Raw genomic sequence first — 54,331 nt, 5'->3', positions numbered from 1 at the left:
CGCGGACGTCCCGCGCACGGAGGTGCACTTCATGGAGACCTCGGACGCGATCGGACCGCTCGGCGCCAAGTCCATGTCCGAGAGCCCGTTCAACCCGGTGGGCCCGGCCTTCGCCAACGCGCTGCGGGACGCGACGGGGATCCGCTTCACCGAGATGCCCGTGACACGTGATGTGGTCTGGCAGAAAATCAACCGGAAACTGCAAGGCGGAACACACTAAAGACATCACGTCTGCGACTCATATGGACCTCCGAACCTCGCAGATGAGGTTCCACGCCGGGCCGTGCCGGGCATCATCCCCGCATGGCCAGACTCACGCTGCACGGAGACCTTGACCATCCGGCGACCCTCACCGTCGCCGACCTGCGGCAATGGCCCGGCCACCGGGCCGAGGTCACCTTCGACTGCGCGACGAACGGCCCGCAGCACCACGTCTTCGAGGGCGTGCTGCTGCGGGACGTCGTCACCCGCGCCTGCCCCGACCTCGACGGCCGCCGCCGCAAGGACCGCAGCCGGTTCCTGCTGGCGGTGAGCGGCGGGGACGGCCACCACACGGTGCTGTCCTGGGCGGAGTTGGACACCGACTTCTGCGGCAGTCCGGTCCTGCTGGCCACCCGCCTGGACGGTGAGGACCTCGACGGGACGGGCTGCCAACTGGTCGTCCCGTCGGACCGCTGCGGTGCGCGGTACGTCAGCGCGGTCACCCACATCTGGTTCGGCGCCCTGTCCGCGCCGCCACCGGCCGTGCCCCTCGCGCCGGTGGCGGTGGGGGTCTGACGGCGGCTCCGGGGCCCTACGCGGACTGGAGGGAGACCTCGGTCGCCTTGATCAGCGCGACGACGGAGGTACCGGCGACCAGGCCGAGCGCCTCGACGGCGTCGGCGGTGATGGCGGCGGTCAGGCCGCCACCGTTCACGTCGACCTTCACGGAGGCCATGGCCGGACCGGTGGCGACGTCGACGACGGTCCCGGGGATCCGGTTGCGGATGGACAGCCCCTCGACGGGCCCGGTGGCGAGCGCCACCTCGGTGGCCTTGACCAGGGCCTTCACGGCGGAGCCCGTGGTGAGGCCGAGGTCCTTCACCGCGTCGGCGGTGATGGCGGCGGTGATGTCCTGGCCGCCGTCGAGGCGCACCTTGACCGTCGCCATGGCCTCGCCGATGGTGACGGCGGTGACGGTTCCGGCGATCTGGTTGCGGATGCTCAGGCTCATGGTGCTTCGACCTCTTACGTCATTGATTCGTGCGGATCGGGGGATCCGCACGAGATCGACCGTACGAGCCTTCGCCCCGCCCCGCTCCGCACCCCTCGCATCCGCGACCCGGAACCACCCGCCCGGCTCGCCCCTGCGCGAAATCCCGTTGGGCGGGCGGGTGGGCACCCGACGAACCCGCCGTGCGGTCCGGCTCCGCGGAGCCCGTGCGGGCGGAACCGGCCGTCCGGCGAACGGCACTTGGCCCTGACTCCGGCTCGGGGGCGCGTCAGGGGCGGACCGGGGCTCTCCCCGGTGCGGTCGGCCGGGGCCCGGCGGCACCGTGGGGGCATGAAGACCACCACCGCCGGGCTCGCCCTCGCCGCCGCACTCGCCCTCACGTTCACCGCCGCGACCGGCGCCTCGGCGGACCCCGTACCCGCCGCCCCCGCCCACGACTTCTCCGACTGCCCCGCCCTCCCCGCCGGGGTCGACGCGGCGCGCTGGAAGTGCGAGCTGCACACCGCCTCGGGGTCGCTGCGGCTCGGCGACCGCGACATCCCGGCGCTGGCCCCGATGACCCTCACCTTCGCCGAGGGCCCGATGCCCGACGGCAGCAACGGCCAGGCCTGGGGATCCCTGCGCGGCGGGCCCTCCACCGTCCCCGGCGGACTGCTCGGCATCGACAACGCCTCCGCCGACCGGTCCCCGCTGCTCGGCCTGTCGCTGCAGCCGGAGTACGGCGGCCGGTCCGACTTCTACTCCGTCGGCGACAGCATGGGCTTCTTCACGCTGCGCTACCGGGCCGTGAGCCCGCTCCTGCCCCGGGGTTGCACCATCGGCACCGGCGACACCCCCATCGAGATCCGCCTCAAGCGGGTGGGCGATTCCGAGCGGGTGTCCAAGAATCCCCCGGTGATCAAGTACGCGGCGATGGACACGGAGTTCGGCGTGCCGGCCGCCACCGGCTGTGGCCCGATGACCCGGCTCGTGAACGACCGTCTCGGCCTCCCCGCGACCACCGGGAACAAGATCACCCTGTCCGGCGAGTACACCTACAAGACGTACGACCAGCTGACCGTTCGCTGAGGTGGGACCGGGTTCCGGTCTGCCCGGTCCCGGTTTCGCCGTACGTTTCCTTGCTTCGCAAGTACCGGGAGAAAGAACCCTTCCCAACCCCACCAGCCTCCCCCGGCGTTGCCATCACTCACACGGGTGAAGAAGTCCAACTCGGTTGGATTTCGGACTGGTTGCGGGGCATATGCTCGCCCCGACCACTTCACCAACGAAGACGGCCCCCGCCGGGACTGCAATCCCGGGCGAGGGCCTGACCAAGCAGGAAGTCAACAGCTTCCCCATGGCTCCTCAGCAGGTTAGCGCGCCCTCCGCGGCGCCGTACGGCGTTCGCCACTCGAACGTCCGACACACGACCCGGTTCACCGTGATCGGGAACCACCTGATCCAGCACCCGAAGCTGACGCTGACCGCCCGCGGCCTCGGCGCGTACATCCAGTCCCTCCCGCCCGGCACCGCCATCGGCATCAAGGACCTGGTCAGGCGGGTTCCCGAAGGGACGACCCGGATCGCGACAGCCCTGCGCGAGCTGGAGGCCCACGGGTACCTGAAGCGGACCGTGGAACAGCTGCCCGACGGACGGTTCGTCACCCGGACGGTGTCCTACAACCACCCCGCGGCGATGACGCGACCGACCCCCGTGCCGCCGCCGACCCCCGAACCGGTGGCGGCGGCGGTGCCGGATGACATGACCCCCGAGCCGGTGGCTGCGGCGGTGCCGGATGACCTGGCCCCCGAGCCGGAGCCGGAAGCGGCGCCGGAGCCGGAGCCTGAACCCGAGCCGGCCGTACGGGAGCCCGACCCCGAACCGCCCTCGCCCCTCCGGGTGGTGGCCATGGCCCTGCTCGCGCGGTTGCGCCACGTCGACCACCGGCTGCTCCTCGGGCGGCGCGACATCGAGCGCCTCGCCGGAGCGGCCGAGGTCTGGGTGGAGCGCGGCGGGAGCGCGGAGGCGATCATCACCGTGCTGACGGCCGACCTCCCCGACGTACTGACCAACCCGGCCGGGCTCATCGCCCACCGGCTCAGGGCCCAGGTCCCGCCCGCCCTGGAGGCCGAGTTCAGAAGGCCCGCCCGCGTCCCGCCGGCCCCCTTCCAGAACTGCACGCGCTGCGACCGCGCCTTCCGCAGCCAGGAACCCGGCCGATGTCGGGGCTGCGCGGAGCCCCCATAGGATTCGGCCACACGTCCGGTTCAGGGGGGCACATGGCGCGAAGGAACGGGCGGCCCGGTCGCGGGCTGGTGACGGCGGCCGCCCTGTCGGCCCTGGCCGGAGCGGCACTCGTGGCCGCGGCCGCCCTCCGGGTGGTCGGACCGGTCGTCGCGGCGAGCGACTCGATGCTCCCGACCCAGGCCACCGGCCGGCGGGTCCACTTCGAGCAGGGGCCGGTAGGGACGGTCGCGCGCGGCGACATCGTCCGCGTCACCGTCCCGTGGGTGCGCGAGGGCGACCTCCTGACCCGTGTGGTGGCGGTGGGCGGCGACCGCGTCTCCTACACCGCCGGAGCGACCGCGCTGACCCTCAACGGCGAGCCACTCGTCGAGCCCTACCTGCGGGAGCCCGGCCGGCCGTCGGCCTTCACGTTCGACGTGACCGTGCCGGAGGGCCGGATCTTCGTGATGGGCGACCACCGGCTCAACTCCCGCGACTCGGCCATGAACCCGGCGGGCGAGCAGCAGGGCACCGTCCCCGCCGCGAGCGTCCGCGCGAAGGTCGCCGACACCTCGGACGGCTTCCTCCTGGTCTGCGCCGTCGGCCTGCTCGGTTTCCTCGGACTCGTCGCGTCGCTCGGTCTCGCGTTCTCGGCCCTCATGGCGCGCGGCGAGGCCCGCCGCGCGGCGTTCCCCTTCCCGCACCCGGCCTCGCCGCACAGGTCGGGTTGAGCGGATGTTCGGCTTCGAGAAGGTGGGCCCCGAGGAGGCCGCGCGCCAGGAGGCGCTCGCGACCGACGTGCGCAACGAGTTGGTCGCCGCCGGACTTCCGCTGCTCGCGCCCGGCCTGCAACCCGTGCTCGCCGGCGGAGCGTACGTCGACGTCGATCCCGGGGCGGACGCCGCCGGCGGCGTGTACGTGCGGTGGCTGACCAGCCCCCGGCTGCGGGAGTGCGCGCTCCGCGCCCACCGCCTCCTCCAACCGTGCGACGACGTGCCCGCCGTGCGGCACTGCGACGCGGTCGAGGTGGCGATGATGGGCGCGATGACCGCGATCCTGACGTCCGCCGGTTGCACCGTCGAGGATCCGCGGGACGAGTACCGGCCCAACTCGCTGCGGGTGCTCGACGGACCCGGACGGGCCGTGTGGGCGCTGCGTGCCGAGGAGGTGGCCCTCCCCGGCACGCTGCCGGCCGAGCCCCCCGACGGATCCGACCGCCCCCGGGGGACGGGCCGCGGTACCGGCCCCTAACCGAACGAGGGCATCTCCCCGACCGTCGTCGTCACGTCGATCACAGCGAACGCCGCGCCCTGCGGGTCCCCGACCGCCGCGAAGCGGCCGAAGGGGCTGTCCATCGGGCCGAAGTGCAGCTTCCCGCCGTGCTTCTTCGTCTTCGCGACGGCCTCGTCGCAGTCGGGGACCGCGAAGTACACCTGGATGTACGACGGGACCTCGGGCGGGAAGTCGTCGCCCATGGCCATCCGACCGAGGACCGGGTTGTTCCTGCCGCCCAGGCTGAAGACCTTGAAGTCCATCCCGGCCATCTCGGGGTCGTCGCCCGTCTCCATCTGCTCGGCCTCGTACGGGAACACCTTCGGCAGGAACGCGTCCGGCTTGGCGACGTCCCGGCTGAAGACCTCCGACCAGCAGTACGCGCCGGCCTCGCCCATCTTCTCGAAGCCCTTGTGCTCGCCGGGCTGCCAGACGCCGAAGACCGCGCCGCTCGGCTCCTTCGCGATCAGCATCGTGCCGAAGGTGCCGACCTGCATCGGCTCCATCACCAGCTCGCCGCCCGCCGCCCTGATCTTCTCCGCCGTCGCCGCCGCGTCCGGCGAGGCGAAGTACAGACACCACTGCGAGGGGGCGTCGGCGCCCGGCATCGGCGGGACGACGGCCGCGACGGCCTTCCCGTCGGAGTAGGCCTGGGTGTAGTTGCCGTACTCGCTGCTGGACTCCCCGAAGGTCCAGCCGAGAACGTCCGCGTAGAACGCCTTGGCGCCCTCCACATCGGTGAACATCGCGTCCACCCAGCAGGGCGCGCCTTCCTGGAACTCAGCCATGGTCGATCGACTCCCGTGTCCTCGTGTCCGCGTGCGGGTGCTTCGTTCCCACGCTAGGCGGGGGGTGCGGCAACCGCGCGCCGACCGCGCGCGGAGCCCGCGCGCGGGGGAGGCTGGAGCCATGGACATCACCATCCGGCTGGCCCAGCAGCCCGAGGCCGACGCCCTGCTCGGCCGCAGCCCGCTCGCCGCGCTCACCGGCATGCTGCTCGACCAGCAGGTACCGATGGAGTGGGCGTTCTCCGGGCCCTGGACGATCGCGCAGCGGCTCGGCGCCGACGACCTCGACGCGCACGCCATCGCCGCCCACGACCCGGACGCCTTCGCGGCGCTGCTCTCGCAGAAGCCGGCCGTGCACCGCTACCCCGGGTCGATGGCGAAGCGGATCCAGCAGCTGTGCGCGTACCTGGTCGAGCACTACGACGGGGACGCCGCCGCGGTCTGGGCCGACGCCGCGACGGGCCCGGAGCTGCTGGAGCGGCTCAAGGCGCTGCCCGGGTTCGGGGAGCAGAAGGCGCAGATCTTCCTGGCGCTGCTCGGCAAGCGGTACGGGGTGCGCCCCAAGGGCTGGCGGGAGGCGGCGGGCGGCTACGGCCCGGCGAACATCCACCGCTCCGCCGCCGACATCACCGGCCCGGAGTCCCTGGCCAAGGTCCGGGCGTACAAGCAGGAGATGAAGGCCGCGGCGAAGGCCAAGGGATAGGGGTGGGCCGCGCCCGTATCGCGCGGCGCGCAGGCGCCCGCCGCCCCACCACCAACCGGACCTGGGGGTTCCTGCCAAGAGCCCCTAGGGTCGGATCCATGATCGAGAACCTCACGCGCGCCGCGAGCGCCGAACGCATCTCCGACGGCCCCGGCAGCGTCATCACCCTGCTCACCGACACCGACGAGCTGACCTGCAACACCGCGAGCTTCGAGGTGGGGGCGGCCGGCGCGCCCGTGCACTTCCACACGAAGGCGACCGAGTTCTTCCACGTCACCGACGGCCGCCTCGACGTCCTGGTCGGCGACGAGGTCCACACCCTCGGCAAGGGCGACTTCATCACCGTTCCGCCCGGCGTGAAGCACGCCTTCGCCCCGGCCGCGGGCCACACGGCCGAGGTCCTCGTCGGCTTCACCCCGGGCATGGCCCGCTTCGACTACTACCGGCTCCTCGGCCGCGTCCGCGCCGGCGAGGCGACCGTCCAGGACATCAAGGACAGCTCACCGGTGTACGACAACCACTACGCGGAGAGCGAGGCCTGGGCGGCCCGACCGCGCAGCGCCGAGGCGTAGACGACGTCGGCGTCCAGGCGCCGCAGTTCCTCCGCGAGCAGCTCCGCCGTGCTACGGATCTTGAGGGCCACCTTGCGGTCGGGCCAGCCGGGCAGCAGCAGCGTGGCCAGCACCCCGGCGGGCCGGTCCACCCGTATCTCCCCGGCACTGGTCTCCAGCCGGACCCGGGTGATCACCGGCCCGTCGGTGGCCACCCGGTCCACGCGCACCTCCAGCCGGTCCTCCAGCCAGCGCGCCAGCAGCTCGGCGCTCGCGTTGTCCGGCTCGCTCTCCACCGCCGCGCCCGTCACCGGAAGCGGCTTGTGGTCGAAGGCGGCGGCCAGCAGGGAGCGCCACGGCGTCAGCCGGGTCCACGCCAGATCGGTGTCACCGGGGGCGTACGAGGCCGCCCGCTGATCCAGCACGCCGACCGGGTCGGGCGCCGCCTGCGAGTCGGTTATCCGGCGCTGCGCCAGCGCGCCCAGCTGGTCACGGACCGGATCCGCCGGGGCCTCGGACGGCCACCAGGCCACCACCGGCGCGTCGGGCACCAGCAGCGGGAGCACGACGGAGCCCGCCTGGTCGGTGAGTTCGCCGTGCAGGCGCAGCAGCACGATCTCGCCGGAGCCGGCGTCCGTGCCGACGCGCAGTTCGGCGTCGAGTCGGGTCTGGCGGAGCCGCTGCGGGCCCCGCGCCGTCCGCTTGATCACGGCGATGATGCGGCACGGATGCTCGCGGGAGGCCTCGGAGGCGGCGCGTACGGCGTCGTAGGCGTTCTCCTCGTCGGTGACCACGACGAGGGTCAGCACCAGCCCCATGGCCGGGCTGCCGACTGCTCGGCGCGCTTCGAGCAAGGCCCGGACGACCTTGCTGGACGTGGTGTCGGTGAGTTCGGTCCGCATACCCCCGAGTCTGTCAGCGTCGACGGGTCCGGCGGCACCCGGTGCACTTGATTCCGGCTGGACCTGCAGGCCCGGGGTGTGCGGGGTGGTCCGACGCCCCGTCAGGTCATCTTCTGCGGCGGGCCGTTCCGAAGAGGGAGCGGGAGATCTCGCGGCCCAACGAGGTGCCGACCGAGCGGGCCAGCGAGCGGAAGATGCCGCTGCCCACCACCTGTTCGGCCAGCGAGGGATCCGGCTTCGGTGCCCTCCGGGCGGCCTTCTCCGCCTCCTTGGCCTCCTTCTCCGCCTGCTTCTCCGCCTCAGCGGCCGCCGCCGCCTCCTCCGCGGCCGCCTCGGCCGCCGCCTGTTCGGCGCTGATCCTCTCGTACGCCGACTCGCGGTCCACGGGCTCGGCGTAGCGCGAGTACAGCAGCGAGGCCTTCACGGCCCGGTCCAGTTCCGCCGCGTCGACCGGTCCCATCAGCGACTGCGGGGCGCGCAGCCGGGTCGCGGCGACCGGCGTCGGGGCGCCCTTCTCGCTGAGCACCGTGATCACCGCCTCGCCCGTGCCGAGACCGGTGAGCAACTCCTCCAGGTCGTAAGCGGAATTGGGGAAGGTCTTCACGGTGGCCTTCAGCGCCTTCGCGTCGTCCGGGGTGAAGGCGCGCAGCGCGTGCTGCACCCGGTTGCCGAGCTGCGCCAGCACGTCCGCCGGGACGTCCTTCGGGGTCTGGGTCACGAAGAAGACGCCGATTCCCTTGGAACGGATCAGCCGGACGGTCTGCGTGATGGAATCCAGGAAGGCCTTCGAGGCCCCGTTGAACAGCAGGTGCGCCTCGTCGAAGAAGAAGACCAGCTTGGGCCGGTCCAGATCGCCGACTTCCGGGAGATCGGCGTAGAGATCGGCGAGCAGCCACATCAGGAAAGTGGAGAAGAGTTGCGGTTTGTCCTGAACCGCCGGGAGTTCCAGCACGGAAACCGTTCCGCGTCCGTCCGCGGCCGTCCTGAGGAATTCACTCGTGTCGAATTCGGGCTCCCCGAAGAATTCCGACGCGCCCTGCTGCTCGAATGCGGTGAGGGCCCGCAGGATCACCCCGGCGGTCACCGTCGAGAGCCCGCCGATGCCCTTGAGTTCCCCCTTGCCCCGGTCCGAGACGAGGAAGGCGACGACCGCCCGGAGGTCCTTGAGGTCGAACAGCTCCAGGCCCTTGGAATCGGCGTAGTGGAAGATCAGCCCGAGGGACTGCTCCTGGGTCTGGTTCAGCTGGAGCACCTTCGACAGCAGCACCGGGCCGAACGCGGTCACCGTCGCCCGCAGCGGGATGCCCGGGCCGATCCCGCCCAGCGAGTAGAACTCGCTGGGGCAGCCGGTGGCCCGCCACTCCTGGCCGACCTCCGCGGCCCGCTCCCGCACCTTCTCGTTGTCCGCGCCGGGCGCCGAGATCCCCGAGACGTCCCCCTTGATGTCGGCGAGGAAGACGGGCACGCCGTTCGCGGACAGCTGCTCGGCGATGAGCTGGAGGGTCTTGGTCTTCCCCGTGCCGGTCGCGCCCGCGACGAGCCCGTGCCGGTTGAGCATCCCCAGGGGGATGCGGATCTGCCGGTCGGGCAGGCAGGCGCCGTCCCAGATCAGGGCCCCCAGATCGAGCGCGGGTCCGGTGAAGGCGTACCCCGCGGCGATCGCTCCGGCCGGGTCCGCGGGGTCCGCGGGAACGGCTCGGTCGGTGCTCTGGCTCATGCGTCACTCCCGGAATAGCCCTGTCCGTCACTTTTGCACCCATGGCACGAGGCTGCGCCCGGAGGCACGGGCCCGGTAGGCTTTCCGTGTGATCTTCAAGCGCATCGGAAGCGGGCGGCCGTACCCCGACCACGGCAGGGAAACCACCCGGCAGTGGGCGGACGTAGCCCCGCGCCCGGTCCGGCTCGACCAGCTCGTCACGACCAAGGGACAGCTGGACCTCGAAACGCTGCTCGCCGAGGACTCCACCTTCTACGGCGATCTCTTCGCGCACGTCGTGAAGTGGCAGGGCGATCTGTACCTGGAGGACGGGCTGCACCGCGCCGTGCGCGCCGCGCTCCAGCAGCGACAGGTGCTGCACGCACGCGTCCTGGAAATGGACTGATTGCGCCTTTCGGGTCAGCCTTGCCCGATCAATAGATCATTTAGTAGGCATCGTCACGACGCGGCACTACGCTGCGCCCATGAGCATGCTCACTCCCCCCGGCATGGGCGGAAAGTACCGCGTTACGGGAGCTGCCTACCCCCGCATGAGCCGCCGGCCCCGACGCCGGAAGGTCGTCCTCGCCCTGCTCGGCTCGCTCCTCGCGCTGTCCCTGCTCGGCTACGGGGCGCTCCAGCTCATCGGGGTGTTCCGGGGCGACGGCGGCGGTAAGCGGAATGCGGCGGCGGCCGGCAAGGACTGCCCCACGGCGTCCGCCACGCCCGCCAAGGCCGCGAAACCGGCCTCCGCTCCCCAACCGGGACCCGCCACCTCCGCCTCACCCGCGGTCGTGCTCCCCCAGCCCGGCCAGATCACGGTCAACATCTACAACGCGACCCCGCGCGCGGGCCTCGCCAAGGCGGTCCGCGACGAGCTGGAGAAACGCGGCTTCGTCATCGGCCAGGTGGGCAACGCCCCGCCCACCTTCGACAAGAAGGTCCCGGGCGCCGGGATACTGCTCGGCGCGCCCACGACGGACAAGGCGGCCTACGCCGTCCTCGGCACCCAGGTCGACGGGCTCACCCAGCAGCACGACACGCGCGAGGGCGCGGACATCGACCTCATCATCGGCGACGCCTTCAAGGAACTGAAGCCCAAGGAGGAGGCGGACCGGGCCGTGGCGCTCCTCGCCAACCCCGCGCCCGCACCCACCGGAAAGTGCTGATCCCGACCCGGTCCGGTCCCCCGGACCGGACCGGGACCGGTCACGGCTGACTCGTTGCGGCCCTACTCCGCAGAGCCGACGTGTTCGTTGCGGCCCTACTCCGCAGAGCCGACGTGTTCGTTGCGGCCCTACTCCGCAGAGCCGTACATGCGGTCGCCCGCGTCGCCCAGGCCCGGGACGATGTAGCCGTGCTCGTTGAGCCGCTCGTCCACGGCGGCCGTCACCACCGTCACCGGCGTGCCCGCCAGCTCGCGCTCCATGACCTCGACGCCCTCCGGGGCGGCCAGCAGCACCACGGCGGTCACGTCGTCGGCGCCGCGCTTGATGAGCTCCTGGATCGCGGCGACCAGCGTGCCGCCGGTGGCCAGCATCGGGTCCACGACGTACACCTGCCGGCCCGAGAGGTCCTCCGGCATGCGCGTCGCGTACGTGGAGGCCTCCAGGGTCTCCTCGTTGCGGACCATGCCCAGGAAGCCCACCTCGGCGGTCGGCAGCAGCCGCACCATGCCGTCCAGCATGCCGAGACCGGCGCGCAGGATCGGGACGACCAGCGGGCGGGGGTACGACAGCTTCACGCCGGTCGTGGGGCCGACCGGGGTCTCGATGTCGGCCTGCTCGGTGCGCACGTCACGGGTGGCCTCGTACGCGAGGAGGGTCACCAGCTCGTCGGCGAGCCGCCGGAAAGTGGGGGAGTCGGTGCGCTTGTCCCGCAGCGTGGTGAGTTTGTGCGCCACCAAGGGGTGATCGACTACCTGCAAACGCACAACATCCTCCAAGACTCAGCCGGGTTTCGACCTACGACCTGCGACCCTGCTACCTGCGACAACGGCCGCTGTTCGCGACCCACACCCAAAAGGCTACGCGGTGCGACGACCGCCCGGTGTCCACGGCGTCGACCGCCGCCCTCCGGGCGCGGAGATGCGGCCCGCCCGGATGCCCAGCACCCTTGACGGGTGAGCAATGGACTGGTGATCGCGGCGGTCGACGGATCCGAGCACAGCCTCCGGGCCCTGGAGTGGGCCCGGACGGCCGCCCTGCGCCACGGAGCCGCGCTGATGGTCGCCCACGTACTGCCCGACGCCTCCCAGTTGTACGCGGGACGCCGCTCCGCGCTGCGCCATCCGAACGAACCCGAGCAGTACGCCGACCCCATCGGCGACCACGTCCGCAGGGTGCTGGAAGCCTCGCCCGAGCTGCCCCGCGACGTCCGCCACGAAGCCCTGGAGGGCTCCGTACCCGAGGCGCTGCGGGTGATCGCCGACGAGAACCGGCCGCTGATGCTGGTCATGGGCTCCCGGGGGCGCGGCGGGTTCGCCACCCTGCTGCTCGGCTCGAACAGTCGCGCCGTCTCCACCACCGCCACCTGCCCGGTGGTCGTGGTCCCGCACGCCGACCGCGACGCGGTCGCGGCCGCCTCCGAGGCCTCGGCCGGCCGGGTGGTCCTCGGGCTGCACGCCGCCGAGACCCCCGACGACGTACTGACCTTCGCGTTCGCGGAGGCGGCCGCGCGGGGGACCACCGTCCAGGTGGTCTCGGCGTACGATCTGCCGCCCTCGCCGACGCTGCTGATCGACAGCCCCTTCGCGGTGATCCCGCCCGAGGCGCTCGCCGACGACGGGGACGCGATCCCCGCCGAACGGGAGATGCTGCGGTCGCAGACGCGCCGGCTGGAACCGCTGCGGGCCCGCTGGCCCGACGTGCCCGTGGAGCAGGCTGCCGTGCCGGGGGACCCGGCGGGCCGCCTCGTGGCGGCCTCCCGGTCGGCCGCGCTCGTCGTGGTGGGGCGCCACCATCCGCGCCGCAGGTCCCTGCTGATGGGCTCCGTCGCCAACGCCGTGCTCCAACACGCGCACGGCCCGGTGGCCGTCGTACCGGATCTCACCGACGACTCCGGCGACGGCGCAGAAACCGGCGGCGCCGGACGCGCGGGAGGCTGAGGCCCCACCCGCGACTGCCGGAAGGGCTTCCTCCGCCGTGGCCCTGACCTGGAACGATTTGGGAAGGACTGGCATCAATCGCGCCACCCGGGGGAAGGTGGGAGCCGGGGGGTCTGCTTCGCGCCGGCGGAGGAGGACGACCGGACCGGGGTGGTTGCCGATGCCCGAGACGCAGTCGAGCCGAGCCAGTGACCAGAGCGACGGGAGCGATACCGGGAGCGCGCCGCCCGAGGCGCCCGAGAGCGCCGCGCAGCGCCGGGCCAGGCGCGCCCAGTTCCTCCGCGACCTGAACGAGGCCCGCGAACTGCGCGACCGCGTACAGCCCCGGCGCGCCCGCGCGGCCCGCATGCGTCAGCAAATGCGGATGCGTACGTTCCGTTGGTGAGCGGCCGCGCGACCGGCGTGGCGGCGGACGCCGCGACACGGCCGCCGCGCGGAAGACCTCTCGCAAAGCCGCTGTTTCTGCCACGATGCCGATTGGGCGGGGTACGGAACGGCCTGCGTCACGGCCGATCCCACCCCAACCTCCGGCCGGGGGGACCTCCAACCGGCACGCCTATGACCAGTGGGAGAGTCACGGTGTATTTCGCCGCACTGCTCGCGCGCACCGAAGACGGGTGGGAAGCGAGCGACCTGGAACTCGACGACGTCGAGTCCCTCAGTGATCTGATCGATCTCGCCCGTTCCGCCGCTGTCGACGACGACACGGTGGTCGCTCTCATCGAGCAGGAGGACGCCTGGTTCGGCGTCGTCCGCGTGGACGGCGAGGAGGACCCCCGGTACTACGTATCGAACGCCTCCGCAGCCGACCGCAGCTCCTACGGATCGATGCTGACCAAAGAGCTGCTGGGCAGCGACGAGGAGGACGACGAACTCGACGAACTGGACCTGGACGGCACCGAGGACGGCGAGGACGAACCGGTCAACGCGTTCGCGGACGATGACGACGACGCGGACGACAGGGCGGTGACGGGCGCCGAGCCCGTCCCGGCCGGTCCGCTCGGCGACCCCCGGCTGCTGGACGACCTCGGAGTCAGCAACAAGCAACTGATGACCCTCGACGGGGACGCCCTCTCGGAGATCGCCGACTCGCTCGGCGCCACCGAGGTCCTGGAGGCCGTCCGCTAGTGGCCACCGCGCACGACACCACGTACGGACCCGATCCCGTACGGGACCCATGGCGGGACTCCATGCGCCTGGCGCTGGAGGCGGCGGCCCTCGCGGTGCCGGCCGGCGACGTGCCGGTCGGCGCCGTCGTGCTCGGCCCCGGCGGCGAACTCCTCGCCACCGGGCACAACGAGCGCGAGGCCACCGGCGACCCCACGGCGCACGCCGAGGTACTGGCGCTGCGCCGGGCGGCCGCCCGGCTCGGGGAGTGGCGACTCACGGGGTGCACCCTCGTGGTGACCCTGGAGCCGTGCGTGATGTGCGCGGGCGCCCTCGTGCAGTCCCGGGTGGCCCGGGTGGTCTTCGGGGCGGGGGACGAGAAGGCGGGCGCGGCGGGGTCCCTCTGGGACCTCGTCCGCGACCGTCGGCTCAACCACCGTCCGGAGGTGATCCGCGGGGTGCTCGAAGCCGAGTGCGCGCGGCAGCTGACGGACTTCTTCCGGGACCTGTGAACGGGCTCCGACGGCCCGCCCGGGCCGTCGGAGGGGCCGGCCGACACGGATTTCAGCTCTGCGCGCTCTTTGGGCTAAGCTCTCTCTCGGTAGCGTGTCCGAGCGGCCGAAGGAGCACGCCTCGAAAGCGTGTGATGGTGCAAGCTATCCGTGGGTTCAAATCCCACCGCTACCGCTCTGATCGAGAGCCCCGCCCCGCAAGGGTCGGGGCTCTCGGCGTTTCCGGGCTCACGCCGAGGCCCTGCCGAGGGGTTCGACCGAGGGCGGGTCGAGGGTTGGACCGGGGTCCGGTCGAGGGTTCGACCGGGGTCCGATCGGGGGCCCTCCGGGGGACACCCGCGTGACCGGCCGCCCGCTCGGCCGTTGTCACGGCATGACCAAGACCCAGCGCATGCTCGCCGCCATCGCCCTCGCGGGGGCCGCCGCGGGCCTCGCCGCACCCGCGGCCACCGCCGCACCCCTCGCCCCGCTCACCCTCCCGGACCTGCCGACGGCCACCCCGGGCATGCCGCAGGGCGCCCAGCCGCGCTCCGTCCAGGAGATCGGCGGGAAGCTCAGCGAGGGCGCCAACCAGCTCAACCAGCTGATGGAGCTGCCGAACCAGCTCGCCCCCGTCATCGCCCCCGTCCAGCCCATCACCGACCTCGCCGGCGGCCTGGAGTAACCCGGCGGCGCCCCGGCACGCGCAGAAGGCCCCGACCGGGGTCGGGGCCTTCGACGTGATGGACGGGGGAAGTGGCATCGGGGGGACAAGCCACTTCCCCCGGTGAGGACGGAACCTGCCAGTCCGTGCCGCAGTCAGGGGGGAAGCTTGCGGCTCGGACCCCGCAGTGAGGTCCTGTCCCTCACCCACCGATTTCCTGCCAGAACCGGTGGGCTCGTGTTCAATCCTGCGCCTTCCACGACCGGAAACAGTCCGGCAAAGGGCCCGTACGTGCGGGTCATTGGTCCTTAAAGGGCAGGTGAGTGTCCAAACCTGACCGGTTAGACTCACCCGACTTTGCAGGACCGGTTGGGGAGGCCGTCACCGCTCATGGACACCAAGAAGATCATCATGGGCGCACTCGTCGTCTTCGTGCTCTACGTGATCATCACCCAGCCGGTCAAAGCCGCAGATTTCGTCCAAATAGGCTTCCAGGGAATCTCGGATGCCGCCTCCGGTATCGGCGAGTTCATGACCGAACTGGTGAGCTGAGCCCGTACGCTGAAGCGGTTTCCGGACTTCCCGGCCCCCCACTCCGACGGGTGGGGGGTCTTTTGCATTCCCACGACTCCAAGAGATTGTCACGATATGCCCAACTTGCCCTCAACACGGCGATATACGGTGCTTGCGTATAGTGCACATCTCTTGTGATGCTATGACCGCTTTTGACGGATGAGTTGACTGAAGGGGTGGCGTGACCGTGCCGGCCAGTACTGCGCCTCAGGTGCCACCCCAGCAGGACGTCCAGCAGGAGCCCCCGGCCGCCCCGCGGCCGCAGAGCCGGGGCGCCGACACCCGGGCCCTCACCCAGGTGCTCTTCGGGCAGCTGAAGGGCCTTCAGCCGGGCACCAGCGAACACGGCAGGGTGCGCGGGGCCCTGATCGAGGCGAACCTCCCCCTCGTCCGCTACGCGGCGGCCCGCTTCCGCAGCCGCAACGAGCCGATGGAGGACGTCGTCCAGGTCGGCACGATCGGGCTGATCAACGCGATCGACCGCTTCGACCCCGAGCGCGGGGTGCAGTTCCCGACGTTCGCCATGCCGACCGTCGTGGGCGAGATCAAGCGGTACTTCCGCGACAACGTCCGCACCGTCCACGTCCCCCGCCGGCTCCACGAGCTGTGGGTCCAGGTCAACGCCGCCACCGAGGACCTCACCACCCTCCACGGCCGCACCCCGACCACCCCCGAGATCGCCGAACGGCTGCGGATCGGCGAGGACGAGGTGCTCTCCTGCATCGAGGCGGGGCGGAGCTACCACGCAACCTCGCTGGAGGCCGCCCAGGAGGGCGACGGAATGCCCGGCCTGCTGGACCGCCTCGGCTACGAGGACCCGGAGCTGGCCGGTGTCGAGCACCGCGACCTCGTCCGCCACCTGCTCGTCCAGCTGCCCGAACGCGAGCAACGCATCCTGCTCCTGCGGTACTACAACAATCTGACCCAATCGCAGATCAGCGCCGAGCTCGGCGTCTCGCAGATGCACGTGTCCCGGCTGCTCGCCAGGAGCTTCGCCCGACTGAGATCCGCAAACAGGATCGAGGCTTAACCGGATCGGGTGGAGGCATTACCGCGTTTCCCTACAGAAACGGCTCATTCCGGTCGGTGCGCGCTCTGTCGCTGGAGATACTTGTCGACATGACGCTACAGCGTGTTGCCGACATGTGACATTCTGCTGGAACCGCGTTTGCCGCAGCCCCGCCTCCGGTATTCAGGTGGAGGCTGCGTTCCTCCGACGGGCGCGCAGAACACGCGACCGTCCGCGACCTCAAGGGGGTGGCATGTCCGTAGACCAGGGCAGCTCCAAAGTGCTCACGCTCGTCAAGCGTGAGCAGCCGGCTGTGTCCGACCGCTCGGAAGCCATCGACACCCGCACCCTCTCCCGCTCCCTCTTCCGGCGACTTGCCGCCCTGGACGCGGACAGCCCCGAACGGACCTATGTACGCGACACCCTGATCGAGCTGAACCTGCCGCTCGTGCGCTACGCGGCGGCCCGCTTCCGCAGCCGCAACGAGCCGATGGAGGACATCGTCCAGGTCGGCACGATCGGCCTGATCAAGGCGATCGACCGCTTCGACTGCGAACGCGGGGTCGAGTTCCCGACGTTCGCGATGCCGACCGTCGTGGGCGAGATCAAGCGGTTCTTCCGGGACACCTCCTGGTCGGTCCGCGTCCCGCGCCGGCTCCAGGAACTGCGCCTCGCGCTGACCAAGGCCAGCGACGAGCTCGCCCAGAAGCTCGACCGGTCGCCGACCGTTCCCGAGCTCGCGGCCGTGCTCGGGGTCACCGAGGAGGAGGTCGTCGACGGTCTCGCCGTCGGCAACGCCTACACCGCCTCCTCGCTCGACTCGCCCTCCCCGGAGGACGAGGGCGGCGAGGGCTCCCTCGCGGACCGGCTGGGGTACGAGGACACCGCGCTCGAAGGTGTCGAGTACCGCGAGTCCCTGAAGCCGCTGCTGGCCAAACTCCCGCCCCGGGAACGGCAGATCATCATGCTGCGGTTCTTCGCGAACATGACCCAGTCGCAGATCGGCGAGGAGGTCGGCATCTCCCAGATGCACGTCTCCCGACTGCTGACGCGCACGCTCGCGCAGCTCCGCGTGGGCCTGATCGGCGAGTAGGGGGTTCGGCCCTCCCCGGTGGGGGGCCGAACCTTTCGCACAGGGTTCCTATTTGACGTGGCGTCAGGAAAACTGGCGCGATGCGAACGGGATCCCGCGCGGCGCTCGCCCTGACCCTGTGCTGCACGGCCGCCGCCGCCCTCACCGGCTGCGGGGGCACGGCACGGGACGGCTACCTCGCCGTGGGCGCGGCCGCCCCCGGGCCCGAGAGGGGCGCGGGGGAGAACGTCGCGCCCCGCGCCGGGGTGGAGTTCCAGCCCCTCGCGGCGCCACCGCCCGAGGCCCCGGCGGGATCCTCCGTCTCGGCGTCCGTCCCCGCGACGGGCACCCCCTCCGACACCGGCCCTACGATGCCCACCGCCCCGGGGTCACAGCAGCCCCCCGGGGGCTCCGGCGAAGGCGGAGGGACGGCCACCGCCCCGGGCGGCCCCGCCCCGGAACCCGGCACCCCGCCGGCGCCGGGCCGACCCGCCACGCCCGGCGGCACCCCGCCCGGGCAACCGGGCACCACCGGCGGCGCCGGAACGCCCGGCACCCCCGGAACACCGGGTACGCCCGCCCCTCCGACGCCGAAGCCCGGAACCGGCACGCCCAAGCCGCCGACGCCGCCGCCCGCGACCGCGGCGAAGCTGTCGCTGAGCGCACCGACCCGCGCGGCGGCGTCCGAACGACGGTGCGAGCGCGTCACGGTCACGTTCACCAACACCGGCGGCACGGCCGCCCGTTCGGGCACGGTCGGCTTCGAGACGCACATCATCGGCGCGCTCGGCATCGACTGGGCCACGATCCACACCTCCCAGCCGCTGCCCGGCCCCATCGCGGCCGGCGTCGCGAGGACGCAGACGTACACGGTGTGCGTGGAGGCCTGGCGGGTTCCGCTGGGCATGCGGGTGGAGACCCGCGAGGTCACCGCGTCCTGGAGCTAGACCGCCCCGCCCCTTTCGGATCCTGCCGGGGGATCAGCGCAGGACCAGCCAGAGGGCCGCGCCGATCACCAGGATCAGGGCGAGGGCCAGGGCGATCTTGACCCCGTTCCCCCCGCCCGCGGCCTTCTGTCGCCGTCGGGCGCCCGGAACCGACGGAGTGCGGGCCGGTGCGGCCTCCTCGACGAACGCGCGGAACATCTGCGTGCTGCCCGCGGGGTCGTAGCCGCCCTCGGGTCCGGGAGAGTCGTGGTTCGCAGCCATGGCCCAGGACCCTAGCGGGTTCCGGTGCCGGTTTTCCGCCGCCGGCGGGTTTTCCGATTCCTTTACCGCCGGACCCCCCGGATTCATTTGCCTGTAGCAACCATCGGCTTCTATGGTTGCCCTAAGCAACAAGATGGGGGGCATTCCGGTGACCACGCGAACAGCGCGGAGCGGCACCCGGTACGAGGAGCTGGCCCGCCAGCTCACCGGTATCGGAGCGGTCAAGCGCGACCTGGCCCGGATCCTGCCCCACGACTGCCCGCCCGGCTCCGCCGCCGTCCTGACCGTGCTCGACCGGCACGGGGAGATGCGACTGAGCCGGCTGTCCGAGTTCATGGCCGTCGACATCTCGGTGACCAGCCGCCACGTGGCCCACGTGGCCCGGCGCGGCTGGATCGAGCGGGAGACCGACCCGGTCGACGGCCGCTGCCGGATCCTGCGCCTCACCCCGTCGGGACGCGCGCTGCTCGCCGAGCTCGGCGCCCGCTACACCGGCGCGCTGGAAACGGCCCTGGCCGACTGGTCGGCCGCGGACATCGACGTACTCAACACCCTGCTGGCCCGACTCCGATCGAGCTTCTAGTACTAAGGAAACGCATGGCTACGACCACACCCGGCGGTGTGCGGGAAGGCGGCCGGTCGGAGACCACGTCCGACGGCGCGCCGATGACCCACCCGCAGATCATGAAGGCGCTGTCCGGGCTGATGCTCGGCATGTTCGTGGCGATCCTGTCCTCCACGATCGTCTCGAACGCTCTGCCGCAGATCATCAGCGACCTCGGCGGCACGCAGTCCTCCTACACCTGGGTCGTAACCGCGGCCCTGCTGTCGATGACGGCCGCCACCCCGCTCTGGGGCAAGCTGTCCGACCTCTTCAGCAAGAAGCTGCTCGTCCAGATATCCCTCGTCATCTACGTCCTGGGCTCGGTCGTCGCCGGCCTGTCCCAGAGCACCGGCATGCTCATCGCCTGCCGCGTGGTCCAGGGCATCGGCGTCGGCGGCCTCTCCGCCCTCGCCCAGATCGTGATGGCCGCGATGATCTCCCCGCGCGAGCGCGGCCGCTACAGCGGCTACCTCGGCGCGGTCTTCGCCGTCGCGACCGTCGGCGGCCCGCTGCTCGGCGGCGTCATCACCGACACCGACTGGCTGGGCTGGCGCTGGTGCTTCTACGTCGGCGTGCCCTTCGCGATCATCGCGCTGATCGTCCTCCAGCGGACCCTGCACCTCCCGGTCGTCCGCCGGGACGTCAAGGTCGACTGGCTCGGCGCCTTCCTGATCAGCGGCTCGGTCTCGCTGCTGCTGATCTGGGTCACGCAGGCCGGTGACTCCTACGCGTGGATCTCCTGGCAGACCTGGGCGATGACCGGCGGCGCGGTGGCGCTCGGCCTGCTCTTCGTCCTCGTCGAGTCCCGCGCGAGCGACCCGATCATCCCGCTGCGGCTGTTCCGCAACAAGACCATCACCCTGGCTTCGGCGGCCTCGCTCTTCGTCGGCATCGCGATGTTCTCCGGCACGGTCTTCTTCAGCCAGTACTTCCAGCTGGCCCGCAACGAGTCCCCCACCATGTCCGGCGTGCTGACCATCCCGATGATCGCCGGCCTGTTCGTCTCCTCCACCGTCTCCGGCCAGGTCATCACCAAGACCGGCCGGTGGAAGGCCTGGCTCGTCTCGGGCGCCGTCCTGCTCACCGTCGGACTCGGCCTGCTGGGCAGCCTGCGCCACGACACCCCGTACTGGCACATCGCCGTCTACATGGCGCTGACCGGCCTCGGCCTCGGCATGATGATGCAGAACCTGGTCCTCGCCACGCAGAACCAGGTGGCCCCCGAGGACCTCGGCGCGGCCAGCTCCGTCGTCACCTTCTTCCGCTCGCTCGGCGGTGCCATGGGCGTCTCGGCACTCGGCGCGGTCATGGCCACCCGGGTCACCCACTACGTCCAGGACGGTCTCACCGCCCTCGGCCCGAAGGCCGCGGCGATGGGCCACGGCGGAACCGCCGGAGGCGGGATCCCCGACCTCGACAAGCTGCCCGCGCCGTTCCGGACCGTCATCGAGTCCGCGTACGGCCACGGGGTCGGCGACGTCTTCCTCTACGCCGCCCCGTTCGCGCTGCTCTCCCTGGTGCTGGTGCTGTTCATCAAGGAGGTCGCGCTCAAGTCGAATCCGGCCGCGCACGCCCCGACGGCCGAGGGCTCCACGACCCCGGTCGGTGTCGGGACGCACGCCGACGCGGCGGAGCGGGCCGCCGTCGACGCCGACGCCCTGAGCAAGGCGGGCAAGGGGTCGGCCGGGTACTAACCCCGGGATCCGCCGGTGGTGGCGGCGCCGGTCTTGGCCTCGATGCCCGCGATCAGGACGTCGAGCGCCAGGCCGAAGTCCGCGTCGGGAGCCCGGCGGCCGGACCCGTCGCAGCCGATCGGCCCGCCACCGGTCAGGAACCGGCAGACGGCGAGGTGGGCGCCGGTACGACCGGCGCCCACCAGTCCCGCGTCGTCCAACAGCCGTTGCAGGGCCGCGTCGAAGGCCCGCGCGTGCGGGCCGATGTTCGGGTGGACGACGCTGAGCGGGACCACCCACGGATGCTCCGCCAGCAGCTCGCGGTAACCGCGCGCCAGCTCCCGCAACCGGTCGGGCCAGGTGTCCCGCGCGGCCGGACCGACCGGGAGCCGTTGCCCGCCCAGGGCGCTGTCCAGGGCGAGTTCGAGCAGATCGTGCCTGGTGTCGACGTACCAGTACAGGGACATCGCGGTCACCCCGAGTTCGGTGGCCAGCCGACGCATCGAGAAGCGGGCCAGCCCCTCCGCGTCGAGCAACCGTACGGTGGCCGCGGTGATCCGGTCCCGGTCCAGCCCCGAGGGGGACTCGCTCCTGCGCCGGACGGGGGCGACGGGCCCGACGGCCCGCCACACACTGGTCCCGGCCTCGTCCGGATCGGCTTCGCTCACCATGGAGGCACCCTCCTCACCACAGGGGGATCAGCCCGGAATGCCCGGTCCGCCCTCTTGATGCTAGGGGGTGCCTCCGCCCCGCCGCCCGGATCGGGGTGGGATCAGGACGCGGATCAGGACGTGGATCAGGACGCGCCGGTCAGGTCGTAGAAGGTGGTCCCGCCGATGCTGGTGGCCTCGAAGTTGGCCTTCACCCAGCTCTCGATGGCGGACCCCGCGGCCCCGCCGGGGCGGCCTCCACCGCCGCCCCCGCCACCGGGGGTCGTGGCGGCCGGGGCGCCGGGACGGTTTCCGGCGGCCTGGTTCCCGGAGGCCTGGTTCTCGGAGGCCTGGTTTCCGGAGGCCTGGTTTCCGGCCTGGGCGATGAACCAGTGGATGCGGCCGGCCTTCACGTAGGCCTGGAACTGCTCCAGGGTCGGGGAGGGGTCGCTCCCGTTGAACCCACCGATGGCCATCACCGGTTCGCCGGAGGCCAGCTGGTAGCTCGCCGCGTTCTGCGACCCGACGGCCGCCGCCGCCCAGGTGTACCGGTCGGCGTCCTTCCGCAGGGCCGCCTCGGCCTCCGCCCCGACCCGGGTGCCGCCGAGCAACCCGCCCATGCCGCCCGCGCCACCGGGTCCACGGCCGGCGCCGCCGTCGGCACCCGGGACGCCCCGGCCGGCGCGGCCGTCCGCGGCGCCCGTGCCGTCGGTGCCGTCCGTGGCGTTCATGCCGCCCCCGCGTCCGCCGGGAACCGGTGCACCCGCCGGGAAGCCCCCGGGCGGGGCCTCGCCGCCGGGCCCCTGCCGCATTCCGCCGGGGCCGCCGCGGCCACCCGCCACGGCCGGACCGGCCGTCACGATGGAGCCCGTGTGGCCGGCGCTCACGGTGGTCAGGCAGTACGCGAGCGGGCCCGCCAGAGCGGCCGCCAACCCCAGTGCCGCCGTCGCCCGCAGCAGTCGCCGGTCGAGGCGGGCGCCGAGGGCCAGCGCCACCGCGGCGGTCCCGCCCGCCACCAGGACCGCCCACCGCAGCCACGGCAGGTACCCGTCGGACCGGCCGAGCAGGACGAAGGACCAGTACGCGGTCAGCGCGAGGGTCCCGGAGAGGGTGAACGCCGCGGCCCGGGAACCCCGTTCCTCCCACAGCAGGGCCACTCCCATCCCGGTCAGGGCGGCCGCGAACGGCGCCAGCGCGACGGTGTAGTACTCGTGGAAGATGCCCTGCATCCAGCTGAAGACCACGGCCGTGATCAGCAGGCAGCCGCCCCAGGCGAGGAAGGCCGCGCGGGCCATTCCCTCCAGGGAATCGGTGGCCCGACGGGCCCGCCAGGTGATCACCAGACCGGCGACCAGCAGGATCAGGGCGGCGGGCAGCAGCCAGGAGATCTGCCCTCCCACATTGGCCGAGAAGAGCCGGTCGATGCCGGTCTCGCCCCAGCCGCCACCGCCGCCACCGCCGCCCGGGCGGCCACCGCCGCCGACGCTGCCGGTCTCGTTCCCGTTGATCCGGCCCAGGCCGTTGTAGCCGAGGGTCAGTTCAAGGAAGGAGTTGTTCTGGGAGCCGCCGATGTACGGCCGGGAGGCCGCGGGCCACAGCTCCACCACGGCGACCCACCAGCCGCCCGCCACCACCGCGGCCACCCCCGCCGACAGCAGCTGGGCCAGGCGCCGGCGCAGCCGGGTCGGCGCGCAGACCGCGTACAGCAGGGCGAGGGGCGGCAGGATGACGAAGGCCTGGAGGGTCTTGGTGAGGAAGGCGAAGCCGACGGCGACACCGGCCCAGAGGAGCCAGCGGGTGTGTGCCCCCTCCAGGGCGCGCAGTACGCAGTACACGGTGACGGTCAGCAGGAGGGTGAGCAGCGCGTCCGGGTTGTTGAAGCGGAACATGAGCGCGGCGACCGGTGTGAGCGCGAAGGCGCTGCCGCTGAGCAGGGCCGCGCCGGGCCCGAACTGACGTCGTACGGAGGCGTGGAGCACCGCGGTGGCGCCCACGCCCATCAGCGCCTGCGGGACGAGGATCTGCCAGGAGCCGAGCCCGAAGAGTCGTACGGACAGCGCCATGGGCCACAGGGCGGCCGGGGGCTTGTCGACGGTGATGGAGTTCCCGGCGTCGGAGGAGCCGAAGAAGAAGGCCTTCCAGCTCTCCGAACCGGCCTGGACGGCCGCGGAGTAGAAGGAGTTGGCGTAGCCCGACGCGCCCAGGTTCCAGAGGAGCAGCAGGGCCGTGCACAGGAGCAGGGCGACGTACGCGGGCCGTTCCCAGCGCGGCCGTACGGCCGTCGCCGGGAGGGTGACGGGTGCGGGTTCGGGTGCGGCTGGTGGGAAGAGCGGCAGTGCGGCCGTGGTCACGGGCCCTCCTGGGTCGTCGGGACGGCGGTGGGGTCCGTCTGGGGCGTGGGGTGGATGGGGGTCACGGGACGGATCGGGTTCACGGGGTGGATCGGGGTGATGAGGTCCGCCGGGGTCCCGAGGTCGATCGGGGTCGTGGGCCGCGGGGCCGGGTCGGGGAAGACCCAGGACCGCAGGAGCAGGAAGCGGAGCACGGTGGCCGCGAGGTTCGCGGTGATCAGGACGGCCAGTTCGGTGCCGTGCGACGGCTCGGCGCCGGCCGCGGCGAGCGCGGCCAGCGAACCGCTGGTCAGGGCCAGCCCGATGCCGAACACGACGAGGCCCTGGGCCTGGTGGCGGATCGCCCGGGCCCGACCGCGTACGCCGAAGGTGAACCGCCGGTTGGCGGCGGTGTTGGCGACGGCGCAGAGCAGCAGGGCGGCAGCGTTGGCGCCCTGCGGTCCGATCGCGCCCCGCAGGGCGGAGTAGAGCAACAGGTGGAGGAGGGTGCTCAGGGCCCCGACGGCGCAGAAGCCCAGGAGCTGGCGGGCCAGCCCCCGGGGGACGCCGGGCAGGGCGGTCCGGTCGCGGGGGTCGTCCCCGAAGGGTCGGGCGAGCCGGTCGAGGGGGAGCGCTCCGACGGCCAGGGCCCGGCCCACCCGCCACATCCCCTTGAGGTCCTCGGCTGCGGTGCGCGCGATGTGGACGGTGGAGTCGGGGTCGTCGACCCAGTCCACGGGGACCTCGTGGATGCGCAGGCCGGCCCGCTCGGCGAGCACCAGCAGTTCGGTGTCGAAGAACCAGCCGGAATCCTCCACCAGGGGCAGCAGGCGCTCGGCGACCTCGCCGCGGACGGCCTTGAACCCGCACTGGGCGTCGCTGAACCGGGCGGCGAGCGACGAACGCAGCAGCAGGTTGTACGCCCGTGAGACGAACTCCCGCTTCGCGCCCCGCACCACCCGCGAGGAACGGGCGAGCCGGGTGCCGATCGCGAGGTCGGAGTGACCGGAGATCAGGGGGGCGACCAGTGGCAGGAGGGCGTTCAGGTCCGTGGAGAGGTCCACGTCCATGTACGCGAGGACGGGCGCCTCCGACCGGGACCAGACGGTGCGCAGGGCCCTGCCGCGGCCCTTCTCCTCCAGCCGGACGCTGCGCACCTCCGCGCACCCGACGGCGAGGGCGGCCGCGACCTGCGGGGTGCGGTCGGTGCTCGCGTTGTCGGCGATGGTGATGCGGAAGGGGTAGGGGAAGGTGCGCGTGAGGTGGGCGTGCAGCCGGCGGACGCAGGGGCCGAGGTCCTTCTCCTCGTTGAAGACCGGGATCACCACGTCGAGTACGGGCACACCGGGCAGGGGCGCGAGGGGCGTCCGTGCCGGAAGGGCCCCGGGAGAGGCGTCGGTTGACATGGGACGACCCTCGCGGGGCGGCCTGTCACCGCTGTGTGCTGAGCCTGTGCCCCGTCTGTGAGTCCGCGTGGTCGCCGAGGTCCTGGGCGGGGGCGAGCGGCAGGTGCACCTCGAAGGAGGTCCGGCCGGGTGCGCTGCGCACGCCGACCCGTCCGCCGTGCGCCGAGACGACGGCGTGGACGATGGCGAGTCCGAGGCCGGTGGATCCGGCCGCCCGGGATCTGGAGGCGTCCCCCCGGGCGAACCGTTCGAAGACGTGGGGCAACAGCTCGGGCGGGATGCCGGGCCCGTCGTCCTCGATCAGCAGCCGGACGGCGGATGTTTCACGTGAAACACGCGCGGTGACCGTCGTGCCGGGCGGGGTGTGCGTGCGGGCGTTGGCCAGGAGGTTCACCAGCACCTGCTGGATCCTGGCCGGGTCGGCGCGTACGGGTACGGGCTCGTCGGGGAGGTCGAGCCGCCAGTGGTGGCCCGGGCCGGCGGCCCGGGCATCGCTGACGGCGTCCACGACGAGCGGCGCGAGGTCGGTGTCGGTGGCGTCGGCGGACAGCGGGCGGCCGGCGTCGAGCCGGGCCAAGAGCAGGAGGTCCTCGACGAGGCCCGTCATCCGGGTGGCCTCGGATTCGATCCGCCCCAGTGCGTGCCGGGTGTCGGGGCCGGGTTCCTCCCGCCCCCGGCGGGTGAGTTCGGCGTACCCCCGGATGGAGGCGAGCGGGGTGCGCAGCTCGTGGCTGGCGTCGGCGACGAACTGCCGGACCCGTGTTTCGCTCTCCTGGCGGGCGGTGAGCGCGGAGGAGACGTGGCCCAACATCCGGTTCAGTGCCGCGCCTACCTGGCCCACCTCGGTACGGGGATCGGCCTCGGCGTCGGGGACCCGTTCGTGCAGGGCGGGCTCCCCGCTGTGCAGGGGCAGTTCGGAGACCCGGGTGGCGGTGGCGGCGACGCGGCGCAGCGGCCGCAGGGCGACCCCGACCAGGGCCTGTCCGGCGAGGGAGGCGGCGATCAGCCCGGCCAGGGTGACGGAGACCTCGACCCCGATCAGGGTGTGCACCGTACGGTCGACGTCGCGGAGCGGGATCGCGAGGACCAGGCTCCCGCCGGGCGCGGTCTGCGCCCGGTAGCCCCCGAGGCCGGGCAGCTCCAGCTCCACGGGCGCGCCGCCGCCCTGCGCGGCCTTGCGCGCGACACCGGCCAGGGCCTCGGTCTGGGCCTCGGTGAGGGCGCGCAGGTGATCGGGCGCGGATCCGTCGGCGGGTGTGCTGCGGGCGGTACCGAGGACCTTGCCGGTGGGGTCGAGGCGGATCCCGGCGGTGTTCTGCGGGTTTCCGGGGGCCAGGACGAAGCCGAGGGCGTTGTCCCGGGCCGCCTTGCCCGCGCCGGGGCCCCGGACCGCGATGCCCAGGGAGACGTTCAGTTGCTCGTCGAGCCGGTCGACCAGGTAGGACCGCAGCGCGAGGGTGGTGACGGTACCGATGGCCGCGCCGACGACCGCGATCAGCGCCACCGCCGAAACCACCAGCCGGGTCCGCAGGGACCACGGCCGGCGACCGGAGCGGCGACCGGCACGGGGGGCCGTGCGGCGGGCCGGCCGGGGGAGGCGTAGGGGCACTACTCGGCCGGCTTGATGAGGTAGCCCGCGCCGCGCCGGGTGTGGATCATCGGGGGCAGGCCGGTGCCCGCTTCCAGCTTGCGGCGCAGGTAGGAGATGTAGAGCTCCACCACGTTGGCCTGGCCGCCGAAGTCGTAGGACCAGACGCGGTCCAGGATCTGCGCCTTGCTGAGCACGCGGCGCGGGTTGCGCATGAGGTAGCGCAGCAGCTCGAACTCGGTGGCGGTCAGGTGGACCTCCTGGCCGCCCCGGACCACCTCGTGGCTGTCCTCGTCGAGCCGCAGGTCCCCGACGGCCAGGACGGAGCCGCCGCGTGCGACCTGCGCGGCGCCCGAACGGCGGACCAGGCCGCGCAGCCGGGCCACGACCTCCTCCAGGCTGAACGGCTTGGTGACGTAGTCGTCGCCGCCGGCCGTCAGGCCCGCGATCCGGTCCTCGACCGAGTCCCTGGCCGTCAGGAACAGCACCGGCACCTGCGGGATTTCCCGCCGCAGTCGGCCGAGCACCGCCAGGCCGTCCATGTCCGGGAGCATGATGTCCAGCACGACCACGTCCGGCCGGAACTCCCGCGCCGCCCGAACGGCGCCCGCCCCGTCGCCCGCGCTGCGGACCTCGCAGCCCTCGTAGCGCAGGGCCATGGACAGCAGCTCGGAGAGGGAGGCCTCGTCGTCGACGACGAGGACCCGGCAGGGTCCCCCGTCGGGGCGCACGAGGGCCGTCGGGTTGCCGGTGGACGTGGACGCGTGGGAGGTGGTCGTCGCAGTCATGGGTTCACGCTGGCCGCCGCCTCTGAGAGCGTTCTTGCCCCTTCCTGTGAATCTCCTGAGAAACGCCGGAGGGGTCGGCGGGCGGCCCGGTCCGGGGTCGCGGGCCCGGAGCGCCGGGCTGCAGCCGGGCGTCAGCCGTCGAGGCGGAACAGTCGGGCGCCGTTGTCGTGACAGACGGCCCGCAGCCAGTCGTCGCCGAGACCGAGGCGTTCCAGGGCCTCCAGCTGGTGCTCGTAGGGGTAGGGGATGTTCGGGAAGTCTGTGCCGAGCAGGATGCGGTCGCCGAGGTCCGCGAGGCGCCCGAGGTCCCCGGGCGGGAAGCCGCTGAACTGCTCGGAGAAGTCGGTGAAGGCCATGGTGGTGTCGAGGCGGACCTCCGGGTACCGGTCGGCGAGGTCCAGGAAGTCCGCGTACTCGGGCATGCCCATGTGCGCGACGACCAGGGGAAGCCGGGGGTGGCGGGCCAGCAGCCGGGCGATCGGTTCGGGGCCGGTGTGCTTGCCCGGGACGGGGCCCGAACCGCAGTGGATCACGATGGGGGTGCCGGCCTCGGCGAGCATGCCCCAGACCGGTTCGAGCCGGTCGTCGTTCGGGTCGTAGCCGCCGACCTGGAGGTGCGCCTTGAAGACGCGGGCCCCGGCGTCGAGGGCGCGGCGCACGTACGCGGCGGCTCCCTCCTCCGGGAAGAAGGTCGCGGTGTGCAGGCAGTCGGGGGTGCGGGCGGCGAAGCCGACGGCCCAGGAGTTGAGCCAGGCGGCCATCTCCGGCTTGTGTGGGTAGAGCATGGCGGTGAAGGCCCGGACCCCGAACTCCCGGAGCAGGGCGATGCGCTGCTCCTCCTCGTGCCGGTAGGTGATGGGCCATTCGACCCCGGTCAGCGGGCCGGCCGCGTCGAAGTACTCCCACACCTTGTCCAGGACCCGCTCGGGCATGAAGTGGGTGTGGACGTCGACCAGTCCCGGCAGCCCGAGCCGCTCCCGGAAGGCCCGGACCGTCCGGACCGTCTCAGCCGTTGCGGACAAAGCCGTGGCTCCGTTCGACCGTCGCGACGTGCAGGGTGTAGCTGTCGTACCAGTGGGCGCGGCCCTGTTTCATGGCCGCCTGGTGCTCCATGTCCTCTCTCCAGACGGTGAGGGACTCGTGGTCGCGGAAGTAGGCGACGGTGATGCCGAGGCCGCCGGGGATGCGCGCGGACTCGTATCCGAGGAAGCCGGGGTTCTCCGCGACGATCTCGTTCATCCGGGCGTTGGTCTCGGGGTATCCGCTCTCGTCGGGGGTGCGGACATTGCTGAAGACGGCCATGACGTAAGGCGGTTCGAACGCCGGCACGGGCTGGATGCTCATGCCCACCACCCTCGGTCGACGGCTCCGGCATGTCCACCGCAATCGGCCCCGGAAGGCCAAAGGGATCCAAGTTTTGACCTTGCCCGGCGCGTGCGGTCGCCACCCCCCGGGGGGGGCGTCCCCGACCGGTCAGAACAGCCCGTCCTGCGCGGTCTCCGGAGCCGGCGGGGCGATCTCCGCGAGCGGCACGTCGGTGACGACCTCCACCTCCGCGGGTACGGCGACCAGTTCCCACCCGGCCAGGAGCCGGCCGTCCAGCACGAGCCCGTCGGCGAAGTGCAGGTCCGGCCCGGCCGCGCCCACCGGCACGCCCGCCACCGTCCCGCCCGGCACCAGCTCCGTGACCACCCGGACGGGCACCGGCAGCCCGGCCAACCCGAACGGGCCGGCGTGGTCGGTGACCTCGCAGGGCAGCCGCTCCAGGGATTCCGGCCATCCGGGCAGGGCGGCCGACCGGGCGTGCAGCTCGGCGACCTCACGGGCCCGCTCCGGCTCGGGGGGCAGCATGCCGCGCAGGACGCGCTTGCGCGCGTAGGCGATCCGGTCCGGGACCCCGAGGGCGGCGCGCAGCAGTTCCTCGGTGCGGCGCGCGGCCATCAACGGGCCCCGCCCCAGCCAGGTCCACGTCACCGCGCCCTGCTCCAGGAGGCGGGCCGGGCCGCGTTCCTCGGCCGTGATGCCGACCTTGACCGTGTCGGGGCCGAACCACGCCAGGTAGACCCGGTAGGGACGCGGGTCGGCGACGTTGGTGTCGGCGGCCACCGAGAAGGACCGGTCCAGCCGGGCGCACTCGGGGCACTGGGCGTTCCCGATGCGGCCCGGTACCGCCTGTCCGGTGGGGCAGGGGGTGCGCCTGCCGGCCCGCCGCACGCCCAGGCAGCGTCGTTCGCCCAGGGTGGTGAAGGCCAGCCGCTGCCCGAGGGCGAGCGGGCTGTCGCGGTCCGCGCGGCCGGTCCAGCCGATGGCGGGGCGCCCGGCCGCCCATCGGATCCCGGTGCACCTCCAGGTCACAGCGGGAGCGGCCGTTCGAAGAAGGTGTCGAGGACGACGGTGGCGTGGGTGCCGCTGACCCCGTCGATCGCGTACAGCCGGCGCAGTACGTCCTGCAGTTGCTCGGTGGAGGCCGTGCGGACCTTGACCAGCACGGAGGCGCTGCCGGCGATGACGTGGGCCTCCTGGATCTCCGGGATCGCCTCGAACGCGGGCCCGGCCTCGCCCATCCACGTGCGGGAGTCGACCATCACGTAGGCGAGCACCCCGCTGCCCACGGCGGCCGGGTCGACGTCGACGGTGGTCCGCCGGATGACCCCGCGTTCGCGGAGCTTGCGCACCCGTTCGTGGGTCGCCCCGGCCGAGAGCCCGACGGCGGCGCCGAGGGCTGCGTACGACTGACCCGCGTCCTGCTGGAGACACAGGACGAGCGCCCGGTCGATGTCGTCCACGCGATCTTCCTCTCATGAGCCGGCAGCTCTTGCGAAGACGGTACCTGATCCTGCAATCTCACCATCACACCGAACACCATTCGGAGAACTGGAATACAAGGGGAAGAATGTCAGCCATAGCCGACCTCGGCCTGTACGAGATCCTGGACGAACGTTTCCGTACCGGCCGCTGCGCCAACGGCGACGCCCGCCTGGAGCGGCTGTACGACGACTGCCGCTGGGCCGAGGGGCCCCTGTACCTACCGGCCTGGCGCCAGTTGGTGTGGAGCGACATCCCGAACGACCGGATGCTGCGCTGGGACGAGACCACGGGCGCGGTCTCGGTGTTCCGCTCCCCCGCGGGCCACTCCAACGGCAACACCCTGGACCGCGAGGGCCGCCTGATCACCTGTGAGCAGGGCAACCGCCGCGTCACCCGGACCGAACACGACGGGCGGATCACGGTGATCGCCGACCGCTGGAACGGCAAGCGGCTCAACAGCCCGAACGACGCGGTGGTCCGCTCGGACGGCTCCATCTGGTTCTCCGACCCGGACTTCGGCATCACCAGCGACTACGAGGGACACCGGGCGCCGAGCGAGATCGGCGCCTGCAACCTCTACCGCGCCGACCCGACCACCGGTGAGGTCCGCCTCGTCGCGGACGACTTCCTCGGCCCGAACGGGCTGGTCTTCTCCCCGGACGAGAGGGAGCTGTACGCCGCCGACACCCGCGCCGGCCACATCCGCGCCTTCGAGGTCGCCGCGGACGGCACCCTCAGCGGAGACCGCGTCTTCGCGACCTGCCCCGGGGTCGACAACATCCGCTTCGACGACGAGGGCCGACTGTGGGCGGCCGCGATGGATTCGGGGGTGCACTGCCATGCGGCGGACGGTGACCTCATCGGCCGCGTGCACGTCCCGGAGCCCGTCTCGAACATCGCCTTCGGCGGCCCGAAGAACAACCGCCTCTTCATCACCGCCACCACCTCGCTCTACTCGCTGGTGATGTCCGTGACGGGCCTGCCGCGCGTCCGGACCTGACCACCGACCGACCGGGGTCGTGTTTCACGTGAAACACGACCCCACCGTCGGGGCCCGCGTCGGCAGGGCCCCGGGGGCCGACACCGGCACCGACACCGGTGCCGACTATCGGGCGACGAACTGGGTCAGGATCGCCTGCACCTCGTAGATGTCGACGCCCTTGGTGAAGGTCTTCTCGATCGGCGCCGGGGCACCCGATATCCAGATCTTGAGCTCGGCGTCCATGTCGAAGTGACCGGCCGTCTCCACCGAGAAGTGCGTGATGCTCCGGTAGGGGATCGAGTGGTACTCCACCTTCTTCCCCGTGAGCCCCTGCTTGTCGACGAGGACCAGCCGCCGGTCGGTGAACAGGATCGTGTCCCGGATCAGCAGGAAGGCGGCGTGCACCTGCTCGCCGTTCCCCAGCAGCCGGGCGTAGTCCCGCTGCGCCGAAACCGGATCGACGGTGTGCGCGTTCCCGAACAGACCCATGGGTCCCCCCTCGAAGGATCGAAATGATCAACGGTCCTTCGAAGGCTAGCGACGGCGATGTCAAGGCAACGCAAAAGGCCCCCCGGTGAACCGGGGGGCCTTTTCGGCTGTGCACTCGGCAGGATTCGAACCTGCAACCTTCTGATCCGTAGTCAGATGCTCTATCCGTTAAGCTACGAGTGCTTGGGCTTCCCGGGGTTTTGCGCCCCGTTGGCCTTGCGAGAACAACAATACATGGACCTCGGCGGGACGCGAAATCCATTAGCCCCACCCCTTCTGACCTGCGAAAACGCCTCAGAAGAAGATCGTCCGGTCGCCCTCGGGGGAGTCCGGCGCGCCCTCGCACGGGCCCTCCCGCGCACGACCGGCCGGTGCCGGGCCGCCCGAGTCAACACCCCGGAACGCACCGAAGCCCCGGTCCGTGTGGACCGGGGCTTCGTCAGGTGCGGAGGCGGAGGGATTTGAACCCTCGATGGGGGGTAAGCCCCAAACCGCATTAGCAGTGCGGCGCCATAGACCGGACTAGGCGACGCCTCCAGCACACCCCCGCGTACGAAGGTGCGTGCAGATGATGACACAGCCGCAGGGCCGCTCACCAATCCGCTCCCACGGTACAAGGAGCCGGGGGCGCAGGGCAAAGCCTTAAGCCCTTCCCGCGAAAGCCGCGCGGCGGCCGGGTGCCGCGCGGGGCGAACCGCCGTCCGCGGGGCGGCCCGCCGCGCGCGTGCCCGTCCGTCCTCCCCCGGCCTTCCGGGATCGGTCACGGCCCCGGAAGGCACCCCGGGCCGGCCGGTCACGGCACACACGTGCGGCACACGTACGGCAGACATCCCCGCCCGGTACGCAACATCGGAGCCGGCGCGTCGTTGGTGGGGCGTACGACGTACGGACGACCTGGAGTGCCCCATGCTGCGTCTCGCCGCCTTCGCCGTCACCTCAGCCCTGGCCGCAGCGGTCGCCGGCCCCCTGCCGCCGCTGCCGTCCCTGCCGGTGGCACGGCTGCTGTCCGCCCCCGAACCCGACCACCTCACCATCGCCGTCTCCGAGACCGGCAACCGGTTCCTCGACGGCGAGTACCGGTTGGAGTGCGACCCCGTCGCCGGCAACCACCCCGAGGCGAAGAAGGCCTGCGCGCGTCTCGACGAGCTCGCCCGGCAGGGCAAGAACCCCTTCGCGCCCGAGCCGAAGCGGCAGATCTGCACCTTCCAGGACGGGGGTCCCGCGACCGCCCGCGTCACCGGTACGTGGCGCGGCGAGAAGGTGGACAGCACCTTCCGGCGGCAGAACGGATGCGACATCGCCCGGTGGAACGACCTGGAACCTGTGCTTCCGAGTGCGCGTTCCTGACCTGGGAGTATGCGCGGGATGCGCGGTTTCCCCCGTACATCCGCCACCTCCCCGCGGGGCCGTGCCCTTAGACTCCTCCCGTGACATGCCGGTAGTCGTGGTCAGGGAGGAAGCTCGTCGTGAGCAGCAGGCCATCCCGAGGCGCTGCTCGCCTCGCAGCAATACTCGACGCGCTCCCGGACGCGTTGTTGCTCGTCAACGCCAACGGCACGGTCGTCAACGCGAATTCGATCGCCCTCGCGGTGATGGAGAGCCCCGGCACGGGGCTCGTCGGACGCGGCGTACTGGACCTGCTGCCGGAGTTCGACTCCAAGCTGATCCCCGGTTCGATGCGCCGGCCCGGCGACGACGAAGAGGGCCGCTCCAAGCCCAAGCGGATGACCGCGCGTCGTACCGACGGCTCCGAGTTCCCCGTCGAGGTCACCAGCGCCCACCTCGACGGCCGGGACGCCTACCGCGAGCCCCAGCCCGCCTACACCGGTGACGAGCTGCTGATGCTCGTCGTGCGCGACCTCTCCGAAACCGTCGACACCGAGGCCGAACTGGCCCGATCGCAGCGGCAGACCGAGATGATCCTGCGGGCCGCCGCCGAGGGCGTGGTGGGCACCGACACCGACGGCCGGGTCGTCCTGGTGAATCCCGCCGCCGCGCAGATCCTCGGCTACCGCGCCACCGACCTCGGCAACCGCGAGCTGCACGGGCTGGTCCAGCACTCGCGCGCCGACGGCTCGCCGTTCCCCTTCGACGAATCCCCCCTCGCCGACACCCTGCGCAGCGGCCGCAAGCACCGGGTCCGCGGGCAGGTGCTCTGGAACAAGTCCGGACAGCCCGTCGCCGTCGACCTCACGACCTCGCCCGTACGGGACGGGGAGCTCCTCGTCGGCGCCGTCATGACGTTCACCGACCGGCGGGCCTACGACGCCCTCGCCGCGCGCCACGCCCAGTTGCTGGCCGTCCTCGGCGATTCGCTGCGCGGCCCCCTCGACGAGCTGCGCGGGGAACTGGCCACCCTGGCGGCCGACGACGCGGGCCAGCTGTGGCCCGAGGCCAACCAGCTGCTGCACCACCTGGCCGCCGGGTACTCGCGGATGACCGCGCTGGTGGACAACGTGCTCGCCTTCCAGCGGCTCGACGCGGGCGCCGAGAAGCTCAAGAAGAAGAACGTCCTGATCAACACCGTCGTCTCGGCCGGCATCGACGGCGCGGTCGAACTGATCGGCCCCGGCCGGGTGCAGTTCGCCGTGCACGCCCCGACCATCGAGGCCGAGGTGGACGCGGACCGCATCGCGACCGCCCTCGCGCACCTGGTCGCGGACGTCGCCGGAGTGGACGCCACCGGCAAGACCGCCCAGGGCAGCGGGTACGGGGACTCGACGATCGTGGTCGCCGCCGCCCAGCGCGGCGAGGTCGTACGGATCGAGGTGCGCGGCCCCCACGAGGGCGGCACCCCCGTGCACGAGCCGGTCGTCCGGGGCATCGTCGCCGCGCACGGCGGCGTCCTGCAGACGGTGGAGGTGCCGGGCGCGCCCGGCGGCGCGTACGTGCTGGAACTGCCGTTGGGCTCGGGCGCCGGGACGGTGACCCTGCCGGAGCCTCCCGAGGAGCCCGCGGCTCCCGAGGGCGGCCCGGACGCCGGGGCGGCGTCCGGTGGCAACGGCCCCGGTGGGCGCCGGGCTCGGCGCGGGGTGGACGCCTTCCTGGAGGACGGCGCCGACGAGGCGAAGGCCCCCGGGGCCCGCGAGGGCGGGGGCGCGCTCGCGCTGCCGTCCGGGCGGCGCCGGGCGGACGGCAGCCCCGCCGACTCCGGTCCCGCGGAGCTCGCGCAGTCCCCGGTGAACCCCGCCGGGCTGGGCACCGGACGCAGGCGCGGCCGGGACGGCGACGGCAGCGCCGACGCCGAGCGGGGCGAAGCCGGCCGGCCCGTGCCCCCGCGGGGCACCGGCATGCCCGCGCTGCCACCCGTACCGGCGGTGCCCCCGGTCCCCGTCACCGAGCATCCGGCCGGACGTCGCCGGGCGCTGGGCCCCGTCGCTCCGGCGGCGCAGCCCGGTGGTCCCGTTCCGGCGGCCGGGCTCGCCGCGCCCCGGCCCATCGCTCCCGAGGGCGGCTTCGCGCTGCCCGCCGGTCCGGCTCCGGCCGCTCCGCAGGCCCCCGCCATGGCGGGTTCGGCCCCCGCTCCCGCCGAGGCCGACGCCGACGCCGACCCGTCCGCCGGACGCCGGGCCCGCAGGGTGCTCGGCGCACCCGCGGGCGCCGAGCCCGAGGTGCCCGAGGCCTCCGCCGAGGACGCCGAGGACCCCGCGCACCCGACCGGTAGGCGCCGCGGGGTGCCCGCCGCGCCGGCCTGGCCCGTGCCGTCGGCCCGCACCGCTTCCGAGGACGACGCGGCGGCCGCTCCGGCCCCCGTTCCCGGCGCGCGCCGCCCCGCCGGCGCCCCGGCGACCGCCGGGCAGCCGATCAGCGTGCGCGCGCTCGGCACCCTGGGTCAGGGCATCTCCGTGGACCCCGGCGCGGGCGACACGAACGGTGCGGGGCAGGGCGGTTCCGGCTCGGGCCGGCGGCGCCGGCTCTCCGAACCGGCGCCCCAGGGGCGCGCCTTCGCCATAGGGGCGCCCGAGGCGGGCTCCGCCGAGGGGCCCGAGCCGCTGGACGGCCCCGGTGGCGCCGTCGAGGTCGTCAACCGGCCCGTACCGCGGCCCGTGGACGACGAGCTGCCTCCGGAGCCGCTGGACAACCCGCGCCGGCTGCTGGTGTGGCCCGCGCCCGACGCGCAGACCCAGCAGGCGCTCAGCGACCGGGGCTACCGTCCGGTGATCGTGCACTCCCGCGAGGAGGTCGACGCCCAGATCGCGGCGTTCCCCGCAGCGCTGTTCGTCGACCCGTTGACCGGTCCGATCACCCGTACCGCCCTCCAGTCGCTGCGTCAGGCCGCGGTGGCCGCCGAGGTGCCCGTACTGGTCACGGCCGGACTGGGCCATGCCACGCGGGAGGCGGCGTACGGCGCGGATCCGGCCGTGCTGCTGAAGGCGCTGGCGCCGCGCGACAGCGAGCAGCACCCCTCCCGGGTGCTGCTGATCGAGGAGCACACGGAGATCGCCACCGCCCTGACCGCGGCGCTGGAGCGGCGCGGCCTCCAGGTGGCGCGGGCGGGCGCCGACACCGACGCCGTGGAGCTGGCGAGCCGGATGCGGCCCAACCTGGTCGTCATGGACCTGATGCAGGTCCGGCGCCGGCGGGCCGGGATCGTGGACTGGCTGCGCGCGAACGGGCAGCTGAACCGCACCCCGCTGGTCGTCTACACGACCGCCGGCATCGAGCCGTCCGAACTGCCGCGACTGGCCTCGGGGGAGAGCGTGCTGTTCCTCGCCGAGCGGGCGACGACCACGGACGTGCAGGGCCGCATCGTGGACCTGCTGGCCAAGATCGGCACCAACTAGTCATCCTGGGCCGATGGCCATCACCGACACGTCCGAGCAGACCGTCCCCGCCGACAACGGCGAAGTGAGCCTCCTGATAGCCCGGCAGGTGGAGGCGGGCCACGAGGAGACGTTCGAGGCGTGGGCGCACGGGATCCTGGAGACGGCCGCCGGTTTCCCCGACCACCTCGGGTACGGGCTGTTCCGGCCCGCGGTGGAGGGCGGGCCGTGGTTCCTCGTGCACCGTTTCCGCAACCAGGACGCGTTGGCGCGCTGGCAGGACTCGCCGGAGCGGGCGCAGTGGTTCTCGAACTGCCTCGGCCACCACCACACGGAGATAGCCCGGCGCGAACTGCACGGCATGGAGACCTGGTTCGCCAAGCCGGGCACGACCCGGCCCGCGCCGCCGCGCTGGAAGATGGTGATCAGCTCGGGGCTGGCCATCTTCCCGATCTCGCTGGCGGGCAACGCGGTGCTCGGGCCGTACCTGGTGGACCTCCACTTCGTGCTGCGGACGGCCGCGTTCGCCGTCGTCTTCAGCACCTTGATGACCTACGTGGCCATGCCGGCCGTCAGCAGGCTGCTGCGGCCGTGGCTCACGCGCGGCTGACCGCCCCGGCCTCCGGTCAGCCGAGGGTGGTGACGTCCAGGGCGCCCTCCGCGTACTGCTTGCGGATCACCTTCTTGTCGAACTTGCCGACGCTGGTCTTCGGTACGGCGGCGACCAGGCTCCAGCGTTCCGGCAGCTGCCACTTGGCGATCGACCCGGCGAGGAAGTCGCGCAGCCCCGCGTAGTCGACGGTGGCGCCCTCCTTGAGGACGACGGTGGCCAGCGGACGCTCGCCCCACTTGTCGTCCGGGACGGCGACGACGGCGGCCTCGGCCACCTCGGGGTGGGCCATGAGGGCGTTCTCCAGCTCGACGCTGGAGATCCACTCGCCGCCCGACTTGATGACGTCCTTGGCCCGGTCGGTGAGGGTGAGGAAACCGTCGGGGCTGATCACGCCGACGTCCCCGGTCTTGAGCCAACCGTCGGCGCTGAACTTGTCCTCGGGGCGCTCGGGTTCACCGGCCGCGCCTCCGTAGTAGGCGCCCGCGATCCAGGTGCCGCGCACCTCCAGCTCGCCCGCGGACTCGCCGTCCCAGGGCAGGTGGTCGCCGCCGGGGCCGACGAGACGGGCCTCGACGCCCGCCGGGAAACGGCCCTGGGTGACCCGGTAGGGCCATTCCTCCTCGGCGCTCAGGCCGGCCGGGGGGTGTGCCATGGTGCCCAGCGGGGAGGTCTCGGTCATGCCCCAGGCGTGGCACAGCCGGACGCCGAGCCGGTCGTAGGCCTCCATCAGGGAGGGCGGACACGCCGAGCCCCCGATGGTGACCTGCTTCATCGAGGTCAGGTCCCGCGGGTGGGCGGTGACCTCGGCCAGCAGCCCCTGCCAGATGGTGGGGACGGCCGCGGCGTGGGAGGGCCTCTCGCGCTCGATCATCTCGGCGAGCGGGGCGGGCTGGAGGAACCGGTCGGGCATCAGCATGTTGATGCCGGTCATGAAGGTGGCGTGCGGCAGGCCCCAGGCGTTCACGTGGAACTGCGGGACGACGACGAGGGTGGTGTCCTTGTCGCTCAGCCCCATCGACTCGGCCATGTTGACCTGCATGGAGTGCAGGTAGATGGACCGGTGCGAGTAGACGACGCCCTTGGGGTCGCCGGTGGTGCCGGAGGTGTAGCACATGGCCGCGGCCTGGCGCTCGTCCAGCTCGGGCCAGTCGTAGTGGTCGGAGCGGCCCGCGATGAGTTCCTCGTACTCGTGCACGCGCACGTCGAGACCGTCGAGGGCGGAGCGGTCGCCGATGCCCGCGACGACGACGTGCTCGACGGTCGGCAGGTGCGGCAGCAGCGGTGCGAGGAGCGGCAGCAGGGTGCCGTTGACCAGGACGACCCGGTCCACGGCGTGGTTGACGATGAAGACCAGCTGCTCGGGAGGCAGACGCAGGTTGAGCGTGTGCAGGACGGCGCCCATGGACGGGATCGCGAAGTACGCCTCGACGTGCTCGGCGTTGTTCCACATGAGCGTCGCCACACGGTCGTCCTGTTGGACGCCGAGCTCGTCGCGCAGGGCGGTGGCCAGACGGTTGGCGCGGGCACCGATCTCGGCGAAGCTGCGTCGGTGCGGCTCTGCCTCCCCGGTCCAGGTCGTGACCTGGGACTTTCCGTGGATCGTCATCCCGTGTCGAAGTATGCGGGTGACGAGGAGCGGTACGTCCTGCATGGTGCTCAGCAAAGCGTCCTCCCGGTGAGCGCTGCGGCGCTGCGGCGGCTTTCGGATGCTGCCGATTCTGCGCACATACCGGTCGGTCTGTCACTACCCGGGAGTACAAACAGCTACGACGATCACCGTACGGAGTCGCGGGTGGCGTTGTTTCACGTGAAACGAGCGGGTGCGGAACCTCGTGTTTCACGTGAAACAAGGGGGTGGGCAGGTTCGTGTTTCACGTGAAACGAACGACCGTCCCCGGGGAACGGGCGGGTGTGCTCAGCGCACCGGGGTCAGTTCCGGGTCCTCGCGGAGCTTGACCAGGGCCCGGGAGACGGCACTCTTCACGGTGCCGACCGAGACCCCGAGCACCTCGGCGGTCTGCACCTCGCTCAGGTCCTCGTAGTAGCGCAGGACCACCATGGCCCGCTGACGGTCGGGCAGCCGGGTCACTGCACGCCACATCGCGTCCCGCAGGGCCTGCGCCTCCGCGGGGTCGGCGGCCGGCGGCACCTCGACCTCCGGGAGCTCGTCGCAGACGAACTCGTCGACCTTGCGCTTGCGCCACTGGGAGGTGCGGGTGTTGACCAGGGCCCGCCGGACGTAGCCGTCCAGGGCACGGTGGTCCTCGATGCGGTCCCAGGCGACGTACGTCTTGGCGAGGGCCGTCTGGAGCAGGTCCTCCGCATCGCACGGGTTGGCGGTGAGCGAGCGCGCGGTGCGCATCAGGACCGTGCCGCGGGTCCGTACGTACGCCGAGAACGACGGGTACGGCGTCGGGTTCGAGGCGAGCGTGCACACAGGCGTGGTCATGTCTCCACGCTAGGAGCGGCCCGGGCCCACCGGATCGGCCCCAGGTGCCGAAGGGGGGTCCATCTCAGGTTGTAGGACCGGGCCGTGCCCCACCTCCTTCAGGTGGAGGGGCACGGCCCGGCTCCCGTGGGCGAACGCGGCGCCCCCGGCCCCGTACGTCAGTGGTCGACTCCGAGGATCAGGCCCGAGGTCGGCACCCCGGTACCGGCCGTGACCAGGGCGTGCGCGGCTCCCCCGACCTGGTTGACGGAGGTGCCGCGCAGCTGACGGACGGCCTCGGCGATGCCGTTCATGCCGTGCAGGTAGGCCTCCCCGAGCTGGCCGCCGTGGGTGTTGAGCGGCAGCGCGTCGGCCGCGACGAAGTCGGCGGCCTCACCGGGCCGGCAGAAGCCGAACTCCTCCAGCTGCATCAGCACGAAGGGGGTGAAGTGGTCGTACAGGATGCCGACGTCGATGTCCGAGGGGCGCAGTCCGCTCGTGCGCCACAGCTGGCGGGCGACCACGTCCATCTCCGGGAGCCCGGTGAGGTCGTCGCGGTAGAAGGAGGTCATCGCCTCCTGGCGGCGCCCGGCTCCCTGCGCGGCGGCCGTGATCACGGCGGGAGCCTGCCGCAGGTCCCGCGCCCGCTCGGTGGTGGTGACGACGAGGGCTTGGCCGCCGTCGGTCTCCTGGCAGCAGTCCAGCAGCCGTAGCGGCTCCACGATCCACCGGGAGGCGGCGTGGTCGGCGAGGGTGATGGGCTTCCCGTGGAAGTAGGCGGCGGGGTTGTTGGCGGCGTGCCGCCGGTCGGTGACGGCGACGTGGCCGAACGCCTCGGGAGTGAGGTCGTACGTGTGCAGGTAGCGCTGGGCGGCCATCGCCACCCAGGAGGCCGGGGTGAGCAGACCCCAGGGCAGGGACCAACCGAGGGCCGCCCCCTCCGCCGAGGCTTCCCGCTGCTGGACGCCGGAGCCGAAACGGCGGCCCGACCGCTCGTTGAAGGCCCGGTAGCAGACGACGACCTCCGCCACCCCGGTGGCGACGGCCAGGGCGGCCTGCTGGACGGTGGCGCAGGCCGCGCCGCCGCCGTAGTGGATCCGGGAGAAGAAGGAGAGGTCTCCGATGCCGGCCGCCTGGGCGACGGTGATCTCGGGGCTGGTGTCCATCGTGAAGGTGACCATGCCGTCCACGTCGGCGGGGGTCAGCCCGGCGTCGTCGAGGGCCGCGTGCACGGCCTCGACGGCGAGCTTGAGCTCGCTGCGGCCCGAGTCCTTGGAGAACTCCGTCGCGCCGATGCCGGCGATGGCGGCCCGGCCGCCGAGTTCGTCGCGGGTGCGCACGCTCATGCGGTGCTCCCCGGGCGCAGGGACACGGTGACCGTTCCGGTGACGTGCCGGCCGAGGCCGTTGGCTCCGACGATCCCGATCTCGGCGGTGGTCCCGTCGAGGGCGGTCACGGTCCCGGTGAGGGTCATGGTGTCGCCCGGGTGGTTGGGGGCTCCCAGCCGGATGGCGACCTTGCGCAGGACGGTGCGCGGGCCCAGCCGGTCGGTCACGAACCGGCCGACGAGGCCGTTGGTGGTCAGGATGTTCATGAAGATGTCGGGGGAGCCCTTCTCCCGGGCCAGCACGGCGTCGTGGTGCACGTCCTGGTAGTCGCGGGAGGCGATGGCGCCCGCGACGATCAACGTGCGGGTCACCGGTATCTCCAGGGGCGGCAGCGTGTCGCCGACCTTCAGCGGTGTGTCGCCGGCGTTCATGCGAAGTCCCCTTCGGTGGCCGGGGCCGCGGCGGTCGCCGCGCCGTCTTCGGACAGGAGCGTGCCCAGCTCGGCCAGCAACTCGCTGCCGCATCCCAGGTACGCGTCCAGCTGGCGCCCCCACAGGAAGTGCCGGTGCACCGGGTGGTCCAGGTCCGCGCCCATGCCGCCGTGCAGGTGCTGGCCCGCGTGCACGACCCGCTTGCCGGCCTCCGAGGCCCACCAGCCGGCCGTCAGGGCGTGGGTGTCCGCCGTCAGCCCCGCGTCGATGCGCCAGGCGGCCTCGTACGCGGTGACCCGGATCGCCTCGGTGTCCATGTAGGCGTCGGCGGCACGCAACATGACGCCCTGGTTCGTGGACAGCGGCCGACCGAACTGCTCGCGGGTGGAGGTGTACTCCACGGCCCGGGCCAGCGAGCCGGCGCAAACGCCCGCCTGGAGCCCGGCGAAGGCGGTACGTGCCACGGCCAGCGTGTCCTCGTACGCCCCGGGGCCGTCACCGAGGCGCTCCCCGTCGACACCGGTCAGGTCCAGCCGTCCGGCCGCCCAGGGCGCGGTGGTCTCCACCGGGGTGGTCCGTACTCCGGGCGCGTCGGTCCGTACGAGCCACAGGGCGCGGTCCGCGTCCGGGACCAGGACGTGCGTGGCGTCCCGCAGCCAGGGCACGAACGGCGCGGTGCCGGTGAGCCGCCCTTCCGGCGAGGCCGTGATCCGGCCTCGGGCGGGAAAGGCCCCGCAGACCACGGCCTCGCCCGTGCCGAGGGCGGGCAGCAGGCGGGCACGTTGGGCGTCGCTGCCGTGCCGCATCAGGGGCAGGATCCCGTACGCGCAGGTCGCGGCGTACGGCACCTGGGCGGTGGTGCGGCCCTGCTCCTCCAGCAGCAGGACGAGGCCGAGCAGGCCGACGTCCTCGATCGCGGCGGTGAGTCCGGCGGCGGTGAGGGCCTTCCACAGCTCGGCGTCGCTGCCGGTGCCCGCGGCGGCGAGGCGCTCGTGCGTGGCGAGGTCGCCGAAGATCGTGGCGGCGAGTCCGGCCGCGGCGGCCTGTTCCTCGGTGGGGTGGAAGTCCATCAGCCCTCGCTCCCCCGGAAGACGGGCAGTTCCAGTTCCTCGTCGACCCGTAGGAACTCCAGTTGGACGGGCATCCCGATGCGCACCTTGTCGTGGGGGACGCCGGTGATGTTGCTGACCATCCGTACACCTTCGGCGAGTTCGACGAGCGCGACCGCGTAGGGGGGATCGAAGGCCGGGAACGGGGGGTGGTGCATGACGACGTACGAGAACACCGTGCCGGCGCCGGAGGCCTCGACGGTGTCCCACTCCGTGCCGGCGCAGGCGTTGCAGCCGGGGAGCCAGGGGAAGCGGAGGGTGGCGCAGCCGGTGCAGCGCTGGATGAGGAGCTGCTGCCGCGCGATCCCGTCCCAGAAGCCCCGGTTGTCGCGGTTGATCACCGGGCGGGGGCGACGGGCGGGGGGCGTTCGATCGGCGGGCTTCCGGTCGGCCGGCTTTCGGTCGGCCGGCTTTCGGTCGGCGGGCGCCGCGACGGCTGTGGCAGGGGCGGCGGAGGCGTTCGGGGAAGCGGCGGGGGCGGGCTTGGCGGCCGGGGCGTACTTGAGGATGCGGAAGCGGTGCGTTCCGGCGAGCTCGCCGTTCGCGTGGACGTTCATCCGGGTCGTCACGAAGTACCCGCTGCCCAGCTTGGTCGTCTTGCGCGCCGAGACCGACTCGATCACCGCGTCGAAGGTCACCGCGTCCCCCGGTCGCAGCGGCCGCAGGTACTCCTGCTCGCAGTCGGTGGCGACCACGGAGGTGCAGCCCGCGGCGTCGAGGAGGCCGAACAGCTCGTCGTGCGCGGAGGACCGGTCGGTGTGGCCGGACAGCCCGCCCATGGTCCACGCCTGGAGCATGGTGGGCGGTGCGATGGCCTCCGGTCCCGCGTAGGACGGGTTCGCGTCGCCCATCGCCTCGCACCAGTGCCGGATCATCGGCTCGTTGACCGCGTCCTTGGCGCGTCCCGCCGTGGCGGCGGGCCGCCCCTCGAAGGCCTTCAGCCGCTCGTGGAACGGGTCCGCCTGCTCGGCGTCCTGTGCCCCGGTCATCGCTTCCTCCCCTTCATGCCGAGCCGCATCATCGCGACGATCTCCCGCTGGACCTCGCTGACCCCGCCGCCGAAGGTGTTGATCTGTGCGGCCCGGTTCATCCGCTCCAGCTCACCGCCGGCGAACGCGTCGGGCCCCCGGACCAGGGCGTCCTCGCCGACCACCTCCTGGCACATCCGGTACACCTCGACGGTGGACTCGGTGCCGAGGAACTTCACCCCGCTGGCGTCGCCGGGGGCCAGGGCTCCCGCACCCACGTCCTGGACGAGGCGCCAGTTGAGGAGGCGTACGGCGGCCAGCCGGGCGTGCGCCTCGGCCAGCCGGGACCGCACCCAAGGCCGGTCGGCCGGACGCTCGCCGGTGGCCGGGTCGGGGGTGCGGGCGTGGCTCAGCGCCGCCTCGTAGAAGTCCTCGGCCTGCATGCCGATGGCGGCGAGAGCGACGCGTTCGTGGTTCAGCTGGTTGGTGATCAGGCCCCAGCCGCCGTGCTCGGGGCCGACGAGGTGACCGGCCGGCACGCGCACGGAGTCGTAGTAGGTGGCCGTGGTGGTGAGGCCGCCGACCGTGTCGATCGGGGTCCAGGCGAAGCCGGGACTGTCCGTCGGTACCAGGACGATCGAGATGCCCTTGTGTTTCGGGGCCTCGGGGTCGGTACGGCAGGCGAGCCAGATCCAGTCCGCGTTCTGGGCGTTGGACGTGAAGATCTTCTGCCCGTCGATCACCCATGCGTCGTCCTCGCGGACGGCCCGGGTGCGCAGCGAGGCGAGGTCGGTACCCGCCTCGGGCTCCGAGTAGCCGATGGCGAAGACGACCTCGCCCTTGACGATCCGGGGCAGGAAGTAGTCCTTCTGCTGCTGGGTCCCGTACTTCATGAGCGTGGGGCCGACGGTGTTGAGCGTGACCATGGAAACGGGAGCGCCCGCCCGGTAGGCCTCGTCGAAGAACACGAACTGCTCGTCGGCGCCGCGCCCTTGGCCGCCGTACTCCACGGGCCAGCCGAGGCCGAGCAGTCCGTCGGCGCCGATCCGGCGCAGGACCTCGCGCTGCGCGGCGGGGTCCGCGGGCACCCCGTCCGGCAGCAGGTTCTGGAAGTACGCGCGCAGTTCGGCACGCAGCCGCAACTGGCCTTCGGTCGGGGCGAGGTGCACGGCGCGGGCCTCCCGGCGGGACATCAGAAGAGTGAACCTGACTGTCCGTCAGATTTAGTGGCGATGTCAAGGTCGGGAGCCGAGGGGGTGGCGCCGGGGCATGCGGGAGCGCCCGTACCACCGGACCCCAGCCGGTCCGGTGGTACGGGCGCCCTCAAAGGTGCGCTGCCGCCTGCGCGGCCGGGGGGACCACTGTCACCAGGGGAAGAAGTTCACCGCGATGTTCGAGTTGGCCTGGTGGATCGCCGTGAAGGCCGAACCGTTGACCTGTGCGGTGTTGTTCTGGTTCGACGCACCGGAGCCGGTGGCCACCTGCTGCGAGGTGGAGGAGTTGCCGTGGTTGTTGCCGCCCACACCGCTGCCGATGATGCTCGCGATGCTCGCATTCGATCCGTCGTTCGCGAAGGCGCCGTTGTCGGCCGAGGCCACCCCGCCGCAGAGGGCGACGGCAAGGGGGAGAGCGGCGACGGCGGCGATGACGCGGGCGGTACGGATGCTTGCCATGTCTGAATCCTCCAGAAACCGAAGTCGGGTGTACTACGGGGCAGTTGGCCGACCGCCTCGTTCGTTCCGTGTGCTGACGACGTCGCGAGACCAGAGTTGCCCACCGAATCCCCGGCGAACCACCCCGCAGCCCCCGATTCCCCCGCAAGCATGAGCAACCCCGGATAAACCCCGTTCGCGCCGCCGACGCCCCAGCTCAGCGCCCCGCCCCCCCGGCGAAACCCTTGCCGCGCAACAGGCGAAGCGTTACGCCAAACCCCCACACCCCGGACATGCCAAAGAAGGCCGCGCCGTCCGGGAACCCCACCGTCTCCCGGGCATGCGACCCTGCGATACCAAGCTTCACGCCCCCTGCACGCCCCCGGCGCCCGCCGGGGCAGAACAACCGTGCCCCACCACCGGGGCACCTCGCGACGCGATCCACGGCCACACCCGACCGGGCTCAAGCGCCTCGCGTTCCCACGCCGTACGTTGCTGCGCTCGGCACTTCGCGTTGCCACGCCTTGCGTGTCGCCACTGCCTACGTCGTCACGGCTTACGTCGTCACGGCCTGCGTCGTCACGGCCTACGCCCTTGAGTCTTGCGCCCTGACCCCACGCCTTCGCGCTTGGCCGTTCACAAGTCCGTCCGCCTTCATCACCCTTCGCTTCACGGCTTACGCCTCACGCACGCCACCTCGCGCACGTCGCCCCATGCCTTCACCTCGCGCACTTCGCCGCGCGCACGTCGTCCTGCGTACGTCGTGCTGCCCGCTTCGTCCGCGTGCTGCGTCCGCATGCTGCGTCCTGCACGCCGTCACGTCGGCCACGCCCACCGGTTCCGAGCCACGACGTGCGGCCCCGCCGGCGGCAATCCGCCTGACAGCGTTCCTGCTGCCGATACTCCTGCTCGTGCGCCTGTCGCGTACGGCTCCACAAGTTCCGGATCCGTTGCTCCAGGCCGTACCGCTTCGGGTCCCGCAACTCCGGGTCCCACCGGTTCGGGTCCCACCGGTTCGGGTCCCACTGGTTCAAGGCCTACTACTTCAAGTGCCACTGCTTCGCGGATCCCACTACTCCGCGGGTCCCACTGCTTCCGGCCCTACGACCAGCGGTCGTCCGACACCGGCCCTACGTCCATCGTTCGCACCTCTTCGGCGAACTTTTTCCGCGGCGCCTGCTCCCACGGGCTCTCACACATCCGCTCCCACTCTCGGGACCGTTCCCGAGCTCACAGCGGCGAACGAACTCCTCTACGCCGCCAGCCCCAGCTGCCCCCGACCCGCGGCACGACGCGGCGTCACGGCGACCGGACCGGAAGGCACCGTCACGGCCGGCTCGTTTCCGACGGCGGTACCGGCGTTCCCGGCAAGTGCGGCAGCAGTGGTGGAGCGGCGGACGGACGGGGTCTTGCCGTGGGCCTCGGCGCGGATCCGCTGCTTGATGGTCGGCGGGAGCGAACCTCCCCGCATCATCGCCCGCCACGTCCGGCGCGCCACCACCGCCGGCCGGCGCACGGCGGGGACCGCGGGAGCGGCAACCGCGGCGGCGGCCACCGGGGCCGTCTTCGAGGCGAGGCCGAGGAGGCCGAGGAGCGCCACCAGAGCGGCGAGGACGGTGGTCCAGATCGACGTGACGGTGCTGCGGTTGTTCATGACGAGCGCCTCATTTCGCGATGTTCCGACGGATGGATCTGAATACATTCGTCATGATGTGGTCGCAACCGGACGGCCCCCACAACGCGCGCCGATCTTCCGACAAACACCACTCGAAAGGCCCAAAAGGCACCAATCCACATCTGACAAGATCATGGAAAGACCGGCGCCGGACACCCGACGGGACAGGGGAAAAGCATGATCATCAAGCAGGAAACCTCTTTCGACGCAGGGGAGTTGCTCGCCCTCTACGACTCCGTCGAGTGGGAGGGCTACACCTCGGACCCGGAGCGTCTGCGCCGCGGCGTGGCCAACTCGCACCTCGTCCTGACGGCCCGGGACGAGTCGGGACGCCTCATGGGCCTGACCCGGACCATCTCCGACGACGAGCACGTCTGCTACGTCCAGGACCTGCTCGTCGACCCCGCCCACCACCGCAAGGGCATAGGCCGCGCGCTGCTCGAAGCACTGAAGGAGCGGTACCGGCACTGCCGCTTCTTCCTCCTCTCCACCGACCACGCGGCGTCCCCCGAGGGCAAGGTCAGCCACGCCTTCTACCGCGACCTGGGCTTCCTCTCCTATGAGGAGAAGGAAATGGCCGGCTTCGGCCTCCCCCGCAACCGCTGACGACCCGCCCGCCCACCCCGCCACCACCAGGACGTCGACCGTGTCCCTCACCCGCCTCAACCTCACGTCCGGGCGTGCGGCCGTGATCGCCGACATCCGCCTCACCTCGACGTACGGCGACATGCTGGAGGGCTACCCGTTCTCCCGCCTGAACGACATGAAGCTCAGCGCCCTGCTCCACCAGGCCACGCGAGCCTTCCCCGACCACCCGGTCCACGTCGTTCCGCCCCGTCGGGACCTCCCGGACCTCCCCGCCGGGGCCTTCGGCCCGGTCGAGACGCTGCCCCCGGTGGCCGTCATCGCCCTGCTCACCTCGGAACCCGTCGACCCGGCCCACAGCGACGTCTCCTTCTACTCGGCGCTCACCGTGGTCTGGCTCCAGGACGAGCCCGCGATCCCCTCCGGCGACACGGCCGCCCCCTCTCTCCTCGCCCTCCCCTGGACCGACCTCGCCCAGGACTACGAGCGCTAGCCGGGCTGATCACCACCACCGCACCCCCGAGTCCGCCCGGCAACCCGAGGAACTCCGCGCACGCGTTACCCCGACCCGGTGACCGCGCCACCGTCTGGCCGATCCGGGCCGCTCCTGGAAGCACTGTTCGGCTTGGCTGATCGGAAAAGAGTGACCTGGAGACGAAGGACGTCATCGACGAGGTGCGGTTGCCGTGCCGCGCCTCGGAGGAACTCACGCAGGGCGGAGTCCTCGAACATCAGCCGCTCCTGCGACCGTCCCCGCGCGGTAGGAACAGCGCGAGCGGAGAGGGCGTGACCCCTGAACGGGATCACGCCCTCTGACCTGCTGCTTCACTGAACTGGCGGTGGGTGTGGGATTTGAACCCACGGTGACATCGCTGCCACGACGGTTTTCAAGACCGTTCCCTTAGGCCGCTCGGGCAACCCACCTGGCCGGTACAGAGTACCGGGATGTGGGGGTGGGTGGGGTGGGTGTTCCGGGCGGGGTGGGGAGTCGGTCGGGTCAGGCCGTCTGGGCCTTGTCGTAGGCGGCCTTGGCCTCGTTGCCGAAGTAGGGGCCGAACATGCGGTTCGGGAAGAAGACGTAGCCGAAGCTGTTCACCGACACCTGGGTGCCGAGGCCGGTCGCCTCGTTGAAGTCCTGGAACCAGGGGCCTCCGCTGGAGCCACCGGTCATGTTGCAGCCGAGGCCGTGGTCCTTGGTGAGGAGGAAGTCCTTGCCGCTGTTCCCGCTGCAGTGGACGAGCTTGGAGCCGTCGTAGGGCGCGGCGGCGGGGAAGCCGAAGGAGTACATCTTCTTGTTGTAGCCCCCGTTGAAGAGGATGCCCTGGGCTCCGACGACCTGGCTGAGCTTCTGGCCGTTCAGCGGGGCGACGACGGCGAGACCGACGTCCATGTTCATGTCCTCGCTCGCCGCCCACTGGTCCGTGGCGAAGGTCTTCGTCGCGGACCACTGGCCGTAAGGCGCGTTGCCGTTGTCGTAGGCGGGCACGAAGACCCAGTTGGTGTGCCAGGCGCCCTGGTACTTCACGCAGTGGCCGGCGGTGATGACCGTGCTGCCGTTGGCGCTCGCGATCGAGTCGCCGGAGCAGGACGCGGTCCGGCCGCCCATGGTGAAGAAGACCCGGCCGGAGGTCTTCACGACCGCCCCGCCACCCGTCCAGGCGCCGCCCGGCTGCGGGAACGCCGCGGGGGCGGCGGCGACGGAGGTCGGGGCGGCGGTCGGGGTGGAGGCGGCCGTCGGGGCCACGAGGGTGGGCGGGCCGGAGGTCGGGAGCGCCGTCCGGACGGCGCCGGGAGCGGCCGTGACGTCGAGCGGGGCGGCCTGCCGCATCCGCTCCGCGGTCCAGAACCCCTGGCTGTGCTGCTGCCGGAACGAGGAGGGCGACGGTTCCGCGGCGGCCGAGGGGGTGGCCGCCGTCAGGGCCCCCGCGAGCAGGGTGCCCGCGGCGAGGAGGACGGACGCCGCCGTGCGATGACGATTCACGCAGGACTCCTTCTGCCGTGCCCGGACCGGTCCGGCCCGGGCAGGGTGGGGGTGAAGAGCTCTGTCGGTGCGGATCTGTCGGTGCGGATCTGTCGGTGCGGATCAGCGGATCAGCTGTGCGGATCAGTTGTACGGATCGGCTGTTGGGATCCGCCGTGCTGCCGTGCGATGGCCGGGGCAGAGTCGCACGGGGGCCGCGAGAAGTCAGCGGGCAGTCTGAACGTTCGGTCGGTTCCGGCCACGAAATGGCCAACTCCGCTTGTTCCGACGCCTCATACGGTGAGCAGGACCCCCACGTACGAGACCCCCGCCACCATCACCCACGCCCCCAGCCCCAGCACCGCGGCGCGCCCGCCCGTCCTGGCCAGTGTCGGTAGGTGCACGGCGCTCCCGAGGCCGAACAGGGCGGCCGCCAGCAGCGCCTCCTGGGCCGTGTGCGCCCACTCCAGCGCGGCGTCGGGCAGCACGCCCGTGGCGCGCAGCGCGGCCGCGGCCAGGAAGCCGGCCACGAACAGCGGCACCGGGGCGGGCCTGCGGCCCGAGGGAGTGCGCACCCCGCGTCGGCGGGCCCGTAGCGACAGGGCCACGGCGGCCACCAGCGGTGCCAGCAGGGCCACCCGCATCAGCTTGACCAGGACGGCCTCGCCGAGCGCGCCGGGGCTCGCCGTCTGCGCCGTCGCCACGACCTGCCCGACGTCGTGGACGCTGGCGCCCACCCACCGGCCGAAGGCCGGGTCGGAGAGGCCCAACGGACCTTGGAGCAGCGGCAGAACGGCGATGGCGAGGGTTCCGCAGAGGGTGACGAGGGCCACCGAGGAGGCGACGTCCTCCTCGTCGCTGCCGGAGACCTGGCTCACCGCGCCGATCGCCGAGGCGCCGCAGATCGAGTAGCCGGTGGCGATCAACAGGGGTTGGTCGCCGGGGAGTCCGAGGCGGCGGCCCAGCCAGAGCGTGCCGAAGAAGGTGGCCGCGACGACGCCGGTCACCATCAGTACGGTCGCCCAGCCCAGCCTGACCACCTGGTCGAGGCCCAGGCCCAGGCCGAGCAGGACGATGCCGATCCGCATCAGTCGCCGGCCCGCCAGGGACAGACCGGGGCGGGCGGGGCCCCGTACGACGGTCCGCAGACCGGGGAGGTGGGCGACGGCGATGCCCAGCACGACGGCGGCGGTGAGCATCGGCACCGCCGGGACCAGCAGGTGCACGCCCCAGGCCACCAGAGCGCCGGCCGCGGCCAGGATCAACCCCGGCCAGGAGCGGGGTGTTTCACGTGAAACGCGGGGTGTTTCACGTGAAACATCGAGCAGCCGCACCCGCTCCGGCCGGTGCGGGGTGCGGTTCAGCAGTGCCATCAGTCCACCGGCTCCGGGTAGACCCGGCGGACACTGCTGCCCAGCCGGGCCACGTCGGCGCCGTAGACGTGCAGGGAGATCGCCGTCGTACGACAGGAGTTGCGGACCTTGTGGATGTCGCCGGGCGGGGCGAAGCCGCACACGTCGCCCTGGCCGTTGACCACCTGCTCGGTCGCCACCAGCCGCGCGGGCGCCGTCGGGGACGCCGCCGGGGCGAGCCGGTAGCGGATCTCGCTCTCCGCGCCCTCGTGGACCCCGGCGACGCACCAGGAGACGTGGTCGTGGATGGAGGTCTCCTGGCCGGGCAGCCACACCAGGGCGACGACCGAGAAGCTGCCGTCCGGTTCGGTGTGCAGGATGTGCTGCCGGTACCGGTCGGGGTGGCCTTCGCGCTGCCCCTCGGTGAGCAGGTCGGGGGTGCCCAGGTGGGGGGCGAGCCGTTCTCCGACCAGGTAGGCGGTCAGGTCGGGGGCCAGGCCCCGGTCCACGACCCTGCGTATCTCACTGACGAGGGCGGCCATCCTCGCGGTCGTTCGGGCCGGCGTGGTGGTGGTCATACGAGCAGCGTCCGCCCGGCCGTCCATCACGTCCAACGCCAGTTCTGCCCTGAAAACCCAAGCTCCGCTTATGGGTTGGGCAGGGTCGGCTCCGCCGGATCAGCAGCCGACGCGGTTCGACGCCGCCTGCTTCAGCGCGTCCAGCACCACGGCCGTCGCCGGGATCCTCAAGTGGTCGCGGTACACGTAGGCGGCGATGTGTCGGCGGGCCGCCGGCTGGAGCACGCGCCCGCAGACCCGGTTGAGCGAGAGCGAGGGCAGCACCAGCGCGGGCATCATGGCCACGCCCAGGCCCTGTGCGACGAGGCTCTGGACCACGAGGTTGTCGTCGGTCGCGAACCGTATGTCGGGGACGAAGCCCAGCTCCGCGCATTCGTGCAGCAGGTTCGCCTGGCAGCGCGGGCAACCGGCGATCCAGCGTTCCTCGGCGAGATCGCCGAGGTGGACGGCCCGGCGGCGGGCCAGCGGGTGCCCGGTCGGAAGCAGGACCGTCAGCTGGTCCTCCAGCAGCCTGACCTCGGCGACGTCCTCGGGAATCTCCTCGTGCAGGCCCGGATAGGTGAAGGCCAGGGTGATGTCGCACTCGCCGCGCTGGAGCCGGCGCAGCGACTCGGGCGGTTCCCCTTCGAGCAGTTCGACCTGTACGCCGGGGTGGTCCTTGGCGAGTTGGCTGAGGGCTTCCGGGACGAGGGTGGCGTTGGCGCTGGGAAAGCCGCAGACGCGTACGCGGCCGGTGCGCAGGCGCGTGTAGGCCTTCAGCTGGGCCTCGGCGGCCGAGAGGCTGCCCAGGATGGACTCGGCGTGGCGGGCCAGGGACTCACCGGCCTCGGTGAGTTTCATCCTCCGGCCGACCCGGGTGAACAGCGGTGTGCCCACGGCGCGTTCGAGCGCCTTCATCTGCTGGGTGATCGCAGGCTGCGTGTACCCGAGGACGCGCGCGGCCGCCGAGTAGGACCCGGCGGCGACCACTTCATGGAATGTCCGTATGTGCCGTGAATCGAACACGACCGAAGCATAAGCGGATGTTGGGAGGGGCCGTAAGCGGAATCCCGCCCACGGCCCCTGCCATCAAGCCTGTCTCATCGCCCCGTCGACCCGAGGTCCACCGGCGCGATCCGCGCGCTACTTGTCGCCGACGCGCGAGCCGAGCGTGATGTCGACCGTGGTGGGCTTGCCGTCGCGCTGGTAGGTGAGCTTCACGGTGTCGCCGGGCTTGTACGTCCAGATCATGCTGATCAGGGTCGGGCCGCTGTCGACGGGCTTGCCGCCGAACTCGGTGATGAGGTCGCCGGGCTTGAGGCCCGCCTTGCCGGCCGGGCCGTTCGGGTCGACGAGCTCGTTGGCGGGGGCGCCCTGCTCGGAGACCTTCGCGCCGTCGGCCTTCGCCTGGAGGTCGACGGAGACCGAGATCACCGGGTAGACCGGCTTGCCCGTCTTGATCAGCGACTCGGCGACGTTCTTGGCCTGGTTGATCGGGATGGCGAAGCCGAGGCCGATCGAACCGGCCTGGCCGCCACCGAAGCCGCCGTTGCCCGCGGACTGGATCGCCGAGTTGATGCCGATCACGGCGCCGCGGCCGTCGAGCAGCGGACCGCCGGAGTTGCCCGGGTTGATCGAGGCGTCCGTCTGCAGGGCGCTCATGTACGAGTTCTTGCTGCCGGAGCCGTCGCCGGAAGCCACCGGACGGTTCTTGGCGCTGACGATGCCGGTGGTGACCGTGTTCGACAGGCCGAACGGTGCGCCGATCGCGATGGTCGCGTCGCCGACGGCCACCTTGTCGGAGTCCCCGAGCGCGAGCGGCTTGAGGCCGGCGGGCGGGTTCTTCAGCTTCAGGACGGCGACGTCGTAGCCCTGGGCCCGGCCGATCACCTCGGCCTCGTACTTCTTGCCGTCGGAGAAGATCGCGGAGACCTTGCCGCCGTTCGCGGCGGAGGCGACCACGTGGTTGTTCGTGAGGATGTGGCCCTGCTGGTCGTAGACGAAGCCGGTGCCGGTGCCGCCCTCGCCGTCCCCCGCCGAGGACGAGGACGATGCCTCGATGGTGACGACGCTGGGCAGCGACGCGGCGGCGAGGCCGGCGATCGAGCCGGAGTCCCGCTTGAGGTCCTTGGGGGTGCTCGCGCTGATCGTCGTCGAACCGGAGCCGCTTTCGCTCCGCTCGGCCGCCCAGTACCCGATGCCGCCGCCGACGCCGCCGGCGAGCAGGGCCGCGACGAGCACGCCCGCGATCAGGCCGCCCTTGCCCTTGGGCTTGGGGGGAGGGGTTCCGTCGGTGCCGAGCGGCGCGCCCCAACCGCCGCCGCCGTGGCCAGCGGCCCCGTACGCGGGAACCGCGGGCGGGGGAGGCGGCCAGCCCTCGGCGCCGTACGCGGCCGTGCGGGCGGGCTGCCCGTAAGGCGGCGCCTGGGCGTAGCCCTGGGCGGGCGCGGCCGGGTCCACGGGGGCGGCCGGCGCGTGGTCCGGGGCCTGCGGCGGCGCCGGCGGCGCGGTCGGCGGAAGCTGCTGGGTCCGCTCGACGCCCGGGGCCGGCTCGGCCGGGGTCCCGGGGATCCGGTCGGCCGGAGCCGCGTCGGGCGTGGAAGCGGCCACCGGCACGGGAGGTGCGGACGGGGCCGCGGGGGGCGTCGGGGCCGCGGTGCCCTCGTTCTCGGTGCTCACAGCGCTCTCTCCTCGTCACACACGGCTTACACACGGCTTATACGGCTGGCACAGCTGTTGGAAATATCTGGCGATATCGACCCGACATCGGTCCGACTAAACGTTCGACGCGCCGCACAAGTTCCAGGGTGAAGCCTTTCCCATGACCCGTCAGAGCACTGTAAGCCGGACCTGTGCGTCTGCGCCCCATCCTTTATCCCTGACATTTCGGGCGCATCCCCAGGACTCGCCCCGACGCGCGGGTGCGCCACGATGGCACCATGACCGGGTGACCCACGCAACGCCGCGCCCCATCCAGGTCGTCGCCCACCGCGGCGCCTCGGAGGATGCCCCCGAGCACACCCTGGCCGCC

Annotated in this window: 58 protein-coding genes and 4 tRNA genes (2 of these 62 running past the window's edge); 29 read left to right on the top strand and 33 right to left on the bottom strand. The window is 72.2% G+C overall.

From position 1 onward, the window contains the following. Both ACFVS6_RS02215 and ACFVS6_RS02210 read left to right on the top strand, forming a co-directional pair. A protein-coding gene (locus ACFVS6_RS02215; protein WP_389700020.1) for a molybdopterin-dependent oxidoreductase crosses the window boundary here: on the top strand, nt 1–220 show its end. Its footprint begins 2,561 nt before the window's first position; only the last 220 of its 2,781 coding nucleotides appear in the window; its start codon lies off the left edge, out of view; it ends in the stop codon at nt 218–220. 83 nt (nt 221–303) lie between these two features. Next, nucleotides 304–777, top strand: a complete 474-nt coding sequence (locus ACFVS6_RS02210; protein WP_389700019.1) for a molybdopterin-dependent oxidoreductase — start codon at nt 304–306, stop codon at nt 775–777. A gap of 16 nt (nt 778–793) precedes the next feature. On the opposite strand, the gene ACFVS6_RS02205 is transcribed toward ACFVS6_RS02210, so the two are convergent. Then, nucleotides 794–1,213 carry a molybdopterin-binding protein gene (locus ACFVS6_RS02205; protein ID WP_389700018.1) on the bottom strand — a complete coding sequence of 140 codons (420 nt, stop codon included), beginning with the start codon at nt 1,211–1,213 and terminating at the stop codon, nt 794–796. Between the two features lie 330 nt (nt 1,214–1,543). Between ACFVS6_RS02205 and ACFVS6_RS02200 the strand changes: the two genes are divergently transcribed. The 4 genes from ACFVS6_RS02200 to ACFVS6_RS02185 all read left to right on the top strand — a co-directional run bounded on the left by ACFVS6_RS02200 (nt 1,544) and on the right by ACFVS6_RS02185 (nt 4,670). Beyond that, nucleotides 1,544–2,281, top strand: coding sequence for a hypothetical protein (locus ACFVS6_RS02200; protein ID WP_389700017.1), 738 nt, complete (start codon nt 1,544–1,546; stop codon nt 2,279–2,281). A 352-nt stretch (nt 2,282–2,633) separates the two neighbouring features. Beyond that, nucleotides 2,634–3,440 (top strand): helix-turn-helix domain-containing protein, encoded by an 807-nt coding sequence (locus ACFVS6_RS02195; RefSeq protein ID WP_389700016.1) that lies wholly within the window; start codon nt 2,634–2,636, stop codon nt 3,438–3,440. 32 nt (nt 3,441–3,472) lie between these two features. Beyond that, nucleotides 3,473–4,150: a signal peptidase I gene (gene lepB / locus ACFVS6_RS02190; RefSeq protein ID WP_389700015.1), complete on the top strand. Its 678-nt coding sequence runs from the start codon at nt 3,473–3,475 to the stop codon at nt 4,148–4,150. Nucleotides 4,151–4,154: 4 nt separating this feature from the next. Then, nucleotides 4,155–4,670 carry a hypothetical protein gene (locus tag ACFVS6_RS02185; protein WP_389700014.1) on the top strand — a complete coding sequence of 172 codons (516 nt, stop codon included), beginning with the start codon at nt 4,155–4,157 and terminating at the stop codon, nt 4,668–4,670. Here ACFVS6_RS02185 and ACFVS6_RS02180 read toward each other — a convergent pair. Beyond that, the gene (locus tag ACFVS6_RS02180; protein ID WP_389700013.1) at nt 4,667–5,479 is read right to left on the bottom strand and encodes a VOC family protein; all 813 of its coding nucleotides are present in this window, start codon (nt 5,477–5,479) and stop codon (nt 4,667–4,669) included. The two genes, ACFVS6_RS02185 and ACFVS6_RS02180, sit on opposite strands and share 4 nt — an antisense overlap. 121 nt (nt 5,480–5,600) lie before the next feature. On the opposite strand from ACFVS6_RS02180, the gene ACFVS6_RS02175 reads away from it, so the two are divergent. Together ACFVS6_RS02175 and ACFVS6_RS02170 are read left to right on the top strand one after the other, a co-directional pair. Further along, complete coding sequence (locus tag ACFVS6_RS02175) at nt 5,601–6,182, top strand: HhH-GPD-type base excision DNA repair protein (protein WP_389700012.1); 582 nt, start codon at nt 5,601–5,603, stop codon at nt 6,180–6,182. 98 nt (nt 6,183–6,280) lie between these two features. Further along, nucleotides 6,281–6,754, top strand: coding sequence for a cupin domain-containing protein (locus ACFVS6_RS02170; protein WP_389700011.1), 474 nt, complete (start codon nt 6,281–6,283; stop codon nt 6,752–6,754). Here the strand turns inward: ACFVS6_RS02170 and opcA are convergent. After that, a complete protein-coding gene (gene opcA / locus ACFVS6_RS02165) occupies nt 6,703–7,635 on the bottom strand; it encodes a glucose-6-phosphate dehydrogenase assembly protein OpcA (protein WP_389700010.1) in 933 nt (310 codons plus the stop codon). The genes ACFVS6_RS02170 and opcA overlap by 52 nt on opposite strands. Nucleotides 7,636–7,741: 106 nt before the next feature. Further along, nucleotides 7,742–9,352 carry a helicase HerA-like domain-containing protein gene (locus ACFVS6_RS02160; RefSeq protein WP_389700009.1) on the bottom strand — a complete coding sequence of 537 codons (1,611 nt, stop codon included), beginning with the start codon at nt 9,350–9,352 and terminating at the stop codon, nt 7,742–7,744. Between the two features lie 88 nt (nt 9,353–9,440). Here ACFVS6_RS02160 and ACFVS6_RS02155 point away from each other — a divergent pair, with 88 nt between their 5' ends. Together ACFVS6_RS02155 and ACFVS6_RS02150 are read left to right on the top strand one after the other, a co-directional pair. Next, on the top strand, nt 9,441–9,737 hold the full coding sequence (locus ACFVS6_RS02155; RefSeq protein WP_008740979.1) for a type II toxin-antitoxin system VapB family antitoxin: 297 nt from the start codon (nt 9,441–9,443) through the stop codon (nt 9,735–9,737). A 79-nt stretch (nt 9,738–9,816) separates the two neighbouring features. After that, nucleotides 9,817–10,500: a LytR C-terminal domain-containing protein gene (locus ACFVS6_RS02150; protein ID WP_389700008.1), complete on the top strand. Its 684-nt coding sequence runs from the start codon at nt 9,817–9,819 to the stop codon at nt 10,498–10,500. 128 nt (nt 10,501–10,628) lie between these two features. On the opposite strand, the gene upp is transcribed toward ACFVS6_RS02150, so the two are convergent. Beyond that, complete coding sequence (upp, locus tag ACFVS6_RS02145; protein ID WP_266575412.1) at nt 10,629–11,264, bottom strand: uracil phosphoribosyltransferase; 636 nt, start codon at nt 11,262–11,264, stop codon at nt 10,629–10,631. Between the two features lie 189 nt (nt 11,265–11,453). Here upp and ACFVS6_RS02140 point away from each other — a divergent pair, with 189 nt between their 5' ends. From ACFVS6_RS02140 to ACFVS6_RS02095, 10 genes are all read left to right on the top strand, one after another. Continuing rightward, nucleotides 11,454–12,437, top strand: coding sequence for a universal stress protein (locus tag ACFVS6_RS02140; RefSeq protein ID WP_389700007.1), 984 nt, complete (start codon nt 11,454–11,456; stop codon nt 12,435–12,437). A gap of 160 nt (nt 12,438–12,597) precedes the next feature. Beyond that, entirely contained in the window at nt 12,598–12,822 is a 225-nt protein-coding gene (locus ACFVS6_RS02135; protein WP_389700006.1) for a hypothetical protein, read from the top strand. A 194-nt stretch (nt 12,823–13,016) separates the two neighbouring features. Continuing rightward, nucleotides 13,017–13,565: a hypothetical protein gene (locus tag ACFVS6_RS02130; RefSeq protein ID WP_389700005.1), complete on the top strand. Its 549-nt coding sequence runs from the start codon at nt 13,017–13,019 to the stop codon at nt 13,563–13,565. 62 nt (nt 13,566–13,627) lie between these two features. Further along, nucleotides 13,628–14,056, top strand: a complete 429-nt coding sequence (gene tadA / locus ACFVS6_RS02125; protein ID WP_389700042.1) for a tRNA adenosine(34) deaminase TadA — start codon at nt 13,628–13,630, stop codon at nt 14,054–14,056. Between the two features lie 88 nt (nt 14,057–14,144). Then, nucleotides 14,145–14,231: transfer RNA gene (locus ACFVS6_RS02120), tRNA-Ser, on the top strand. 198 nt (nt 14,232–14,429) lie between these two features. Further along, the gene (locus ACFVS6_RS02115) at nt 14,430–14,720 is read left to right on the top strand and encodes a hypothetical protein (protein WP_281209805.1); all 291 of its coding nucleotides are present in this window, start codon (nt 14,430–14,432) and stop codon (nt 14,718–14,720) included. A gap of 369 nt (nt 14,721–15,089) precedes the next feature. Next, nucleotides 15,090–15,251 (top strand): hypothetical protein, encoded by a 162-nt coding sequence (locus tag ACFVS6_RS02110; protein ID WP_362875018.1) that lies wholly within the window; start codon nt 15,090–15,092, stop codon nt 15,249–15,251. A gap of 208 nt (nt 15,252–15,459) precedes the next feature. Continuing rightward, complete coding sequence (locus ACFVS6_RS02105; protein WP_389700004.1) at nt 15,460–16,302, top strand: RNA polymerase sigma factor SigF; 843 nt, start codon at nt 15,460–15,462, stop codon at nt 16,300–16,302. A 232-nt stretch (nt 16,303–16,534) separates the two neighbouring features. Next, nucleotides 16,535–17,374, top strand: a complete 840-nt coding sequence (locus tag ACFVS6_RS02100) for an RNA polymerase sigma factor SigF (RefSeq protein WP_281209802.1) — start codon at nt 16,535–16,537, stop codon at nt 17,372–17,374. Nucleotides 17,375–17,454: 80 nt separating this feature from the next. Continuing rightward, a complete protein-coding gene (locus tag ACFVS6_RS02095) occupies nt 17,455–18,300 on the top strand; it encodes a hypothetical protein (protein ID WP_389700003.1) in 846 nt (281 codons plus the stop codon). Between the two features lie 33 nt (nt 18,301–18,333). Here the strand turns inward: ACFVS6_RS02095 and ACFVS6_RS02090 are convergent, their stop codons facing one another. Beyond that, on the bottom strand, nt 18,334–18,561 hold the full coding sequence (locus ACFVS6_RS02090) for a hypothetical protein (protein ID WP_389700002.1): 228 nt from the start codon (nt 18,559–18,561) through the stop codon (nt 18,334–18,336). Nucleotides 18,562–18,694: 133 nt separating this feature from the next. Here ACFVS6_RS02090 and ACFVS6_RS02085 point away from each other — a divergent pair, with 133 nt between their 5' ends. Next, entirely contained in the window at nt 18,695–19,144 is a 450-nt protein-coding gene (locus ACFVS6_RS02085; RefSeq protein ID WP_389700041.1) for a MarR family winged helix-turn-helix transcriptional regulator, read from the top strand. Between the two features lie 14 nt (nt 19,145–19,158). Continuing rightward, a complete protein-coding gene (locus tag ACFVS6_RS02080; RefSeq protein ID WP_389700001.1) occupies nt 19,159–20,859 on the top strand; it encodes an MDR family MFS transporter in 1,701 nt (566 codons plus the stop codon). On the opposite strand, the gene ACFVS6_RS02075 is transcribed toward ACFVS6_RS02080, so the two are convergent. The 9 genes from ACFVS6_RS02075 to ACFVS6_RS02035 form a co-directional block, all read right to left on the bottom strand. Then, the gene (locus tag ACFVS6_RS02075) at nt 20,856–21,509 is read right to left on the bottom strand and encodes a TetR/AcrR family transcriptional regulator (RefSeq protein ID WP_389700000.1); all 654 of its coding nucleotides are present in this window, start codon (nt 21,507–21,509) and stop codon (nt 20,856–20,858) included. The two genes, ACFVS6_RS02080 and ACFVS6_RS02075, sit on opposite strands and share 4 nt — an antisense overlap. A 125-nt stretch (nt 21,510–21,634) precedes the next feature. After that, complete coding sequence (locus ACFVS6_RS02070) at nt 21,635–23,839, bottom strand: glycosyltransferase family 39 protein (RefSeq protein ID WP_389699999.1); 2,205 nt, start codon at nt 23,837–23,839, stop codon at nt 21,635–21,637. Then, entirely contained in the window at nt 23,836–25,224 is a 1,389-nt protein-coding gene (locus tag ACFVS6_RS02065; protein ID WP_389699998.1) for a glycosyltransferase, read from the bottom strand. Before ACFVS6_RS02065 ends, ACFVS6_RS02070 begins: the two co-directional genes overlap by 4 nt. A 25-nt stretch (nt 25,225–25,249) precedes the next feature. Continuing rightward, nucleotides 25,250–26,728 (bottom strand): sensor histidine kinase, encoded by a 1,479-nt coding sequence (locus ACFVS6_RS02060; protein ID WP_389699997.1) that lies wholly within the window; start codon nt 26,726–26,728, stop codon nt 25,250–25,252. 104 nt (nt 26,729–26,832) lie between these two features. Continuing rightward, the gene (locus ACFVS6_RS02055; RefSeq protein ID WP_389699996.1) at nt 26,833–27,600 is read right to left on the bottom strand and encodes a response regulator transcription factor; all 768 of its coding nucleotides are present in this window, start codon (nt 27,598–27,600) and stop codon (nt 26,833–26,835) included. Between the two features lie 131 nt (nt 27,601–27,731). Next, complete coding sequence (locus ACFVS6_RS02050) at nt 27,732–28,622, bottom strand: amidohydrolase family protein (RefSeq protein WP_389699995.1); 891 nt, start codon at nt 28,620–28,622, stop codon at nt 27,732–27,734. Then, entirely contained in the window at nt 28,606–28,944 is a 339-nt protein-coding gene (locus ACFVS6_RS02045) for an antibiotic biosynthesis monooxygenase family protein (protein ID WP_389699994.1), read from the bottom strand. The genes ACFVS6_RS02050 and ACFVS6_RS02045 overlap by 17 nt, the downstream gene beginning before the upstream one ends. Before the next feature lie 129 nt (nt 28,945–29,073). After that, nucleotides 29,074–29,955, bottom strand: coding sequence for a DUF2797 domain-containing protein (locus ACFVS6_RS02040; RefSeq protein WP_389699993.1), 882 nt, complete (start codon nt 29,953–29,955; stop codon nt 29,074–29,076). Further along, a complete protein-coding gene (locus ACFVS6_RS02035) occupies nt 29,952–30,386 on the bottom strand; it encodes an Lrp/AsnC family transcriptional regulator (RefSeq protein ID WP_389699992.1) in 435 nt (144 codons plus the stop codon). Before ACFVS6_RS02035 ends, ACFVS6_RS02040 begins: the two co-directional genes overlap by 4 nt. A gap of 107 nt (nt 30,387–30,493) precedes the next feature. On the opposite strand from ACFVS6_RS02035, the gene ACFVS6_RS02030 reads away from it, so the two are divergent. Next, nucleotides 30,494–31,408 (top strand): SMP-30/gluconolactonase/LRE family protein, encoded by a 915-nt coding sequence (locus tag ACFVS6_RS02030; RefSeq protein WP_389699991.1) that lies wholly within the window; start codon nt 30,494–30,496, stop codon nt 31,406–31,408. A gap of 105 nt (nt 31,409–31,513) precedes the next feature. Here the strand turns inward: ACFVS6_RS02030 and ACFVS6_RS02025 are convergent, their stop codons facing one another. The 3 genes from ACFVS6_RS02025 to ACFVS6_RS02015 form a co-directional block, all read right to left on the bottom strand. Further along, nucleotides 31,514–31,879, bottom strand: a complete 366-nt coding sequence (locus ACFVS6_RS02025) for a PH domain-containing protein (RefSeq protein WP_389699990.1) — start codon at nt 31,877–31,879, stop codon at nt 31,514–31,516. 110 nt (nt 31,880–31,989) lie between these two features. Then, nucleotides 31,990–32,062, bottom strand: a tRNA-Arg gene (locus tag ACFVS6_RS02020). A 263-nt stretch (nt 32,063–32,325) separates the two neighbouring features. Then, nucleotides 32,326–32,416: transfer RNA gene (locus ACFVS6_RS02015), tRNA-Ser, on the bottom strand. A gap of 369 nt (nt 32,417–32,785) precedes the next feature. Between ACFVS6_RS02015 and ACFVS6_RS02010 the strand changes: the two genes are divergently transcribed. The 3 genes from ACFVS6_RS02010 (at nt 32,786) to ACFVS6_RS02000 (ending at nt 37,252) form a co-directional block, all read left to right on the top strand. Next, on the top strand, nt 32,786–33,226 hold the full coding sequence (locus tag ACFVS6_RS02010; RefSeq protein ID WP_389699989.1) for an SSI family serine proteinase inhibitor: 441 nt from the start codon (nt 32,786–32,788) through the stop codon (nt 33,224–33,226). 119 nt (nt 33,227–33,345) lie between these two features. After that, on the top strand, nt 33,346–36,663 hold the full coding sequence (locus ACFVS6_RS02005) for a PAS domain-containing protein (protein WP_389699988.1): 3,318 nt from the start codon (nt 33,346–33,348) through the stop codon (nt 36,661–36,663). A 13-nt stretch (nt 36,664–36,676) separates the two neighbouring features. Beyond that, entirely contained in the window at nt 36,677–37,252 is a 576-nt protein-coding gene (locus ACFVS6_RS02000; RefSeq protein ID WP_389699987.1) for an antibiotic biosynthesis monooxygenase, read from the top strand. Between the two features lie 16 nt (nt 37,253–37,268). Here ACFVS6_RS02000 and ACFVS6_RS01995 read toward each other — a convergent pair whose 3' ends face one another. The 9 genes from ACFVS6_RS01995 to ACFVS6_RS01955 form a co-directional block, all read right to left on the bottom strand. After that, complete coding sequence (locus ACFVS6_RS01995) at nt 37,269–38,918, bottom strand: long-chain fatty acid--CoA ligase (RefSeq protein ID WP_389699986.1); 1,650 nt, start codon at nt 38,916–38,918, stop codon at nt 37,269–37,271. Between the two features lie 252 nt (nt 38,919–39,170). Further along, complete coding sequence (locus tag ACFVS6_RS01990; RefSeq protein WP_389699985.1) at nt 39,171–39,704, bottom strand: SigE family RNA polymerase sigma factor; 534 nt, start codon at nt 39,702–39,704, stop codon at nt 39,171–39,173. A gap of 158 nt (nt 39,705–39,862) precedes the next feature. After that, a complete protein-coding gene (locus tag ACFVS6_RS01985; protein WP_389699984.1) occupies nt 39,863–41,029 on the bottom strand; it encodes a lipid-transfer protein in 1,167 nt (388 codons plus the stop codon). Then, complete coding sequence (locus tag ACFVS6_RS01980) at nt 41,026–41,421, bottom strand: MaoC family dehydratase (RefSeq protein WP_389700040.1); 396 nt, start codon at nt 41,419–41,421, stop codon at nt 41,026–41,028. Before ACFVS6_RS01980 ends, ACFVS6_RS01985 begins: the two co-directional genes overlap by 4 nt. Nucleotides 41,422–41,438: 17 nt before the next feature. Next, entirely contained in the window at nt 41,439–42,512 is a 1,074-nt protein-coding gene (locus ACFVS6_RS01975; protein WP_389699983.1) for an acyl-CoA dehydrogenase family protein, read from the bottom strand. Beyond that, complete coding sequence (locus ACFVS6_RS01970; protein WP_389699982.1) at nt 42,512–43,540, bottom strand: bifunctional MaoC family dehydratase N-terminal/OB-fold nucleic acid binding domain-containing protein; 1,029 nt, start codon at nt 43,538–43,540, stop codon at nt 42,512–42,514. Before ACFVS6_RS01970 ends, ACFVS6_RS01975 begins: the two co-directional genes overlap by 1 nt. Continuing rightward, on the bottom strand, nt 43,537–44,688 hold the full coding sequence (locus ACFVS6_RS01965; RefSeq protein WP_389700039.1) for an acyl-CoA dehydrogenase family protein: 1,152 nt from the start codon (nt 44,686–44,688) through the stop codon (nt 43,537–43,539). Before ACFVS6_RS01965 ends, ACFVS6_RS01970 begins: the two co-directional genes overlap by 4 nt. Before the next feature lie 195 nt (nt 44,689–44,883). Continuing rightward, nucleotides 44,884–45,192, bottom strand: a complete 309-nt coding sequence (locus ACFVS6_RS01960; protein WP_389699981.1) for a hypothetical protein — start codon at nt 45,190–45,192, stop codon at nt 44,884–44,886. A 1,231-nt stretch (nt 45,193–46,423) separates the two neighbouring features. Then, nucleotides 46,424–46,825 (bottom strand): DUF6344 domain-containing protein, encoded by a 402-nt coding sequence (locus ACFVS6_RS01955; RefSeq protein ID WP_389699980.1) that lies wholly within the window; start codon nt 46,823–46,825, stop codon nt 46,424–46,426. Nucleotides 46,826–47,023: 198 nt separating this feature from the next. Here ACFVS6_RS01955 and ACFVS6_RS01950 point away from each other — a divergent pair, with 198 nt between their 5' ends. Both ACFVS6_RS01950 and ACFVS6_RS01945 read left to right on the top strand, forming a co-directional pair. Beyond that, nucleotides 47,024–47,452: a GNAT family N-acetyltransferase gene (locus tag ACFVS6_RS01950; protein WP_389699979.1), complete on the top strand. Its 429-nt coding sequence runs from the start codon at nt 47,024–47,026 to the stop codon at nt 47,450–47,452. 40 nt (nt 47,453–47,492) lie between these two features. After that, nucleotides 47,493–47,924, top strand: coding sequence for a hypothetical protein (locus tag ACFVS6_RS01945; RefSeq protein WP_389699978.1), 432 nt, complete (start codon nt 47,493–47,495; stop codon nt 47,922–47,924). A 341-nt stretch (nt 47,925–48,265) separates the two neighbouring features. Here ACFVS6_RS01945 and ACFVS6_RS01940 read toward each other — a convergent pair. The 6 genes from ACFVS6_RS01940 to ACFVS6_RS01915 form a co-directional block, all read right to left on the bottom strand. Beyond that, nucleotides 48,266–48,355 (bottom strand) — tRNA-Ser (locus ACFVS6_RS01940). A 73-nt stretch (nt 48,356–48,428) separates the two neighbouring features. Continuing rightward, nucleotides 48,429–49,412: a peptidase gene (locus ACFVS6_RS01935; RefSeq protein WP_389699977.1), complete on the bottom strand. Its 984-nt coding sequence runs from the start codon at nt 49,410–49,412 to the stop codon at nt 48,429–48,431. Between the two features lie 272 nt (nt 49,413–49,684). Next, a complete protein-coding gene (locus tag ACFVS6_RS01930) occupies nt 49,685–50,764 on the bottom strand; it encodes a YeiH family protein (RefSeq protein WP_389699976.1) in 1,080 nt (359 codons plus the stop codon). Then, on the bottom strand, nt 50,764–51,321 hold the full coding sequence (locus tag ACFVS6_RS01925; RefSeq protein WP_389699975.1) for a cysteine dioxygenase: 558 nt from the start codon (nt 51,319–51,321) through the stop codon (nt 50,764–50,766). Before ACFVS6_RS01925 ends, ACFVS6_RS01930 begins: the two co-directional genes overlap by 1 nt. A 99-nt stretch (nt 51,322–51,420) precedes the next feature. Further along, entirely contained in the window at nt 51,421–52,326 is a 906-nt protein-coding gene (locus tag ACFVS6_RS01920; RefSeq protein WP_389699974.1) for a LysR substrate-binding domain-containing protein, read from the bottom strand. A 117-nt stretch (nt 52,327–52,443) separates the two neighbouring features. Then, entirely contained in the window at nt 52,444–53,979 is a 1,536-nt protein-coding gene (locus ACFVS6_RS01915; RefSeq protein WP_389699973.1) for a S1C family serine protease, read from the bottom strand. Between the two features lie 268 nt (nt 53,980–54,247). Between ACFVS6_RS01915 and ACFVS6_RS01910 the strand changes: the two genes are divergently transcribed. Further along, a protein-coding gene (locus tag ACFVS6_RS01910; RefSeq protein ID WP_388891519.1) for a glycerophosphodiester phosphodiesterase crosses the window boundary here: on the top strand, nt 54,248–54,331 show its 5' end (the start). 717 nt of this gene lie beyond the right edge of the window; the window shows 84 of its 801 coding nt (coding positions 1–84); the start codon lies at nt 54,248–54,250; the stop codon falls past the right edge of the window.

Source organism: Streptomyces sp. NPDC057939 (assembly GCF_042887545.1).
Classification (GTDB): Bacteria; Actinomycetota; Actinomycetes; order Streptomycetales; family Streptomycetaceae; genus Streptomyces.
This window is presented reverse-complemented; position numbering and strand designations above follow the sequence as displayed.

Excerpts from the sequence above, each read along its gene's own strand:
- ACFVS6_RS02210 (WP_389700019.1), top strand. The coding sequence starts at position 304 with ATGGCCAGACTCACGCTGCACGGAGACCTTGACCATCCGGCGACCCTC.
- ACFVS6_RS02205 (WP_389700018.1), bottom strand. The coding sequence starts at position 1,213 with ATGAGCCTGAGCATCCGCAACCAGATCGCCGGAACCGTCACCGCCGTC.
- ACFVS6_RS02200 (WP_389700017.1), top strand. The coding sequence starts at position 1,544 with ATGAAGACCACCACCGCCGGGCTCGCCCTCGCCGCCGCACTCGCCCTC.
- lepB (WP_389700015.1), top strand. The coding sequence starts at position 3,473 with ATGGCGCGAAGGAACGGGCGGCCCGGTCGCGGGCTGGTGACGGCGGCC.
- ACFVS6_RS02185 (WP_389700014.1), top strand. The coding sequence starts at position 4,155 with ATGTTCGGCTTCGAGAAGGTGGGCCCCGAGGAGGCCGCGCGCCAGGAG.
- ACFVS6_RS02180 (WP_389700013.1), bottom strand. The coding sequence starts at position 5,479 with ATGGCTGAGTTCCAGGAAGGCGCGCCCTGCTGGGTGGACGCGATGTTC.
- ACFVS6_RS02175 (WP_389700012.1), top strand. The coding sequence starts at position 5,601 with ATGGACATCACCATCCGGCTGGCCCAGCAGCCCGAGGCCGACGCCCTG.
- ACFVS6_RS02170 (WP_389700011.1), top strand. The coding sequence starts at position 6,281 with ATGATCGAGAACCTCACGCGCGCCGCGAGCGCCGAACGCATCTCCGAC.
- opcA (WP_389700010.1), bottom strand. The coding sequence starts at position 7,635 with ATGCGGACCGAACTCACCGACACCACGTCCAGCAAGGTCGTCCGGGCC.
- ACFVS6_RS02160 (WP_389700009.1), bottom strand. The coding sequence starts at position 9,352 with ATGAGCCAGAGCACCGACCGAGCCGTTCCCGCGGACCCCGCGGACCCG.
- ACFVS6_RS02150 (WP_389700008.1), top strand. The coding sequence starts at position 9,817 with ATGAGCATGCTCACTCCCCCCGGCATGGGCGGAAAGTACCGCGTTACG.
- ACFVS6_RS02135 (WP_389700006.1), top strand. The coding sequence starts at position 12,598 with ATGCCCGAGACGCAGTCGAGCCGAGCCAGTGACCAGAGCGACGGGAGC.
- tadA (WP_389700042.1), top strand. The coding sequence starts at position 13,628 with ATGCGCCTGGCGCTGGAGGCGGCGGCCCTCGCGGTGCCGGCCGGCGAC.
- ACFVS6_RS02115 (WP_281209805.1), top strand. The coding sequence starts at position 14,430 with ATGACCAAGACCCAGCGCATGCTCGCCGCCATCGCCCTCGCGGGGGCC.
- ACFVS6_RS02110 (WP_362875018.1), top strand. The coding sequence starts at position 15,090 with ATGGACACCAAGAAGATCATCATGGGCGCACTCGTCGTCTTCGTGCTC.
- ACFVS6_RS02100 (WP_281209802.1), top strand. The coding sequence starts at position 16,535 with ATGTCCGTAGACCAGGGCAGCTCCAAAGTGCTCACGCTCGTCAAGCGT.
- ACFVS6_RS02095 (WP_389700003.1), top strand. The coding sequence starts at position 17,455 with ATGCGAACGGGATCCCGCGCGGCGCTCGCCCTGACCCTGTGCTGCACG.
- ACFVS6_RS02090 (WP_389700002.1), bottom strand. The coding sequence starts at position 18,561 with ATGGCTGCGAACCACGACTCTCCCGGACCCGAGGGCGGCTACGACCCC.
- ACFVS6_RS02085 (WP_389700041.1), top strand. The coding sequence starts at position 18,695 with ATGGGGGGCATTCCGGTGACCACGCGAACAGCGCGGAGCGGCACCCGG.
- ACFVS6_RS02080 (WP_389700001.1), top strand. The coding sequence starts at position 19,159 with ATGGCTACGACCACACCCGGCGGTGTGCGGGAAGGCGGCCGGTCGGAG.
- ACFVS6_RS02075 (WP_389700000.1), bottom strand. The coding sequence starts at position 21,509 with ATGGTGAGCGAAGCCGATCCGGACGAGGCCGGGACCAGTGTGTGGCGG.
- ACFVS6_RS02065 (WP_389699998.1), bottom strand. The coding sequence starts at position 25,224 with ATGTCAACCGACGCCTCTCCCGGGGCCCTTCCGGCACGGACGCCCCTC.
- ACFVS6_RS02055 (WP_389699996.1), bottom strand. The coding sequence starts at position 27,600 with ATGACTGCGACGACCACCTCCCACGCGTCCACGTCCACCGGCAACCCG.
- ACFVS6_RS02045 (WP_389699994.1), bottom strand. The coding sequence starts at position 28,944 with ATGAGCATCCAGCCCGTGCCGGCGTTCGAACCGCCTTACGTCATGGCC.
- ACFVS6_RS02030 (WP_389699991.1), top strand. The coding sequence starts at position 30,494 with ATGTCAGCCATAGCCGACCTCGGCCTGTACGAGATCCTGGACGAACGT.
- ACFVS6_RS02025 (WP_389699990.1), bottom strand. The coding sequence starts at position 31,879 with ATGGGTCTGTTCGGGAACGCGCACACCGTCGATCCGGTTTCGGCGCAG.
- ACFVS6_RS02010 (WP_389699989.1), top strand. The coding sequence starts at position 32,786 with ATGCTGCGTCTCGCCGCCTTCGCCGTCACCTCAGCCCTGGCCGCAGCG.
- ACFVS6_RS02000 (WP_389699987.1), top strand. The coding sequence starts at position 36,677 with ATGGCCATCACCGACACGTCCGAGCAGACCGTCCCCGCCGACAACGGC.
- ACFVS6_RS01990 (WP_389699985.1), bottom strand. The coding sequence starts at position 39,704 with ATGACCACGCCTGTGTGCACGCTCGCCTCGAACCCGACGCCGTACCCG.
- ACFVS6_RS01985 (WP_389699984.1), bottom strand. The coding sequence starts at position 41,029 with ATGAGCGTGCGCACCCGCGACGAACTCGGCGGCCGGGCCGCCATCGCC.
- ACFVS6_RS01975 (WP_389699983.1), bottom strand. The coding sequence starts at position 42,512 with ATGGACTTCCACCCCACCGAGGAACAGGCCGCCGCGGCCGGACTCGCC.
- ACFVS6_RS01970 (WP_389699982.1), bottom strand. The coding sequence starts at position 43,540 with ATGACCGGGGCACAGGACGCCGAGCAGGCGGACCCGTTCCACGAGCGG.
- ACFVS6_RS01960 (WP_389699981.1), bottom strand. The coding sequence starts at position 45,192 with ATGGCAAGCATCCGTACCGCCCGCGTCATCGCCGCCGTCGCCGCTCTC.
- ACFVS6_RS01955 (WP_389699980.1), bottom strand. The coding sequence starts at position 46,825 with ATGAACAACCGCAGCACCGTCACGTCGATCTGGACCACCGTCCTCGCC.
- ACFVS6_RS01950 (WP_389699979.1), top strand. The coding sequence starts at position 47,024 with ATGATCATCAAGCAGGAAACCTCTTTCGACGCAGGGGAGTTGCTCGCC.
- ACFVS6_RS01930 (WP_389699976.1), bottom strand. The coding sequence starts at position 50,764 with ATGGCACTGCTGAACCGCACCCCGCACCGGCCGGAGCGGGTGCGGCTG.
- ACFVS6_RS01925 (WP_389699975.1), bottom strand. The coding sequence starts at position 51,321 with ATGACCACCACCACGCCGGCCCGAACGACCGCGAGGATGGCCGCCCTC.